The organism is Rhodococcus sp. WB1, from assembly GCF_001700945.1.
GTDB lineage: Bacteria > Actinomycetota > Actinomycetes > Mycobacteriales > Mycobacteriaceae > Rhodococcus > Rhodococcus aetherivorans.
This window is the reverse complement of record NZ_CP015529.1, coordinates 111,568-169,238: the sequence shown is the minus strand read 5'-3', so window position 1 is coordinate 169,238 and position 57,671 is coordinate 111,568. Positions and strand designations below refer to the sequence as shown.

The 57,671-nt window shown below is 68.7% G+C and carries 49 protein-coding genes and 2 pseudogenes (2 of these 51 only partly in view); 25 read left to right on the top strand and 26 right to left on the bottom strand.

Features of this window, described 5'->3' with window-relative positions:
* The 12 genes from A4U64_RS00820 to A4U64_RS00765 form a co-directional block, all read right to left on the bottom strand.
* Positions 1-914 carry the 5' portion of a phosphotransferase family protein gene (locus A4U64_RS00820; RefSeq protein WP_065923375.1) on the bottom strand. 208 nt of this gene lie to the left of the window's left edge, so only the first 914 of its 1,122 coding nucleotides appear in the window; it begins with the start codon at positions 912-914; the stop codon falls past the left edge of the window.
* Positions 914-2,203, bottom strand: coding sequence for an acyl-CoA dehydrogenase family protein (locus A4U64_RS00815; protein ID WP_029546418.1), 1,290 nt, complete (start codon positions 2,201-2,203; stop codon positions 914-916). Before A4U64_RS00815 ends, A4U64_RS00820 begins: the two co-directional genes overlap by 1 nt.
* A 44-nt stretch (positions 2,204-2,247) precedes the next feature.
* On the bottom strand, positions 2,248-3,390 hold the full coding sequence (locus tag A4U64_RS00810; protein ID WP_043798003.1) for a thiolase family protein: 1,143 nt from the start codon (positions 3,388-3,390) through the stop codon (positions 2,248-2,250).
* The gene (locus A4U64_RS00805) at positions 3,387-3,824 is read right to left on the bottom strand and encodes a Zn-ribbon domain-containing OB-fold protein (RefSeq protein ID WP_065921995.1); all 438 of its coding nucleotides are present in this window, start codon (positions 3,822-3,824) and stop codon (positions 3,387-3,389) included. The genes A4U64_RS00810 and A4U64_RS00805 overlap by 4 nt, the downstream gene beginning before the upstream one ends.
* On the bottom strand, positions 3,821-4,309 hold the full coding sequence (locus tag A4U64_RS00800; RefSeq protein ID WP_029546421.1) for a Zn-ribbon domain-containing OB-fold protein: 489 nt from the start codon (positions 4,307-4,309) through the stop codon (positions 3,821-3,823). Before A4U64_RS00800 ends, A4U64_RS00805 begins: the two co-directional genes overlap by 4 nt.
* The gene (locus tag A4U64_RS00795) at positions 4,306-5,493 is read right to left on the bottom strand and encodes a thiolase C-terminal domain-containing protein (protein ID WP_043798010.1); all 1,188 of its coding nucleotides are present in this window, start codon (positions 5,491-5,493) and stop codon (positions 4,306-4,308) included. Before A4U64_RS00795 ends, A4U64_RS00800 begins: the two co-directional genes overlap by 4 nt.
* Positions 5,494-5,593: 100 nt before the next feature.
* Positions 5,594-6,406, bottom strand: a complete 813-nt coding sequence (locus A4U64_RS00790; protein WP_050036000.1) for an SDR family NAD(P)-dependent oxidoreductase — start codon at positions 6,404-6,406, stop codon at positions 5,594-5,596.
* Positions 6,403-7,230 (bottom strand): mycofactocin-coupled SDR family oxidoreductase, encoded by an 828-nt coding sequence (locus A4U64_RS00785; protein WP_006939872.1) that lies wholly within the window; start codon positions 7,228-7,230, stop codon positions 6,403-6,405. The genes A4U64_RS00790 and A4U64_RS00785 overlap by 4 nt, the downstream gene beginning before the upstream one ends.
* A gap of 84 nt (positions 7,231-7,314) precedes the next feature.
* The gene (locus tag A4U64_RS00780) at positions 7,315-8,433 is read right to left on the bottom strand and encodes an extracellular solute-binding protein (protein WP_051446008.1); all 1,119 of its coding nucleotides are present in this window, start codon (positions 8,431-8,433) and stop codon (positions 7,315-7,317) included.
* A gap of 94 nt (positions 8,434-8,527) precedes the next feature.
* Positions 8,528-9,292, bottom strand: coding sequence for an SDR family NAD(P)-dependent oxidoreductase (locus A4U64_RS00775; RefSeq protein ID WP_029546425.1), 765 nt, complete (start codon positions 9,290-9,292; stop codon positions 8,528-8,530).
* A 125-nt stretch (positions 9,293-9,417) separates the two neighbouring features.
* Positions 9,418-10,488 carry an NADP-dependent oxidoreductase gene (locus A4U64_RS00770; RefSeq protein ID WP_065921994.1) on the bottom strand — a complete coding sequence of 357 codons (1,071 nt, stop codon included), beginning with the start codon at positions 10,486-10,488 and terminating at the stop codon, positions 9,418-9,420.
* 60 nt (positions 10,489-10,548) lie between these two features.
* Complete coding sequence (locus A4U64_RS00765; RefSeq protein WP_065921993.1) at positions 10,549-12,036, bottom strand: class I adenylate-forming enzyme family protein; 1,488 nt, start codon at positions 12,034-12,036, stop codon at positions 10,549-10,551.
* A 684-nt stretch (positions 12,037-12,720) separates the two neighbouring features.
* Between A4U64_RS00765 and A4U64_RS00760 the strand changes: the two genes are divergently transcribed.
* The 4 genes from A4U64_RS00760 to A4U64_RS00745 all read left to right on the top strand — a co-directional run bounded on the left by A4U64_RS00760 (position 12,721) and on the right by A4U64_RS00745 (position 17,657).
* Entirely contained in the window at positions 12,721-14,046 is a 1,326-nt protein-coding gene (locus A4U64_RS00760; RefSeq protein WP_065921992.1) for a YhgE/Pip domain-containing protein, read from the top strand.
* A 260-nt stretch (positions 14,047-14,306) separates the two neighbouring features.
* A complete protein-coding gene (locus A4U64_RS00755; protein WP_065921991.1) occupies positions 14,307-14,972 on the top strand; it encodes a TetR/AcrR family transcriptional regulator in 666 nt (221 codons plus the stop codon).
* Entirely contained in the window at positions 14,969-15,835 is an 867-nt protein-coding gene (locus A4U64_RS00750; protein ID WP_065921990.1) for a 3-hydroxyacyl-CoA dehydrogenase, read from the top strand. The genes A4U64_RS00755 and A4U64_RS00750 overlap by 4 nt, the downstream gene beginning before the upstream one ends.
* A 274-nt stretch (positions 15,836-16,109) precedes the next feature.
* Entirely contained in the window at positions 16,110-17,657 is a 1,548-nt protein-coding gene (locus A4U64_RS00745; RefSeq protein ID WP_065921989.1) for a bifunctional 3'-5' exonuclease/DNA polymerase, read from the top strand.
* Here the strand turns inward: A4U64_RS00745 and A4U64_RS00740 are convergent.
* From A4U64_RS00740 to A4U64_RS00725, 4 genes are read right to left on the bottom strand one after another with little or no spacing between them, the layout of a single operon-like run.
* Positions 17,636-18,499 (bottom strand): DNA-3-methyladenine glycosylase family protein, encoded by an 864-nt coding sequence (locus A4U64_RS00740; protein WP_084648576.1) that lies wholly within the window; start codon positions 18,497-18,499, stop codon positions 17,636-17,638. The two genes, A4U64_RS00745 and A4U64_RS00740, sit on opposite strands and share 22 nt — an antisense overlap.
* Positions 18,496-19,083, bottom strand: a complete 588-nt coding sequence (locus tag A4U64_RS00735; protein ID WP_065921988.1) for a methylated-DNA--[protein]-cysteine S-methyltransferase — start codon at positions 19,081-19,083, stop codon at positions 18,496-18,498. The genes A4U64_RS00740 and A4U64_RS00735 overlap by 4 nt, the downstream gene beginning before the upstream one ends.
* Positions 19,080-19,571: an RNA polymerase sigma factor gene (locus A4U64_RS00730; RefSeq protein WP_065921987.1), complete on the bottom strand. Its 492-nt coding sequence runs from the start codon at positions 19,569-19,571 to the stop codon at positions 19,080-19,082. Before A4U64_RS00730 ends, A4U64_RS00735 begins: the two co-directional genes overlap by 4 nt.
* Positions 19,558-20,055: a methylated-DNA--[protein]-cysteine S-methyltransferase gene (locus A4U64_RS00725; protein WP_065921986.1), complete on the bottom strand. Its 498-nt coding sequence runs from the start codon at positions 20,053-20,055 to the stop codon at positions 19,558-19,560. Before A4U64_RS00725 ends, A4U64_RS00730 begins: the two co-directional genes overlap by 14 nt.
* A gap of 390 nt (positions 20,056-20,445) precedes the next feature.
* Here A4U64_RS00725 and A4U64_RS00720 point away from each other — a divergent pair, with 390 nt between their 5' ends.
* The 14 genes from A4U64_RS00720 to A4U64_RS00655 all read left to right on the top strand — a co-directional run bounded on the left by A4U64_RS00720 (position 20,446) and on the right by A4U64_RS00655 (position 36,830).
* Positions 20,446-21,483 (top strand): AraC family transcriptional regulator, encoded by a 1,038-nt coding sequence (locus A4U64_RS00720; RefSeq protein ID WP_065921985.1) that lies wholly within the window; start codon positions 20,446-20,448, stop codon positions 21,481-21,483.
* A gap of 56 nt (positions 21,484-21,539) precedes the next feature.
* On the top strand, positions 21,540-22,583 hold the full coding sequence (locus tag A4U64_RS00715; RefSeq protein WP_065921984.1) for a YeiH family protein: 1,044 nt from the start codon (positions 21,540-21,542) through the stop codon (positions 22,581-22,583).
* 432 nt (positions 22,584-23,015) lie between these two features.
* On the top strand, positions 23,016-23,816 hold the full coding sequence (gene ppk2, locus A4U64_RS00710) for a polyphosphate kinase 2 (protein WP_084648575.1): 801 nt from the start codon (positions 23,016-23,018) through the stop codon (positions 23,814-23,816).
* 28 nt (positions 23,817-23,844) lie between these two features.
* A complete protein-coding gene (locus A4U64_RS00705; protein WP_065921982.1) occupies positions 23,845-26,631 on the top strand; it encodes a cation-translocating P-type ATPase in 2,787 nt (928 codons plus the stop codon).
* 479 nt (positions 26,632-27,110) lie between these two features.
* Positions 27,111-28,085 carry a quinone oxidoreductase family protein gene (locus A4U64_RS00700; RefSeq protein WP_065923373.1) on the top strand — a complete coding sequence of 325 codons (975 nt, stop codon included), beginning with the start codon at positions 27,111-27,113 and terminating at the stop codon, positions 28,083-28,085.
* Positions 28,086-28,149: 64 nt separating this feature from the next.
* Positions 28,150-29,049, top strand: a complete 900-nt coding sequence (locus tag A4U64_RS00695; RefSeq protein WP_065921981.1) for a TauD/TfdA dioxygenase family protein — start codon at positions 28,150-28,152, stop codon at positions 29,047-29,049.
* Positions 29,050-29,091: 42 nt separating this feature from the next.
* Complete coding sequence (locus A4U64_RS00690; RefSeq protein WP_006939913.1) at positions 29,092-30,144, top strand: 3-keto-5-aminohexanoate cleavage protein; 1,053 nt, start codon at positions 29,092-29,094, stop codon at positions 30,142-30,144.
* 175 nt (positions 30,145-30,319) lie between these two features.
* Entirely contained in the window at positions 30,320-31,651 is a 1,332-nt protein-coding gene (locus A4U64_RS00685; protein ID WP_006939914.1) for an MFS transporter, read from the top strand.
* A 51-nt stretch (positions 31,652-31,702) separates the two neighbouring features.
* Positions 31,703-32,296 (top strand): RBBP9/YdeN family alpha/beta hydrolase, encoded by a 594-nt coding sequence (locus A4U64_RS00680; protein WP_029546440.1) that lies wholly within the window; start codon positions 31,703-31,705, stop codon positions 32,294-32,296.
* Positions 32,297-32,393: 97 nt separating this feature from the next.
* Positions 32,394-33,158 carry a CoA transferase subunit A gene (locus A4U64_RS00675; RefSeq protein ID WP_006939916.1) on the top strand — a complete coding sequence of 255 codons (765 nt, stop codon included), beginning with the start codon at positions 32,394-32,396 and terminating at the stop codon, positions 33,156-33,158.
* Entirely contained in the window at positions 33,155-33,802 is a 648-nt protein-coding gene (locus A4U64_RS00670) for a CoA transferase subunit B (protein WP_065921980.1), read from the top strand. The genes A4U64_RS00675 and A4U64_RS00670 overlap by 4 nt, the downstream gene beginning before the upstream one ends.
* 40 nt (positions 33,803-33,842) lie before the next feature.
* A complete protein-coding gene (locus A4U64_RS00665; RefSeq protein ID WP_065921979.1) occupies positions 33,843-35,423 on the top strand; it encodes a long-chain-fatty-acid--CoA ligase in 1,581 nt (526 codons plus the stop codon).
* Positions 35,420-35,827 (top strand): carboxymuconolactone decarboxylase family protein, encoded by a 408-nt coding sequence (locus tag A4U64_RS00660; RefSeq protein ID WP_065921978.1) that lies wholly within the window; start codon positions 35,420-35,422, stop codon positions 35,825-35,827. The genes A4U64_RS00665 and A4U64_RS00660 overlap by 4 nt, the downstream gene beginning before the upstream one ends.
* A 172-nt stretch (positions 35,828-35,999) precedes the next feature.
* Positions 36,000-36,830 (top strand): alpha/beta fold hydrolase, encoded by an 831-nt coding sequence (locus A4U64_RS00655; RefSeq protein WP_065921977.1) that lies wholly within the window; start codon positions 36,000-36,002, stop codon positions 36,828-36,830.
* A gap of 73 nt (positions 36,831-36,903) precedes the next feature.
* Here the strand turns inward: A4U64_RS00655 and A4U64_RS00650 are convergent, their stop codons facing one another.
* Positions 36,904-38,640 (bottom strand): SulP family inorganic anion transporter, encoded by a 1,737-nt coding sequence (locus A4U64_RS00650; protein WP_065921976.1) that lies wholly within the window; start codon positions 38,638-38,640, stop codon positions 36,904-36,906.
* Between the two features lie 199 nt (positions 38,641-38,839).
* Between A4U64_RS00650 and A4U64_RS00645 the strand changes: the two genes are divergently transcribed.
* Both A4U64_RS00645 and A4U64_RS00640 read left to right on the top strand, forming a co-directional pair.
* Positions 38,840-40,363 (top strand): serine hydrolase domain-containing protein, encoded by a 1,524-nt coding sequence (locus tag A4U64_RS00645; RefSeq protein ID WP_065921975.1) that lies wholly within the window; start codon positions 38,840-38,842, stop codon positions 40,361-40,363.
* A 138-nt stretch (positions 40,364-40,501) separates the two neighbouring features.
* Positions 40,502-40,990 (top strand): hypothetical protein, encoded by a 489-nt coding sequence (locus tag A4U64_RS00640; protein ID WP_006939926.1) that lies wholly within the window; start codon positions 40,502-40,504, stop codon positions 40,988-40,990.
* Positions 40,991-41,105: 115 nt separating this feature from the next.
* Here the strand turns inward: A4U64_RS00640 and A4U64_RS00635 are convergent.
* Positions 41,106-44,093, bottom strand: a pseudogene (locus A4U64_RS00635) (type I restriction endonuclease subunit R); the annotation flags it as partial.
* On the opposite strand from A4U64_RS00635, the pseudogene A4U64_RS28095 reads away from it, so the two are divergent.
* Positions 44,088-44,231: pseudogene (locus A4U64_RS28095) on the top strand (DUF4352 domain-containing protein); the annotation flags it as partial. The pseudogenes A4U64_RS00635 and A4U64_RS28095 sit on opposite strands and share 6 nt — an antisense overlap.
* Positions 44,232-44,374: 143 nt before the next feature.
* A complete protein-coding gene (locus tag A4U64_RS00630; RefSeq protein WP_231772376.1) occupies positions 44,375-44,980 on the top strand; it encodes a DUF2510 domain-containing protein in 606 nt (201 codons plus the stop codon).
* A 151-nt stretch (positions 44,981-45,131) separates the two neighbouring features.
* Here A4U64_RS00630 and A4U64_RS00625 read toward each other — a convergent pair whose 3' ends face one another.
* Together A4U64_RS00625 and A4U64_RS00620 are read right to left on the bottom strand one after the other, a co-directional pair.
* Complete coding sequence (locus A4U64_RS00625; protein WP_050036019.1) at positions 45,132-45,488, bottom strand: HepT-like ribonuclease domain-containing protein; 357 nt, start codon at positions 45,486-45,488, stop codon at positions 45,132-45,134.
* 13 nt (positions 45,489-45,501) lie between these two features.
* Positions 45,502-45,960 (bottom strand): XRE family transcriptional regulator, encoded by a 459-nt coding sequence (locus A4U64_RS00620; protein WP_006939934.1) that lies wholly within the window; start codon positions 45,958-45,960, stop codon positions 45,502-45,504.
* A gap of 163 nt (positions 45,961-46,123) precedes the next feature.
* Here A4U64_RS00620 and A4U64_RS00615 point away from each other — a divergent pair, with 163 nt between their 5' ends.
* Positions 46,124-47,353 carry an IS30 family transposase gene (locus A4U64_RS00615; protein ID WP_232334099.1) on the top strand — a complete coding sequence of 410 codons (1,230 nt, stop codon included), beginning with the start codon at positions 46,124-46,126 and terminating at the stop codon, positions 47,351-47,353.
* A gap of 50 nt (positions 47,354-47,403) precedes the next feature.
* Here the strand turns inward: A4U64_RS00615 and A4U64_RS00610 are convergent, their stop codons facing one another.
* From A4U64_RS00610 to A4U64_RS00590, 4 genes are all read right to left on the bottom strand, one after another.
* Positions 47,404-48,210, bottom strand: coding sequence for an acyl-CoA thioesterase domain-containing protein (locus tag A4U64_RS00610; protein ID WP_029546446.1), 807 nt, complete (start codon positions 48,208-48,210; stop codon positions 47,404-47,406).
* A 43-nt stretch (positions 48,211-48,253) separates the two neighbouring features.
* The gene (locus A4U64_RS00605) at positions 48,254-49,501 is read right to left on the bottom strand and encodes a hypothetical protein (protein WP_065921973.1); all 1,248 of its coding nucleotides are present in this window, start codon (positions 49,499-49,501) and stop codon (positions 48,254-48,256) included.
* Between the two features lie 775 nt (positions 49,502-50,276).
* Positions 50,277-51,896, bottom strand: coding sequence for an alpha/beta fold hydrolase (locus tag A4U64_RS00600; protein WP_065921972.1), 1,620 nt, complete (start codon positions 51,894-51,896; stop codon positions 50,277-50,279).
* A 327-nt stretch (positions 51,897-52,223) separates the two neighbouring features.
* Positions 52,224-54,101: a DUF2075 domain-containing protein gene (locus A4U64_RS00590; RefSeq protein ID WP_065921970.1), complete on the bottom strand. Its 1,878-nt coding sequence runs from the start codon at positions 54,099-54,101 to the stop codon at positions 52,224-52,226.
* Positions 54,102-54,259: 158 nt separating this feature from the next.
* Between A4U64_RS00590 and A4U64_RS00585 the strand changes: the two genes are divergently transcribed.
* Complete coding sequence (locus tag A4U64_RS00585) at positions 54,260-54,892, top strand: hypothetical protein (protein WP_006939950.1); 633 nt, start codon at positions 54,260-54,262, stop codon at positions 54,890-54,892.
* A gap of 3 nt (positions 54,893-54,895) precedes the next feature.
* Here the strand turns inward: A4U64_RS00585 and A4U64_RS00580 are convergent, their stop codons facing one another.
* On the bottom strand, positions 54,896-55,951 hold the full coding sequence (locus tag A4U64_RS00580; protein ID WP_065921969.1) for a 2,3-butanediol dehydrogenase: 1,056 nt from the start codon (positions 55,949-55,951) through the stop codon (positions 54,896-54,898).
* 230 nt (positions 55,952-56,181) lie between these two features.
* Here A4U64_RS00580 and A4U64_RS00575 point away from each other — a divergent pair, with 230 nt between their 5' ends.
* A complete protein-coding gene (locus A4U64_RS00575) occupies positions 56,182-57,447 on the top strand; it encodes a GAF domain-containing protein (protein WP_065921968.1) in 1,266 nt (421 codons plus the stop codon).
* A gap of 4 nt (positions 57,448-57,451) precedes the next feature.
* On the opposite strand, the gene A4U64_RS00570 is transcribed toward A4U64_RS00575, so the two are convergent.
* A protein-coding gene (locus tag A4U64_RS00570) for an SDR family NAD(P)-dependent oxidoreductase (RefSeq protein WP_006939955.1) crosses the window boundary here: on the bottom strand, positions 57,452-57,671 show its final stretch. Its footprint extends 533 nt past the window's final position; only the last 220 of its 753 coding nucleotides appear in the window; its start codon lies beyond the right edge, outside the window — the gene reads right to left on this strand; it ends in the stop codon at positions 57,452-57,454.

The window sequence follows — 57,671 nt, the reverse complement described above, 5'->3', positions numbered from 1 at the left end:
TCCGCCCGCGACGGCAGGTCGAGGCCGTGCATACCGGGCACGACGATGAACGCCGCGTCCGAGGCCGGATCCACGGTCCGGTCCGGCCAGTAGTTGAGCAGCGTGCCCAGGTCGACCAGCACGTCCCCGGTCGTGGCCATGTCCCAGTCGAACACCGACTTGACCCGGTCCGGGTCGCCGTGCGGGAACTGGCAGTTGTCGACCTTGTAGTCGTTGTGGACGATCCCGGCCCGCTGGCTCGCCGGGATCGCCGCACGGATCCGCCGGGTCACCTCGGCCACGAGCGCCGCGGTCTCGGCCGGGGCGTACTCGGCGACGGCGTCCCATCGTGCCAACCAGCCCTGCACCTGCCGCTCCAGGTAGCCCTCGGGCCGGCCGAGGCCGGCCAGGTCGCATGCGGCGGGGTCGACCGCATGCAGATCCGCGAGCGCGTCGATCACCGCGAAGCCGATCCGCCGTCCGGCATCGTCGACGCCGGACATCGACTCGGGCACCGAATCCCACACCACGACACCGTCACGGTACTCGGAGACGAAGAACTCGGCGCCGACGACACTCTCGTCCGCACAGTGCAACAGTGCCCGGGGGGCGCGATCGTACTCGCGGTGCAGCCGGGACAGCACCCGATATTCGCGCGTCATGTCGTGAGCGCCCCGAGCGAGCTGACCGAAGGGCGGGCGGCGCACGACGAGGAGACGGTCGCCGAAGCCCACGCGGTAGGTGAGATTCGCCGAGCCGCGCGGGAACTGCAGGACGGAGAACTCCCCGTCGACGTCGTCGAGGTGCATCCGCAGGTATGCCTCGAGCGCGGCCCAGTCGAGGTCCTCCCCCGTCCGGACCGGCGCAACCTCCGTGCGCGGCTCCCCGACGTTCGAGGCCGACGGCTGCTCGCCGGACACGACCGAGCCCGTCATCACTGGGCTCCCACCGCGGGCAGGCCGAACTTGAGTTCGGCGGCCGCGTCGAGCGCCGGCAGGTGCGTCGTCGGGAACAGGCCCGACGCCGGCGTGGCGTTCTTCAGCAGCTGCTTGGCGATCTGCTGCTTGTGCAGCTCGGTGGCGCCGTCGGCCAGGCCCATGTGGTAGCTCTCGAGCAGCCACTTGCCGAACGGCATCTCCTTCGAGATGCCGAGGGAACCGTGCAGCTGGATCGCCCGGGACACGACGTTGTTGAGCACCTTCGGCATCACCATCTTCACGGCGGAGATATCTGCGATGACCTTCTTGTAGTCGTCGAGCTTGTCGATCTTCCAGGCTGTCTGCAGGACGAGCAGGCGGAACTGCTCGAGCTCGGCCCACGACTCGGCGATCATGTCCTGCACCAGCTGCATGTCGGCGAGGCTCCGGCCGCGCGTCTCACGAGACACCGCGCGCTCGAGCATCATGTCGAGCGAGGCGCGGACCAACCCGACGGTGCGCATCGCGTGATGGATGCGCCCGCCGCCCAGGCGGGTCTGCGCGACGGCGAAGCCCTCACCCTCCTCGCCGAGCAGGTGGTCGGTGGGCACCCGCACATCCGTGTAGCGGATGTAGGCGTGCGTGCCCTCCGACTCGTTGTGTCCCCACACCCCGACGTTGCGGATGATCTCGATGCCCGGGGTGTCCATGGGGACGACGAACATCGACGCGCGCTTCGTCCGCGGGGCATCGGGATCGGTCACGGCCATCACGATCAGGAACGACGAGAACCGTGCGTGCGAGGAGAACCACTTCTCACCGTTGATGACGTAGTGGTCGCCGTCCCGGACGGCACGCGTGACGAAGCTGGTCGGATCCGAGCCGCCCCGCGGTTCGGTCATCGAATAGCACGACATGATGTCGCCGTCGATGAGCGGGCCAAGGTACCGCTCCTTGAGTTCGGGTGTGCCGTAGTGCGCGAGGATCTCGGCGTTGCCGGAGTCCGGGGCCTGGCAGCCGAAGACCACGGGGCCACTGTGGGTGGCGCCGAGGATCTCGTTGAGCAGTGCGAGTTTGAGCTGGCCGTAGCCCGGGCCGCCGAGCTTCGGGCCCAGGTGGCACGCCCACAGGCCCTGCCCGCGCACGACGTCCTGCAGGGGCCGGATGAGCTTGTTCCGGGTGGGGTCGGTGACGTCCCATGCGTGCTCGACGACGCGGTCGACCGGGGCGACCTCCGCGTCCACGAACCGCTGCACCCAGTCCAGCTTCTCCTGGAACTGCGGATCGGTCTCGAAATCCCATGCCATATCGGTGGTCTCCTACTCGGAAGGTGAAAGTCGGGATGCGCCGGTCAGCGCGTGAGGACGGTGCAGGCGCTGATGCCCGGCGCGCCGTAGACGTGGGTGAAGCCGACCTTCGGCTCCCCGGGGACCTGCCGGTCCCCTGCCACGCCGCGGAGCTGTACGACGTTCTCGTAGACCTGGCGCAGGCCGGTCGCGCCGATCGGCTCGCCGTTGGCCAAGCAGCCGCCGTCGGTGTTGACCGGGATCGAACCGCCGATTTCGGTGGCACCGGACCGGATGAGGGACTCCTGCTCGCCGTGCTTGCACAACCCCGTCTCGGCGAGGTGCATGATCTCGGCTCCGGCCTCGGTGTCCTGGATCTGTGCGACGTCGACATCGCCGGGTTCGATGCCGGCGGCCTCGAACGCCGCGCGGGAGGCCGTGACGGTCGGGCCGTCGGCCCGTGCGGGCGACGTCCACGGACTGAACACCTCGAACGAGCCGAACTCCCTGGAGCGCAGTTCCGCGGACTCGAGAAACACCGGGGCATCGGCGTATTCGTGAGCCCGGTCCGCGCGGGCGAGGACGAGAGCCACCCCGCCCTCGGCGGGTGAGCAGAACATGTACTGCGTGAGCGGGTCGTTGACCATCGTGGAGCCGGCGATCTGCTCCTCCGTCATCGGCGTGCGGCGCCACGCGTGTGGGGCGAGTGCGCCGTTGCGAAACGCCTTGGCGGCGACTGTCGCGAGCAGCGACCTGGGCAGGTTGTGTTCGACGAGGTAGCGCTGGATCTTCATCGCGAAGAACTGGGTGGTGACCATCATGCCGCTCTCGCCGTACCAGCGGCCGATACCGTTGTCCTCGGGGCGGGCATTGAACGCGCCACGCGGATGTTTGTCGAACCCGACGACCAGGCCCAGATCGGACTCGCCGGAACGGATCCGGCTGACCGCGGAGGTCAGGGCACTGCCACCGGTCGCGCAGCCGTTCTTGACGTTGACGAACGGCAGCCCGGTCAGGCCCAGGGCAGAGACGAGCGTGTCGGCGTTGCCGGCCGAATCGCTGCCACCGTACGCGAACTGGATGTCCTTGAACTCGACTCCGGCGTCGGCGAGTGCCTGCCGTGCCGCATACGCGCCCTGCTCGAGTCCGCTCACGCCCTCCGTGCGGCCGAACTTGTGGATGCCGACACCCACGATCGCGACCTTCATCGCTGCTCCTCACTGCTCGGGGCGAACGCGAATGTGACGATCTCGGTGCCGTCCTCGTCCACGTGGTTGACGATCGTGGTCAGCCGCATCGGCATGTCGATCCGCAACGCACCCGCATCGGCGATGGTCAGCCGCGCCTCGACGATCACGTCACCGAGGTCGACATAGCCCACGCCGAACGGTTCGAACGGCTCGACGCACACGAACGGGTTTTTCGGCGGGAAGGACTGCACGGTGTAGGACCACAGAGTGCCCTCGCGCGGCAGTTCGAGATCCGTCATCGCATTCCGGCCGCACCGCGGGCAACCGCTCTGGTACGGGAAGGTGACCGTGCCGCAGGACGGGCAGCGGGCGCCCCGCAGCGCGGCCCCGGGGTCGCCGCCGACGAACAACTCCGGGTCGATGGGGCGCCACGTTGCGGTGGAGGCGCTCATCGGCCGGCTCCATCCGTAGCGGCCGTGCGTTCGGTGTCGATCTCCCACACCGGCAGCACCACAGGGTTGCCCGCCGCGTCGGTGCCGAGGTCCTCGAACGCACTACGCACGGGGGTACCGGCCGCGACGTCGATGCGGCCGGGCAGGTTGCCGATCAGCCGAACCCCGTCCGCCTCACCGTCGACGTCGACGACGATCACCGTGTACGGCACCGGAAACAGCGGATGGACCTGATGCTCGACGATCGTGTGGGCATAGACGGTGCCTGTGCGGGCGACCGGCTTCCAGCGCACCGACGTGCTCGCGCAGTACACACAACGCGGCCGGGGCAGGTGTATGCGGCGGCCGCAGTCCTCACAGGTGAGGATCGCGAGCTCTCCGTCCGCGGCGGCGTCGAAGAAGCCCTTGCTGCCGCGCTCGGTGACGAGGGGGCGCAGCCGGTCCCGCGTGGTGTCCGCCGGTACGGCGGTGCCGCGGGCGCTCATGCCGACACCAGGATCAGCGCGCTGGCCGCCGGCGGCGGCGCGGAGGTGACGAGGGAGACCCGGGCTCCCTCGACCTGGCTGGTGGAGGTGCCGCGGATCTGCCGCACTCCCTCCACGACGTGGTTCATTCCGTGGATGTATCCCTCGGACATGTGTCCTCCACTCGTATTGATCGGGATCGACCCGCCGAGGTCGATCTGCCCGTCGGCAAGGAAATCGCCGGTGTCCCCGCGCTTGCAGAATCCGTAGTCCTCGAGCTGAATCAGCGCAGTGATCGAATAGCAGTCGTAGATCTGTGCGACGTCGACGTCGGCCGGGCCGAGACCGGCCCGCGAGTACAGCGTCTCCTGGCACACCCTCGACGGCAGGGCGGTGATGTCCTCACGCATGAGCGTCGGGTACATGAGGCCCGGCTGCGGGTGCGGACAGGTGGACATCGCGACCGACCGGATCAGGGCCGGTGTCTGCCTCAGGTCCTCGGCCCGTTCGGTGGTGGTGACGACGACCGCGGCGGCACCGTCGGTCTCGAGGCAGTAGTCGTACAGACGCAGCGGCGACGACAGCATGCGCGAGTCGAAGTAGTCGTCGAGCGTCATGGTGCGCTCGTACATCTGTGCGGCCGGATTGGAGTTGGCGCGGCGGCGGGTTACCAGGGCGATCTGCGCGAGCTGCTCGGAGGTCAAGCCCGTTTCGGACATATAACGCTGCGCGACCAGGGCGAAGTACTGACCCGACGACAGCAGGCCGTAGGGGCCGAAGAACTCCTCGAACGTCTCATTACCGCCGACCTCGGGGGTGGCGACCGGGGACAGACCGAAGCGACGGCCGGAGCGGCCGTTGAGGGAGCGGAACACCACGACGGTAGTGGCCTGCCCGCTCATGATCGCGGCGACGGCCTGCGCGACCATCGCGGCCGGGCCGGAGCCGCCCGGGCCGGCCTCGCCCCAGTAGGTCAGGTTCGGAACGCCCAGTCCGTCGGCCAGGGCCGCGCAGGAGACCAGGTCCATGTCGTTGCGGACGATGCCGTCGACATCGGCCGGGGTCAGTCCGGCATCGGCGAGGGCGTTCGCTGCGGCCTCGACGGCCAGAGCCGTAACCGACACGCCGGAGTCGCGGGAGTACTCCGTCGTGCCGATGCCGGCGATCGCGCAGGCATCCCTGCGCCAGGTGGGGTCGGTGGACATAGGCGGTCACCTCTGCGTAGCGCTCGCCGGGAAGCGGCGGGCGGATGGGTTCTGTCGTTTTCGGAATGCTCGAGGTCGAGGCCGGATTCCACCGGTCTCGTCAGTTCGCGGTCAAGCCGCCGTCCGCGGCAATCGCGGCTCCGGTCATGAACGAGGCGTCGTCGGAGAGCAGGAACGCGACCACCGACGCCATCTCGCCGGGGTCCGCGGACCGCGCCAGCGCCGTGTTCTCGACCACCCGGCTGCGCGTGGCCTCCGGCTCCGGGCCCTGCAGCGCGGCGGAATTCGCGCGCAGTCCGGTGCTCACCAGACCCGGGCACAGGCAGTTGGCCCGGATCCCCCGGGCGGCGTATCCCATGGCAACCGAGCGGGTCAACTGCAGGACGCCCCCCTTCGACGCGTCGTAGCCGGGGGTGTTCAGATTCGTGGACACCAGCGACGCGACCGATCCGACGGTGACGATCGACCCCCCGTCCGCGTCGAGCAGGTGCGGAATCGTCGCGCGCAGCGGCAGAAATGTGCCGGTGAGGTTCACCCGCAGGATGCGCTCCCAGTGGCCCAGGTCCATCTCGTGCAGCATCGCGGTCCCGGAAATGCCCGCGCACGTGACCACCCCGTCCAATCCACCGAACTCGGCGACGGCCGCTTCCACGGCCGCGGCGACGGAAGCCTCGTCGCCGACGTCGCACACCGACCCGATCACGGTGCCGCCGGCCGCGCGCACCGCATCGGCGACCTCCACGGCCGCGTCCTCACGGGCGTCGGTGACCGCGACGGCCGCGCCCTCGGCGGCGAGGCGGTGTGCGACGGCCGCGCCGATTCCGCTGCCGCCACCGGTGAGGAACACCCGCCGCCCGGCGAGCCGCTGCGTCAGGTCCGCGGACGTCGTTCCGCTGGTCTCGGTGATCGTCACAGCCGCACCCCCATGTCGACGGGGAGCGCGACCCCGGTGATGTACTGGGCCTCGTCGGAAGCCAGGAACAGCACCGCGTTGCTCAGGTGGGCCGCCGAAACCCACCCGACGCCCATCGGATTGCGGTTCTTGGAGCGTTCCCACAGGTCGTCCGGCCCCGGGTTCTCCAGATCCGGGCCGAAGATGCGGAAGGTGGCCTCGTTCAGCAGCATCGGGGTTTCGACGGCGCTCGGGTTGACGGTGTTCACCCGGATGCCGTGCGGGCCGAGTTCCGCGGCGAGCGTGCGCATCAGGCCCATGACGCCGCTCTTGGAAGCGTTGTAGTGGGCGATGTTGGCGGAGCCGAGCATGGCCTGGATCGAGCTCGTGATGACGATCGAACCACCCCGGCCGGCCTCGATCATCGCCGGCACGACCGCCTTGACGGTATGGAAGGCGCCGGTGAGGTTGACGTCGAGCATGTCCTGCCACTCGGTGTCGCTGAGCTCCCACGTAGGACGGAAGCCGACGATGCCGGCGTTGGCGGCGACGATATCGATGTGGCCGAACTCCGCGAGGGCCTCGTCGACGACCGCGTCGAGCTGCTCCTGGCTGCGCACATCGGCGGTGCGTGCCAGTACGCGCCGCCCGGTCGCGGCGACCAGCGCCTCGGTCTCCTTCAGTTCCACCTCGGTCGGGAGTGGGTAAGGCACCGAGTCGATCTCGGTGCATGCGTCGAGGACGACGACATCCGCGCCCTCCTGAGCGAGCCGCAGCGCATGCGACCGGCCCTGTCCGCGGGCTGCGCCCGTGACGAGCGCAACCTTGCCTTCAACTCTTCCCATCGATCCGTCTCCTTCTCGGAATACCACTGGTTGTCGAGACCCGCTCGAGAGCGCTCGGTGAACGGAAGTCACTGCCGGCAGGGATCACTGGTTGAACAGCTGGCCGAACCGGACCTTCAGGGCCTCCAGCGCCTCGGGCGTCATCGCGCTCAGGTCCTGCGGCGCCACCGTGTCGATCGTCGTCACGGCCGACGAGACGTTCGGCAGCACGGCCGCGTTGCGGAACGAGAGCGCCTCCTGCCCGGCCGGGGTAACCATGTAGTTGGCCAGGAGCTGAGCAGCGTTGGGGTGCGGAGCTTTCGCCAGAATCGACGTGTACATCGGGGCCCCCCACACGAGCTTGTCGAACCCGCTGTCGACCGGTGCGCCGTTCTTTTTCTCCACCGTCTGGTCCTGGGCGAACACCGTCGCGGCGATCTCACCGGAGGCGAGGGCCTGCGCGACCGGCAGCGCGCCCGGGTAGATCCGCGGCTTCTGCGCGGCGAGCCTTTCGACGAAGCCCTCACCACCGACCTGCTCGAGGTAGCTGCCGTAGAAGTCGACGTGCGCGGTCGACGTCGGCAGCACGATACCGATCTTGCCGTCGGCAAGCGCCGGGTCGAGCAGGTCCTCATAGCTTTCCAGTCCCGCGGGGTACCGGTCGGTGTTCCAGCCGAAGGTCAGCACGGAGGCGCCGGTGACGAAGTCGCCGGACCCGCGCAGCAACGTGTCGGTGTCGTATTCGGAGGACGGGTCGGTGAAGGCCGGACCGATCGGCTCGGCGATCCCACCGGCGGCCGCGAGCTCGACGACCCAGGGTGAAGTGGCCTGGGTGACGATGTCGGCGACCTGGTTGCCGGTGTCCGCCTCCGCGCCGACCTTCTGGTGGATGTTCGCATCGACGTCGCGGACGACGTTCACGCGGATCCCGTAGTCCGCCTCGAAGCGGCGGCCGAGTTCGGCGAGGGCATCGGCCGCGTTCGAGGAGTAGATAGTTACCTCACCTTCCGCCTCGGCGGCCCCGACGATCTTCTGCCACGACTCGTCCCCGGCGGGTCCGGTCGCTCCGACGGCCTCGGAGGTGATGCGATCGTCACCGCCCCCGCCGCACGCGGCGAGCAGCGTGGACACGACGGCGACGGCGATCACGGCGGTGGGTCGGGTGAGAGAGAACCGGCGACGGACGGTGCGGTCAGCGTGCGAGCGCCGGGAGGGAATACGCATGTGGGACGACTCCTGTCGAACGGTCGGCACGGCCGACGTAAAGGGGATCACCGCGTTCCGGCGATCACGGGTTCGCGATCACGGGTTCGCCCGATCAGGCGGTCGACGTCCGACCACCGTCGACCGGGATGATCGCGCCGGTGGTGTAGGTGGACCCAGGGCCGGCCAGGTACAAGGCGGCACCGACGATCTCGTCCGGATTCCCTGCTCGCTGCAGCGGCAGGGCCTCGAAGATCTCGTTGGCGTAGTCCATGTCCCATGCCTTGCTGATGTCGGTGAGAAACGCACCGGCCATGACCGTGTTGACGCGCACCGTTGGCCCGTACGCCTGCGCGAAGCCCTTGGTGAGGGCGTTCAGTCCCGCCTTTGCCGCGGCGTACGGCAGGTCGTTCGGCGTCGGGCGTTCGGCCGCGATCGAGCTGATGTTGATGATCGAACCGCCTGCACCGGCGGCCATCCGCGGCGCGATCAGTGCGGTGAGGCGGAAGGTGCCTTTGAGGTTGACGTCGATGACCTTGTCGAACAAGGCTTCCGACACCTGGTCAAGGCTCGGGTACAGCGGGGCCATACCCGCGTTGTTGACGAGGACGTCGATGCGGCCGAATTCCTCGTAGACACGTTCGACGAGCGGTTGGTGAGCGTCCCAGTCACCGACATGGAAGGCCAGCGGAAGGGCCCGGCGACCGGTGGTCTCGGCGACCTCCGCGGCCAGTTTCTCGCAGCTTTCGACCTTGCGGCTGACAATCACGGTGTCAGCACCGGCACGGGCGAACGCGAGGGTCATCTCCCGGCCGAGGCCGCGGCTCCCGCCCGTGACGAGGGCGACCTTTCCTTCCAACGGCAGCGCCTGGTCGGTCATCGTGTGACTCCTTCGGGTATGGGGCCGCACCGTGTACTTCGGGTGCTGTGCCGGATTTTCGGTAGGTTCGAGGCCGGTACCGCAGCAGCGGTGCCGATCGAGGTGTGCTTTCGGGTTCGGTTCGGTCAGCCGCCGGCGGTGTCCGCGGCAAGCGGGACCACGGCCTTCCCGGTGGCGGTACCGTCGAGCATGCCGAGGAATGCGTCCCACGCGCCCGCGACGCCACCGGTGAACTCGGTGTGCACCGAGCGAATCCGATCCGAGCGGACGAGACCGGCCATTTCCGACTCGAATTCGTCGCGGGCATCGAGGTGGTCGCCGAGCAGGAAACCCTCCATGCGCGCGCGCCGCCAGATCAGCTTGAGGAGATTGCTAGGGCCGGGTTGCGGCGCGGCCGCGTTGTAGATGCTGATCATTCCGCACAGCGCGATGCGGGCGTGATCGTTGATCACCCGGATTGCGGCCTCGAGATGTTCTCCGCCGACGTTGTCGAAGTACACGTCCACGCCCGTGACACCGAGTTCGGTCATTGCACGGCGCAGAAGATCCTTGATCGGGCCGTCGTGGTAGTCGAACGCGGCGTCGGCTCCCAGGCTCCTCGTGAGCGCAACCTTCTCGGGCGACCCGGCACTCGCGATCACCGTGGCACCGCGCAGTTTCGCGAGCTGGACAACCGTCGAGCCGACCGCTCCGGCGGCCGACGACACGAACACGACATCGCCGGCCACGACGCGAGCGATCCGCTCGACGCCGACCCATGCCGTCATGCCGGGAATCCCCAACAGTCCCAAATGCATGGCGGGCGGGAGGTCGTCGTGCCGCAGGACACGGCACTCGGATGCCGGGACCAGCGAATGCTCCCGCCAACCGTGGTCGTGCAGGACGAGAGCACCGACGGGGACGGCGCTCTCGGAGGACTCGGTGACGCGCCCGACGGTCGGGGCGAGCATCGGCTCGCCGATCTCGTAGGGCTCCGCGTAGGTGGCCTCGCCGCCCATGCGCCCCCGCATGTACGGCTCGACCGACATCACCAGGTTCGCGACGCGGACCTCGCCGGCCCCGGGAGCGCCGATCGTCGTCGCCACGAGTTCGACGTCGGTACCGCGTGGCCGGCCGCTCGGCCGGGCGCGCAGCACCCACGCCTGCTGAGTCGGATCTGCTGTGCCGGTGAGGTTCACGTCGGTCTCGTCCTCCATGTCGGATCGGGAACTGCGAAAGAGCTGATGAGCGCCCGGGGCGGTACCCGGAAGTGGCGGTCAGGCGACGGCGCAGATCCGGTCGACGAGGTCGCGCCGCACGAGCTTGCCGGTCGGCGTCCGCGGCAGCTCGTCGACGAACACGACGTCGTCCGGTGTGCGGGAGCCGCGCAGCCGCTCACGGCACCAGGCCCGGAACGACTGTGCATCGTCGTGAACCTCGCTGTTCGGCACGATCACCGCGCAGATCCGCTCGCCCCACTCGTCGTCCGGCACACCGATCACGGCCGCCTCACGGACCTGGCCGTGATGCACAAGGACGTCCTCGATCTCGGCCGGTGCGATGTTCTCACCGCCCCGAATGATGGTGTCGTCGGCGCGGCCGCCGATGTAGAGGAAGCCGTCCTCGATCCGGGCGCGGTCGCGGGTGGGGAACCAGCCGTGCGCGTCGAGCACCGAACCCTTGCCCATGTACTCGCCACTGACCTGTGCGCCGCGAACCCAGAGCAGCCCCGTCTCCCCCTCGGCGAGGACGGTCACGTCGTCCTCGTCCCGGACCTGGGCCTGCATCCCGGGAACGATGCGTCCCGCAGAAGCAAGCCGGCCGCGGAGGGCAGGGTCGGCGAACGCTGCCCGATGGTCCTCGGGACCGAGCACGGCAATCGTCGAACTGGTCTCGGTGAGACCGTAGGCATTCACGAAGCCGGTGTCGGGGAAGGCCGTCAGGGCCTTTTCGAGCACCGGCTGTGGCATGCGGGCTCCGCCGTACGCGAGAGACGCGAGGGACGGTGTGTCGGCGGGTGCGCCGTCGAGATGTTCCACGATGCGCGCGAGCATCGTCGGCACGACCATCGCGCTCGATACCTCCTCCTCTCGGACGAGATCGAGCCACGCCTGGGGCGAGAAGTCGGGCAAATGCACCATCCGACGGCCGGCGTAGATGTTGCTGAGCACCGCCCCCAGACCCGCGATGTGATAGGGCGGGGTGCTGACGAGCGTCGCCTGTTCTTCTCCCGCAGAACCGAATTCGACGGTATTGAGCAGATACGACAGCAGATGTCGGTGACGGAGCAACACCCCTTTGGGTGCCGAGGTCGTTCCCGACGTGAACAGCACGATCGCCGTGTCGTCATCGGCCGAGCGATCCTCCGTCGCCCGCTCCGTCGTGCGTGCGAGCTTGAGGAACTGCGAGGGCGTGACGATCCGGTGCGAGAGCCCGGAGAGCTTGTCGACGTACACGTCGTCGGCGACGACGATCGGCTGGTCGAGCCGCTCGATCAGTTCGCGTAGCTGGTCGGCGCCGAGTCGGTAGTTCAGCGGCGCGAGCGGGATGCCGGCGCGTGCCGAGGCGAACATCAGGACCGGCAGAACGGGGCCGTTCACGCCCACGAAGACGACATGGCGGGCCCCGAGTTCCTCCAGGACCGTAGCTCCCCTCGACGCGATCTCGTCGAGCTGCCCGTAGGTAGCCCCATCGGCCCGGCGTCCCATTGCGAGCCGATCGGGTGTGGCCGACGACGCCATATCCAGGACCATTGCGATGCCCATTTCACCACCTGTCTGAGAACACGCTCACGATGCGACGACCTCATCCGTGCTTCCGGCCGACGCCCTCCTCGAAGGAACAGGGAAGTGCTTCACGTCACTTCTCCCTCCCGATGTGAACCATAGCAACTATGGCAATATTTGTGAAGGTAATAGTAGTTCTGCGTCCCGGTGCGGCATAACCCCAGGAAGACGACCTGTCGAGGCGGCAAGAGGCACTCCTGACGCCGCGCAGCCCTCCGACCATGAGGTCGAAGGGCTGCGTCAAGCCTCGGGCTCAGACGCTTGTGCGGCTGACCAGTTTCGTGGTGTCCACCGGCGCCGCAACCCGCGGCAGCTTCACCAGCGCCAGCATCACTCCTGCCACGAGCAGGCACCCGATCGGGAAATACAGGCCGATGGTGACGTTCGTCGGCGGTGGCGTTCTTACCGATGACGGCGCGCCCTGCGGGATGAACAGCGAATGTATCGCTCACTCGATCAGACCGACAGCACGATACATTCGCTCACTCGGCCCCTAGCGTGCCCATGAGTGAGCCATCTCGCGCGAGAGGCGGGGACGTGTCTCCTGCCACGAGTGGGCCGAGTAGGACGCTTATCTGCTCACGGGCGTGCACAATTGAGTGGCCGGCCCGTTCCGACCGGCCACCCGCACTACCCGACTCCACGCTCCATGGAAGGCCCGGAATGAGTTCGACGGAGATCAGCGCCGACCCCCACGCCGGCACACTGCGCAGCCCCCGCTTCTGGCTGGCGCCGGTCGTCGTGGTGACCGCCGTGATGGCGGCCCTGGCGGCCCTCTACATCGGCAGCATGATCAATCCGGCCGACAATCTGCACAAGTTCCCGGTCGCGATCGTGAACCAGGATGTCGGCGACGTGCTCCCCGGTTCGGATCAGCAGCGCAACCTCGGCGCCGAGATCACCGCCGCCATCGCCGACGGGGTCGATCCGGAAGAGATCGATCTGCAACAGGTCGGGATCTCCGCGGCGACCTCGGGACTCGATTCGGGCCGGCTCTACGGGGCGATCGTGATTCCGAGCGACTTCACCAAACGCACGTCGATTCTTGCGCAGGGCAGCGTGATCCCCGGCGACATCGAGAAGCCGATCATCACCGTCTACACCAACCCGCGCACCGGCACCTTCGGCAAGGGCATCGTCGAGTCGATCGCCGACCGCGCCCTGACCACCGTGAACACGACCGTCGGGGAGCAACTCACCACCACGGTCACCGATACCCTCGCCACCAGCGCCCCGGATCTGCAGTTGTCCGGCGGAAGCCGCTTGGTGCTGGCGGATCCGATCGACGTCCGCTTCGTCGAGCACAAGCCCCTGCCCGACGGCACCGGACTGGGCCTGTCCGCGTTCTACTACACGCTGCTGCTCATCCTCGCGGGCTTCACCGGCGCCACCATCGTCAACTCGCTCGTCGACAGCGCCCTCGGCTTCGTCCCCACCGAGTACGGGCCCTGGTACGTCGACCGGAAGACGGCGCACCTGTCGCGGTTCCGGGTCCTGCTCGTGAAGTGGGCGATCATGGTGATCCTGGCACTGATCGTCTCCGCGCTCTACCTCTGGATCGCCACCCTGCTCGGCATGCCCGTGACCCGCGCCCTGCTGCTGTGGGAGTACGGCGCCCTCGCGATCACCGCCGTGGGTGTCACCTCGATCTCGGTGATGGCCGTATTCGGTTCCGCCGGACTGCTGGTGAACCTGTTGATCTTCATCATCCTGGGCCTGCCGTCGTCGGGAGGCACCGTGCCACTCGAGGCCATGCCGCCGTTGTACTCGTGGCTGTCGACGTTCGAACCGATGCACCAGGTGTACATCGCGACCCGGGCCATCCTGTACTTCGACGGCAGCGGGCCGGCGGGTCTGACCCGGGGCGCCCTGATGACACTCCTCGGACTCGGCATCGGCCTCGTGCTGGGTGGGGTGGTGACCCGGATCTACGACGTGCGCGGATTCCACCGCCGCAGCGACGCGGAGCCTGTGTCCGCCGCAGCGTAACGACGCGAAAGACAGGACCCCGCTGCTCCTCGAGGGCAGAGCAGCGGGGTCCCAGGTCTCGAACGTAGCGTTCCGATTCCGCCCGGCCCAGCCGCGACGGGGTGAAACGGGGGATGAAACGGGTCCTCGACGGCGACGCCGGGCGGGCACATCGGGTGCCTGCAGGACGGTATCGGAGTACGCTCATTAATGAGTCCACTCATTTTGGGAGGCGCGGGATGGTTACCTCATCGGGAACTCCGGGTCGTCGAGACCGGAACATGCGTGACAAGCAGTCCCGCATCTTCGCCGCCGCCGCATCGTTGTTCGCCGAGAAGGGCTTCGCGGGAGTCACGACACAGCAGATCTCCGAACGTGCGGACGTCGCGGCTGGAACGTTGTTCCGCTACGCGACGTCCAAGGGCGAACTGCTGATGATGGTCTACAACCAGCAGTTCCGGTCGGCCCTGAGCGCCGGCGACCGCGAGTCACGATCGCGGCGCGACCCGGTGGACGCGGTGCAGGCCGTCGTCCGACCTATTCTCGAGGCCGCCGACAGCAACGTCGAGAACACGGTGAACTACCAACGTGAGCTGCTGTTCGGCTCCGCAAGCGAGAAATACCGTTCCGAGGGACTCGATCTCGTCGCCCGCTTCGAGGAGACGATCGCGCGTCGGCTCGTCGAGGCCGCGCGGAACCGCGGGCTGGACGAGAGACGAGCGGAGGACCAGGCCCGGCACGCCGGCCGGAGCATCTTCGCGATCCTGCACCTGATACTTGCGCGCGCATTCACCGGTGCGCATCCCGACGACGACCCCGAGGCCGACCTGCACGCCCAGATCGACCAGATCGTCACGGGTTTCTTCGCGGCACTCGACGACGACCGCCCGGCCCGCAGCGGGCCGGAACCGGGCGCGTCCTCCCCACAACGAAAGAAGGAAGCATGACCAGCCGGATCAGCAAGGTGACCGTCCTCGGGACCGGAGTCCTCGGCGCGCAGATCGCGTTCCAGTCCGCCTACAGCGGATTCGCCGTCACCGCCTACGACATCAGCGACGATGCCCTCGCCAACGCGCAGAAGCGCTTCGGCGAGCTCGCCGAGACGTACCAGCGTGAGGTTCCCGGTGCCGGCGACGGGAAGGCGGAGGCGGCCGCGACCGGCATCCGCCTGTCCTCCGACCTCGCAGACGCCGTCCGGGACGCCGACCTCGTCGTCGAGGCCGTGCCCGAGGTCCTCGACATCAAGCGGGACACCTACACGAAGCTGGGCGAGGTCGCACCCGCGGACACGATCTTCGCCACCAACTCCTCCACACTCCTGCCGAGCGACATGAAGGACTTCACCGGCCGTCCCGACAAGTTCCTCGCGCTGCACTTCGCCAACCAGGTGTGGAAGTTCAACACGGCCGAGATCATGGGCACCGACGACACCGACCCCGCGGTGTTCGACCAGGTCGTCGACTTCGCCGCGGCCATCGGCATGGTCCCGGTCCCGATCCACAAGGAGAAGGCCGGCTACGTCCTGAACTCGCTGCTGGTGCCGTTCCTCAACGCCGCCGGTGAGCTCGCCGCGGGCGGCTACGCCGACCCCGAGGACGTCGACAGGGTGTGGCGGATCGCCACCGGCGCACCCATGGGTCCCTTCCAGATCTACGACGTCATCGGACTCACCACGCCTTACAACATCCTGTCCCACGGCGACGAGAAGGACCGGACCATCGCCGCATGGTTGAAGGAGAACTACATCGACGCCGGCAAGCTCGGTGTGGCGACCGGCGAAGGGTTCTACCGCTACCCCAACGACAAGTAGCGGCAGATACCGCGAAGGGGCGACGCCTCACGTCCTACAGCAGCCCCGCAAGCCCACAGAGGTGGACGAGAGGACAGCATGGTTCGTCGGGGCCGGGCTCGCCTCCCTGTCCGAAACTGTTGCGTGAGAATCTGATCGCAAAGCTGGAGACGACGGAGATCGGCGACCTGCTCGAGGAGTCCGGCCTGCTTTCCGAGTAACCGTGCGGGTCCGGAGGCGACGGTGGACGGGACCGTCCGCCGGCGGTGTCGGCACGGCGGTGCAGACTGGACGGGTGCGCACCGTACTGGTTCCCGACACCGCCGGCGGGCAGTCGCCCGGCGGATGGACCGTTCCGGTCGGCGCCGACGGACGCCCGCTCGCCGCGGCCGAATACCACGACGACCTCGCGACGGCCGCGCGGACGCTCGAGGCGGCGGACCCGCCGCGGTGGATCTGGACCGGCACCGCGACCGTGTACCCCGCCCTGCTGCGCGCCGGGGTCCGGGTGCGCCGATGCCACGATCTGGCGTCCACACGCGCGATCCTGAACGTACGCGCCGGGATTCCCGCACCACCGGAGCAACAACCGGTCGACGAGCGCCCCGGGCTGTTCGACGTCGCCCCCACCGTCGACCCCGAGACCGTGCTCGCCGAGTTCGAGCGGCAGCGCACCGAACTCGCCGGCAATGCCCGGCTCGAACTGCTCGTCGCCGCCGAATCGGCGGGCACGCTGGCCGCCGCGGAGATGGGTTTCGACGGGTTGCCGTTCTCCGCCGACGCCCACCGCCGCGTGCTCGAGCGCACCCTCGGTCCGCGTCCCGCCGACGACGGGCTGCCGCCCCGGATCACCGAACTGAACGCACGGATCGGCGAGGTGTTCGGCCGTGCGCTGAATCCGGCCTCGCACACCGAAATTCTCGAGGCGTTCCGACGCGAAGGCATCGACCTGTCGTCCACCCGCAAATGGGTGCTGCGCGAACTCGACCATCCGGCGGTGCCGCTGCTCTTGCAGCACCGGGATCTGTCGAAGCTGCACAGCACCAACGGGTGGCAGTGGCTCGACACCTGGGTGCGCGGCGGGCGGTTCCATCCGGTCTATGTGCCCGGTGCCGTGGTGTCCGGGCGCTGGGCGAGCCGCGGCGGCGGGGCCCTGCAGATCCCGAAGGCGCTGCGGTCGAGCGTGATCGCCGAGCCCGGGCACGTCTTCGTGATCGCCGACGCCGGCCAGCTCGAACCGCGCATCCTGGCCGCGATGTCCGGCGACCCGCGGATGACGGCGGCGGCGGGCGGCGACGACCTGTACGCACCGGTGGCTGCGGCCGCGTTCGGCGGTGACCGGGCGAAGGCGAAGGTGGCCGTGCTCGGCGTGCTCTACGGTGCGACGGCCGGCGAGTCACGTGCGCTGCTCACCCTGCTGCGCAGGAGCTTTCCCGAGGCGGTGGAGTTCGTGGAACGCGCCGCACGTGCCGGCGAGCGCGGTGAGGTGGTGCATTCGTGGCTCGGCCGCGCGTGCCCGCCGCCGGGTGCCGACTTCTTCGCGCACGGCGACGCGCGGGCGCGGGGGCGGTTCACCCGCAACTTCGTCGTTCAGGCGACGGCCGCCGAATGGGCGCTGTGCGTGCTGGCCGATCTGCGCCTGCGCCTGGCCGCCGACGACACCGGCGAACTCGTCTTCTTCCAGCACGACGAGATCGTGGTGCACACCCGCACCCCGGAGGCCGCGACGGCGCACCTGTCCGCCGCGGTGGAGTCGGCGACCCGGCTGTTGTTCGGTGACACGAAAGTGCTTTTCCCCATGCATGTCTCGATACGGGAACGTTACGGCGAGGACGAGCCGTAGGCGGCGTGCGTCCACAGGTGGAACGCGGCGTAGGCCCGCCACGGACTCCACTGCCGGGCCCGGGCCGTCGCCTCGCGGGCAGAACCCACGCCGAGGGCCCTGCGCAGCACCAGATCTCCGGCGGGATACGCGTCACGGTCCCCGAGGACGCGGACGGCGAGGTAGTCCACGGTCCACGGCCCGATGCCGGGCAGTGCCGCCAGATCGGTACGGAACCGCACCGGTTCGGCCGGATCGAGCCCGTCGGCCGCGGCGCGAGCGAGCGCCAGCACGGTCCGCACCCGTGCCCGGGTGAGCCCCACCGCCCCCTGCACCTCGTCGGCATCCGCGGCGGCGAGCCGCTCCGGGGTCGGAAAGCAGCGCATAGCACCGGATCCCGGATCGCCGTAGCGGGCGACGAGCCGGCCGGCGAACGTGGCGGCGGCGGCGACGCTGACCTGCTGGCCCAGCACGGTCTGCACGGCGGTGTCGAACCAGTCCGTCGTCCCGAGCACGCGCAGTCCCGGCCGGGCCGCCACCATCGGGGCCAGCTGCGGATCGGCGCCGAGCGCCGCGTCGATCACGGCAGGCTCGGCGTCGAGGTCCAGCCACCGCCGGACCAACTGCTCGACCTCGGGCAGGTCGCGGCGGTCCGCGTCGATCCGGACGGGCACGTGCTCGGCTTCCGGCCGGGGCCGGATCGCGACCACCGCCGGGCCGTGCCGGACCCGCACCGACCGCACGTGCGTGCCGGTGGCCGCGTCGTGTCGTTCGAGACCGGCGACGGTGTGGCTGCGCAGGGCCGCCAGCATCGGGGCGGTGGCCAGCGGCGGGGTCACCGTCAACCGCAGGGCGACGCTCACGCCGCGGCCTCGAGCCGCAACAGCATGCGTTTGGCGTCCACGCCGCCCACGTACCTGCCGAGGTCTCCGTCGCTGCGCACCACCCGGTGGCACGGCAGGACGACGGGTAACGGATTCCGCGCGCACGCCGTACCCACCGCCCGGACGGCACGCGGGCTGCCGGCCACGGCCGCCACCTCGGCGTAGCTGGCGGTACGGCCGTAGCCGATGCGCGGCAGGTGCGTGATGACCTCGCGGCGGAAGCCCCGGGCCAGGCGCAGGTCGAGCGGCAGGTCGAACGCGGTGCGGGCGCCGCGGAAGTACTCGTCGAGCTGGCGGGCGGCGTCGTCGAGCCGGGCGGGCGCGGCGAGGATGCGCGGGCTGATGTCGGCGGCGAGCCGGGCGAGGACCGCCTCGTGATCCTCGGCGGCGTAGGCGACGCGCACGAGGCCGGCGGGGGTGGCGGCGAGCAGCAGCGGTCCCACGGGGGTGTCGACGATCCGGTAGGCGACGTCGAGCAGGTCGGCGGCCTCGGCGTCGAGGATCAGCCGCGCGTGCAGGCGCGTCAGGTCGGCAGCATCGACAGGCGACGATTCGAGCGTCATGACGGTTCCTCCGTCGGGTAGCGGCGGCGCAGCGCGGCCCGGCCGTCGGCGGCGGCGCGGCGCGCGGCGTCGGTGGAGTTGCCGAGGATCGCGGCGATCTCGGCGTAGGGCAGGCCGACGACGTGGTGGTAGACGACGGCGGCGCGCTGAGTGAACGGCAGCGCGGCCACCGCCGACCACAGGTCGTCGTCGGGCTCGGGCATCCCGGAGGCGAGGGGGTGTTCCGGCAGGGCGGCGACGGGCACCGGGGTCCGCGCCCGGGCACGGTGGACGTCGACGGCCTTGCGGTGCGCGATCGTGACGAGCCACGCCTCGACGTTGCTGCCCGGACGCAGCGCCGGGTAGGCGCGCAGCGCGGCGAGGAACGTCTCGGACCACGCGTCGTCGGCGTCGACCGGACCGAGCAGCGCGCGGCACACTCGCAGGACGGTGGCGCCGTGCTCGGCGACGACCCGCTCGAACGGCGGCAGCGGGTCAGGGGACGGCATGGGTCACCTGCGCCTCCCGGTCGAGCAGGTAGCGCTTGCGGGCGAGACCCCCGGCATATCCGGTGAGGCTGCCGTCGCGGCCGATCACGCGGTGACACGGCACGACGATGCTGACGGGGTTGCGGCCGTTCGCGGCGGCGACCGCCCGCACGGCCGTGGGGTGCCCGACGGCGGCGGCCAGGTCCGTGTAGGTGCACACCGTGCCGTATGCGACGGTCCGCAGCGCCTGCCAGACGCGGAGCTGGAAGGCGGTGCCGTGCAGTGCCAGGGGCACGGTGAACTCGGTGCGGTGCCCGGCGAAGTACTCGGCGAGCTGCTCGGTGACCTCCTCGAAACCGGTCGCCGCGACGTCTCCGAAGGTGCGCGGGCCGGGCCGGTGCCGGTGTTCGGCGAGGTACAGGCCACTGAGTGCTCCGTCCGTCCGCACCAGGGTCAGCGGTCCGATCGGTGAGTCGACGACCGTGTGGGTTCGCGTCGCGTTCACGGGGTTGATCCTTCCATCCGGCGTATACGAGGTAGACGCATCGGCGGAGAGAATTGTGAGAAACCAGCGATCGGAGATGCAGTTCACCCGGGCGGGGATGGAATATCGGGGACGGGGGCGGTGTTGAAGAGTTCGGATCGGCACGCTCCGTGTCCCCCGGGCTCAGTTGTTTTGCCTTTGCAGAGTTCCGTCCGGCTGGAGCTGCATTGCGCCTGTCGCCGTGAGGCGACCGGACGTGCCGGTCCTTTTTCTTTCTTCCCGTCTCGGCGGGCGTGGCCCCGTCCCGGGGCCGGGCGAACCCGCGGTCGCGGCGTCGAGCCTCCCGGTCGACGCCGATATAGTCGTCATCACTCGTCGCGTGGCTTATCGATTCGGGACAGGAAGCGGCAGTTGAAGCCTCTCGCACGCTATGCCTCACTGAACAACTACGTCGAGCTCGCCCACTCGCTGGGCTTGAATCCCGCCTCTCTCGCCAGGAGCGCGGGCCTGGACCCGGCCAGCCTGAGCCTGCAGGACCGCTGGGTGCCGGCGGCGGCGATCGCCGAGTTGCTCGAACGCTCCGCCGCCGAGTCCGGCCGGGACGACTTCGGCCTCGCCCTCGCCGAGCGCCGGCGATTCTCCAACCTCGGCCCGCTGAGCCTGGTCATCCGGGAGGAACCGGACGTCCGCAGCGCCCTGAAGGTCCTCATGCGCCACGAGCACATGTACAACGAAGCCCTGCGCATCCGCCTGAACGAGCACGGCGGTGTCGCAACCCTCCGACTCACCCTCGACCTGGGGCAGCCGGGGATCTTCCGCCAATCTGTCGAACTCGCCGTCGGAGTTCTGCACCGGTTGCTGCAAGGCTTTCTCGGGCCGGCCTGGCAGCCCGTCACCGTGTCGTTCTCCCATCCGGCTCCGCGCAGCATGCGCACTCCCCTCCGACTCTTCGGACCCGTCGTCGAATTCGAGCAGGACTTCGACGGAATCACCCTCTATGCCAAAGATCTCGACGCCCCCAATACGATGTCCGATCCGCTGTTGCGGCCCTACACCCAACAACTCCTGGACTCGATGCACGCCACACGCGAGGCGACGACGCTCAATCGTGTCCGCGAACTGATCGAACTCCTGCTTCCCACCGGTCGTTGCTCGATCGAGCAGGTCGCTCGCAGCCTGGGGGTGGACCGCAGGACGGTGCACCGCAGACTCGCCGAGGAAGGCCACACCTTCTCGTCGCTCCTGGATTCGGTCCGCGCCGAACTGGCCGGGCACATGGTCGGCAACCGGCGCTACTCCCTGACCGAAGTCTCCGACCTGCTCGGATTCTCCTCGCCCAGCAGCTTCTCGCGCTGGTTCCGGAAGCGCTTCGGGTGCACCCCCAGCCGGTGGCGCGCCGGAGAATCGTCGTCGGATCAGCACCGGGTGCGTCATATCGAATCGATATGACGTGATGCGGAAACACGGTCTATCCGCCCGACCCGGGAGCCGTCAGGCTGGGCACCATGGCCGTATCCCCCACCACGCCCGCACCGCCGGTCTCGGTTCGCCTGCGCACGCCCGTCCCCGGACTCGTTCTCTGCGGCGCGGGTGCCGCGGCTGCGCTCGCTGCGTCGGCACTCGTCGACGGCCTCAGCCCCCTGCTGATCGCGATTCTCGCCGGTGCACTGCTGGCCAACACCACGAGGTTGCCGACCGTCACCGAACCGGGCATCACCGTGGCTTCCCGGCGGTTGCTCCGCGTCGGAGTCGCGCTCCTGGGACTTCAGCTCCTGGTCACCGACGTCCTGGACCTCGGCTGGGGCGTGCTCGGCATCGTCGTCGCCGTCGTGTCCTGCGGCATCGCCGGAACCATGGCACTGGGCCGGATCCTCGGTCTCGGCTGGACGCAGCGACTGCTCATCGCGTGCGGATTCTCGATCTGTGGAGCGGCCGCCGTCGCAGCCGCGGACGGGGTCGTCGAGGCCCGGAAGCAGGAGGTGGTCACCGCCGTCGCACTGGTGGTCGTCTTCGGCACTGCGATGATCCCCGGCCTCCCGCTCGCGGCGTCCGCGCTCGGGCTCGACCACACTCGGGCAGGCGTGTGGGCCGGCGCCGCGATCCACGAGGTGGCGCAGGTCGTGGCCGCCGGCGGGGCCATCGACGCCCACGGTGCCGGTGCGGCCGGAGCGACCGCTCTCACGGTGGCGGTGACGGTCAAACTCGCCCGGGTCGCGCTGCTCGCGCCCGTGATCGCCTGGATCGGCGTGGCCTCGCGCCGCGTCACCGCCACGCAGGCCGACACGCGGCGCCCACCGCTGGTGCCGCTGTTCCTGCTCGGCTTCCTCGGCTGCGTGGCCCTGCGCGCCACCGGTCTGCTCCCTGATCAGGTCCTCGGGTCGGCTCGACTCGCGCAGACCGCGCTGCTCACCGCCGCCATGTTCGCGCTCGGGACCGGCGTACGCATCGACGTCCTCCGAGGCGTGGGCTGGCGGCCCTTCGCCCTCGCCGCCGCATCCACGGCATGGGTCTCGGCCCTCGCACTCACGGGAATCCTGCTGTTCGGATGAGCGAACCCGTCCGGTGACCGGCACCGAGCAGGGTCGCAGGAACGAGGGCAGGAGGCACCCCGCCGCTCCGCGAAATCGGCACAGCTCCTCGAAATCGGCACAGCGCCGACCGTCCTGCCGCGAAACGCGGCCAATCGGGCGGGGTGGGGAGGAGAATCCCACCCATGCACGCCATCGACGGAACACGCGAGCGCGACGTCCGGCGATACCCCCTCGATTCATACGCATCGTCCGCACCCCCGGTGCAGGACTCGAGAACTCGACGTCGGACCGGAAAGGCCCCGGGCCGGTCCCGGGTTTGATCGCATCGGATTCCTGGTGGCAGGAGATACAGCTGTGGGATCGAAATCCGCATCTTCGAAATCGAAGAAGAAGGGCACGGCGTACAGGGACGCGAAGCACGGGCCGCAGCCTCGTGCCGATACCGGCGAATTGCACGCGCCGACTGTCGAGTTCACCCCACCGATGAAGAACAAAGAGTACCGGCGTCTGCTCAGACCGCTCCACGCCGAACTCGTCGCGGTGCAGGAATGGGTGAAGGCGTCGGGCGCGAAGATCTGCGTCGTGTTCGAGGGGCGCGACACCGCCGGGAAGGGTGGGGTCATCAAGGCGATCACCGAGCGGGTGAGCCCGCGGGTGTTCCGCGTGGTCGCGTTGCCCGCACCGACCGAGCGGGAGAAGACGCAGATGTATGTGCAGCGGTATCTGCCGCATCTGCCCGCCGGTGGAGAGGTCGTGATCTTCGACCGCAGCTGGTACAACCGCGCCGGCGTCGAACGGGTGATGGGCTTCTGCACCGAGGAGGACTCGCGCCACTTCCTCCAGCTCGTTCCGGCGGTCGAACGCGCAATCGTGGAGTCGGGTGTAATCCTGCTGAAGTACTGGCTCGAGGTGAGCGAGGAGCAACAGGCCGCACGTTTGCAGAGCCGGATCGACGATCCGCGCAAGATCTGGAAGCTGTCGGACCTCGATCTGCAGTCGTACAGCCGGTGGTACGACTACTCACGGGCGCGGGACGAGATGTTCCGGTTCACCGACACCGGCTGGGCACCGTGGTACGTCGCCGACAACGACGACAAGAAGCGCGGACGGCTCAACATCATCAGCCATCTGCTGAGCAAGATCCCCTACGAGCCCCTGGAAGTTCACGACATCACCCTCCCGGCGCGGCAGAAGCCCGACGGTTACCGGGTGACGACACCACCGCTGCACTGGATCCCCACTCCCTACTGACATCCGCGCCGGGAAGGACCTGTCAGCCATGGCCTCGACAGAACGCACGCCGAAACGGTCGGACATCCCCGCTACGGGGCAAACGCACACGACGTGGCACGCCCAGAGGGCCGACGTCGTGGTGTCCGCACTGGCCACCGACACGCAGACCGGACTGACGAGCGACGAGGCGGGCGAGCGTCGACGACGCTACGGGTCCAACAGCATCGTCTCCGAACCCGCACCGTCGGCACGGGCGCTCGCGCTGCTCCAGCTGAAGGACCTGATGAACCTGATGCTGGTCGCGGTGGCGGTCGTCAGCGTCGTCATCGGGGAGATCCCCACGGCGATCGTCGTTGCCGTACTCGTCGGACTCAACGTGGTCCTGGGCACCCGGCAGGAGTTGAAGGCCCGCGCCAGCGTCGACGCACTGGCGAAGATGCAGACCCCGCAGGCGCGGGTGACCCGTGACGGGACACTGGTTCAGCTCGCCGCCACCGACCTGGTGCCGGGCGATGTCGTGCAGCTCGAGGCGGGCGACATCGTCCCCGCGGACGGCCGACTGCTCACCTCGGCCACCCTCGAGACGCAGGAGGCGGCACTGACGGGCGAAAGCGCCCCCGTCCCGAAGGATCCCCAGACCCTCGGCGCCGCCGACGTCCCCCTCGGCGATCGCAGCAACATGGTCTTCCAGAACACCTCGGTCACGCGCGGCACCGCCACCATGGTGGTCACCGAAACCGGCATGCACACCCAGATGGGCCGCATCGCCTCGATGCTCTCGGCCGTCACGCCGAGCAAGTCGCCGCTGCAACGCGAACTGAATTCGCTCACCAAGGTGCTCGGCATCATCGCGTGGACCGCGGTCGCCCTCATCGTCGTCCTCGGAGTGATCCGCGGACAGAGCGTGACCACGGTCTTGCTGCTGGGCATCTCCATGGGCGTCTCCGCGATCCCGACCGGCCTGCCGACGTTCGTCCAGGCCATGCTCGCCTACGGCGCCCGCCAGCTGGCCGAGGCGAAGGCCGTCGTGAAGAACCTCACCGACGTCGAGACCCTCGGCGCCACCAGCGCGATCAACTCCGACAAGACCGGCACGCTGACCATGAACCAGATGACCGTGCGATCACTGTACTTCCATTGCCGCTGGTACAGCGTCGACGGTGAGGGATACAGCAAGTCGGGGCGCGTCACCCACGTCGCGGGCGAGTCGGCCCCCGACTTCACCCTGCTCGCCTACGGGCTGTGCCTCGACAGCGACGCCACCGTCTCCGACTCCGGACAGGTGGTCGGCGATCCCACCGAGGCCGCCCTGGTGGTGCTCGCAGCGAAGGTCGGCGTCGACGCTCCCCAGACCCGGCGGACGTATCCCCGCGTCGCCGCCGTGCCGTTCGACTCCGCGTACAAGTTCATGGCGACGTTCCACCATCTACCGGTCGACGGCACCACCCGATTCGTGGAACTGGTCAAGGGCGGACCGGACGTCGTTCTCGCGCGGTGCACGAACGCCTTCCGTCCCGGCCGGCAGGCGGTACCGATCGGCGACGTCCGGCAGGAACTGATCGCGGCGAACCAGGCCATGTCCGAGAAGGGCCTGCGCGTCCTGGCGTTCGCAGCACGCGTGCTCGACGGGCAGGAGCAGGCTGTGCAAGCCGACCCCATGTCGTTCGTCGAGGACCTCACGTTCGTCGGTATGGTCGGCATCATCGACCCACTCCGGCCGGAGGCAATCGATGCCGTGCGCACCGCCCACGAGGCCGGCATCGAAGTCCGAATGATCACCGGAGACCACGCGATCACCGCATCCGCCATCGCCGCCGAACTCGGCCTCGGACCGGGCGCGATCGGTGGCACCGAACTGCAGGCCATGACCGACGAGGAACTGTCGGCTGCCCTGCCCGACCTGCACGTGTTCGGTCGCGTCACCCCGCAGGACAAACTCCGCCTCGCCGACGTCATGCAGAAGACCGGCGCGGTCGTGGCGATGACCGGCGACGCCGTCAACGACGCCGCCGCGCTGAAGAAGGCCGACATCGGTGTCGCCATGGGATCGGGCAGCGAAGTCACCAAACAGGCCGGCAAGATGGTCCTCACCGACGACAACTTCGGGACCCTGATCAGCGCGATCCGCCTTGGCCGCAACATCTACGACAAGATCGTCTCCTACATCCGCTACCAGATGTCGAAACTGTTCTCACTGGTTCTGCTGTTCCTCGTCGCGAGCATCTTCGACATCAACGACGGCGTCGCACTCACCCCGCTGATGGTGCTGTTCCAGCACTTCTTCATCACTCTGTTCCCGGTCGCCGTCATCATGCTCGACCCGCCGGCGCCCGACCTGATGAACAAAGCGCCCCGCGATCCGAAGCTGCCCATCGCCAACCGGAGGGCGTTCACGCAGTGGCTGGCCTACGGCATCCTGCAGTTCGCCGTTACCCTCGCCGCGATGCTCCTCGCCCCGGGCGAGATGAGCACCACCGAAGCGAACGTCCCCATGACGACAGCATTCGTGGTGCTGTCGTTCGGATCCGTTCTCGCCGGACTCGTCATGCGCCGCGATCCGGAATCCGGCCTGGAGGCCCCGATACTCGGGGCGCTGAAGATCCTGTCGATTCCCGTCGTGGTCACCGTATTCGCCGTCGAAATCGGCTTCCTCCAAGAACTTCTGATGACCACGTCGCTGACCGGAGGCCAGTGGCTCGCCTGCCTCGGCTGGGCACTGATCGTCCCGATCGTCGTCGAAGCGGAGAAGGCGCTGCGCCGCCGTCGATCGGGACCGCCGGCACTGCTTCCGCCCGAGGCCGCGGTCGGCCCGCAACGAGCCGGTACGCACTGACGTCGACTCCGGCGGGCACGAGCCGGTTCGGTAGTCCACACCGGTGGGGCTGTCGGCCTGCTGCGCCGTCCCCTGGAACCGGCCCGGGACGCGCTGATTCCTCACCGGATTCGCGGCCCACGTCGACCTGATCCGATCGATGAGGCCGGATGTGGTGAGCCGCCCGGACCGGGAGCCTTCCCCAGTGCACAGGGCATGTCCCCAAATGAACAGAATTACGTCCCTCAGGGATAAGCATTCGGGCATGCACTCCACTACTGTTAGGTCCATCACACAGAGCCGGTTGGGGAGAGGGAACGTCGGCCACGGCCGCGACATCGCCCACCTCCTCCCGCCGGAACACCGACCGCAGTCGAGCACGGCAACGTGCCCTCGACAGCCCGGATCCCGTACAGCGGGAAGCAATTACATCCCGAGAAACATCAAGACGCCGAGCCTGCCCGGTGGAACGGGCCGGCAGGCGCGACAAGGAGAAGACTGTGGCAAAAGCCGTCCGCTTCTACGAAACCGGTGGCCCCGAGGTCATGCGGTGGGAAGCCGTCGAGGTCGGAGACCCCGGCCCGGGCGAGGTCCGGATCCGGCATGAGGCCGTGGGTCTCAACTTCGCCGACACGTACTTCCGCACCGGCCTGTACCCCGCCCCCCTGCCGGCCGGCATGGGTGTCGAAGCCGCCGGCGTGGTCGAGGCCGTCGGACCGGACGTGGCGCACGTGCGGGAAGGCGATCGGGTGACCTACACCGGCAGCCCGCTCGGCGCCTACAGCACCGAGCGCGTGATGCCCGCCGAACACCTGATCCCCTTGCCCGATGCCATCGGGTTCGACACCGCCGCGGCGATGACCATGCGCGGCTTGACCACCGCCTATCTGCTGCGCCGCATCCACCCGCTGAAGGCCGGGGACACCGTGCTGCTGCACGCGGCGGCGGGAGGCGTGGGCCTGATCTTCACTCAGTGGGCGAAGTTGTTGGGAATCAACGTGATCGGGACGGTCTCGAGCGAGGAGAAGGCCGAGACAGCGCGCGCCCACGGGTGCGATCACGTCGTGATCTACACGCAGGAGGACGTCGCGAAGCGAGTGCGGGAACTGACGGACGGCGCCGGCGTTCCCGTGGTGTACGACAGCATCGGCAAGACGACGTACCCGACCTCCCTCGATTCGCTGGCGCGCCGCGGTCTGCTGGTCTGCTTCGGTACCGCCTCCGGGCCCATTCCCCCGATCGACGCAATGCAGCTCGCGGTCAAGGGATCGTTGTTCGTGACCCGTCCGGCGCTCGCGGACTACATCGCCGACCCGGCCGAGCGCGCCGAACTCGCCGGAGAGCTGTTCTCCCACGTCGCCACCGGGAAGATCGCGATCGAGATCAACCAGCGGTATGCACTCGAAGACGCGGTCCGCGCCCACCACGATCTCGAAGCCGGTCGCAGCATCGGCTCGTCGGTCTTCACCCTCTGACCCCGGCCGGGCGGGATGTTGCTCCGGACGCCACCGCCATCCCACCACCCACGAAGGATCTGTCATGACTACCACCACCCGGCTGTCGGAGACGACCACGGCCACCACGCGGGAGTTCCGCGTCGAACCGCTCACCTGCACCATCGGCGCCGAGCTGTTCGACGTCGACCTCGGGGAGGTTTCGCGTGACCATGCGCTGTTCGAGCAGCTGCACGCGCTCCTGCTCGAACACAAGGTGCTCTTCTTCCGCGACCAGGACATCACTCGCGCCGAGCATGTGGCGCTGGCCGAACGGTTCGGTCCGCTCGAGGATCACCCGATGGTCGGCAGCGACCCCGACAACCCTGGCCTGGTGCGGATCTACAAGGACGTCGACAGCCCGCCCGAGCACTACGAGAACGCCTACCACTGCGACGCCACATGGCGGCAGAACCCGCCCATGGGGTGCGTGCTGCGGTGCGTGGAGACGCCGCCGGTCGGTGGCGATACCGTCTGGGTGAACATGGCCGAGGCGTACCGGCGGCTGCCCGCGCCGGTGAAGGAACAGGTCGCCGGACTGCGGGCCCGGCACAGCATCGAGGCGAGCTTCGGTGCCGCCCTGCCGATGGAACAGCGCCATCAGCTGCATGCGCGGTACCCGGACGCGGAGCACCCGGTGGTGCGCACCCACCCCGAGACCGGCGAGAAGATCCTGTTCGTCAACGCCTTTGCCACGCACCTGGTCAACTACCACACCCCCGACAATGTCCGGTTCGGGATCGACTACGCCCCCGGCGCCGGCAATCTGCTGCAGTACCTGATCAGCCAGGCCGCGATCCCCGAGTACCAGGTGCGCTGGCGGTGGACGAAGAACAGCATCGCCATCTGGGACAACCGTTCCACCCAACACTATGCGGTGCAGGACTATTGGCCCGCCGTACGCAAGATGGAACGCGCCGGGATCATCGGCGACCGCCCCTTCTGACTTCCTCTTCCTTCCTCATCGACTCTGAAACGGAGACCACAGATGCACTTCCTCGACGATTCCCTGTTCCCCGAGAACCAGGAGAAACTGGTCATCACCGCCGCGCCGTACGGCCCGGAATGGGAACTCGACGACTTCCGCGAGGACCTGCCGTTGACCATGGACGAGCACGTCCAGCAGGCGGTGGACTGCTACGACGCCGGCGCGACCGTCCTGCACATCCACGTGCGTGAACTCGACGGCAAGGGCTCCAAGCGGCTGTCGAAGTTCAACGAGCTGCTCGGCCGGTTGCGTGAGGCCGTGCCCGACATGATCCTGCAGGTCGGTGGGTCGATCTCGTTCGCCCCCGAGGGGGAGGGCGCCGACGCCAAGTGGCTCTCGGACGACGCCCGCCACATGCTGGCCGAGCTCGATCCAGCCCCGGATCAGGTCACCATCGCCATCAACACCAGCCAGATGAACATCGTGGAGTTGATGACCCCCGACGACATCCGCGGTACCTCCTTCGAGCGTCCCGAGGTGTGGGAGGCGTACCGTGAGATGGTCGTCCCGGCCGGCCCGGAATGGGTCGAAGAGCACCTGAAGCGCTTGCAGGCCAAGGGTATCCAGCCGCACTTCCAGCTCTCGAGTATCCCGCAGCTCGAAACCGTCGAACGGCTGATCCGCCGTGGCGTCTACACCGGCCCGCTGATGGTGACCTGGGTCGGTATCGGCGGTGGGTTCGACGGCCCCAACCCCTACAACATGATGGAGTTCATCCGCCGCACCCCCGACGGCGCGGTGCTGACCCTCGAGACCCTGATGCGGTCGGTACTGCCGATCAACACCATGGCAATCGCGATGGGCCTGCACTGCCGGGTCGGCAACGAGGACACCCTGTGGACGCCGACCAAGGAGAAGATGACCTCGGTCCAGCAGATCGAACAGCTCGTGCGCATCGCCGGTGAACTCGGCCGGCAGGTGGCCACCGGCAAGGAGGCCCGCGAGATCTACAAGCTCGACGAGCGCTACGCCGACGCCGACGAGACCCTCGCCAAGGTCGGCTTCGCACCCAACCGCAAGCCCGGCCAGCGCGGCTTCACCCAGCACGCCTGAGCCAGGCACACCGGACACCTCCCCGGAGGGGCACGCACACAGCACCGTGCGTGCCCCGGCCGTGGGTGCCACCTCTCCCGTGGCGGTGCCACGGGAGAGGCCCACGACGTCTCGTTCTGTCCTCCTCGCGGTCGTTCCTCCGCATTCACCGCCACCCTCGCCCACAGGAGTTCCCATGGGACTGCCCACCTCCCCCGTGGAGAATCCGACCGGCACACCGGCCGCCGGTCCCCGCCCCCACACGCGCTCACGGACGTACCCGTGGATCGTCTTCGCCCTGACCTTCGGGCTGCTGCTCTCGGACTACATGTCCCGACAGGTCCTCAGCGCCGTCTTCCCGTTCCTGAAAAGCGAATGGGCCCTGTCTGATTCACAGCTCGCTTCCCTCACCAGCATCGTCGCCCTCATGGTCGGCCTGCTCACCCTGCCGTTGTCGCTGCTCGCGGACCGGTGGGGCCGGGTCAAGAGCCTCGTGCTCATGGCCGTGTTGTGGAGCGCGGCCACCCTGCTCTGTGCGGTCGCCTCCAACTTCGAGCAGATGCTCGGTGCCAGATTCCTCGTCGGCGTCGGCGAAGCCGCCTACGGCAGCGTGGGCATCGCGGTGGTGCTGAGTGTATTCGCCCCGCGGGTGCACGCCTCACTCAGCGGCGCCTTCATGGCCGGCGGATCGTTCGGGTCGGTGATCGGCGTCGCCCTCGGCGGAGTGATCGCCGTGCACCTGAGCTGGCGATGGTCGTTCGCGGCCATGGCGGTCTTCGGCCTGATCCTGGTTGCGCTGTTCCGGACGCTCGTCACCGAACGCAGGCTCGCCGAGAACGCCGCCGACGAACACCCGAGGCAGACCGCAACCCCACCCGACGGCTTTCGCGCCCCGGTGTCGAGCCTGTTCACCAATCCGGCAGTGCTGTTCGCCTACATCGGTGGCGGACTGCAGATATTCACCGCCGCAGTGCTGCTGTCGTGGACTCCGAGCTACTTCAACCGGTACTACGGCCTCGCCCCGGACAAGGCCGGAGCCGCCGCCTCGATCGTCGTACTTCTCGTCGGCAGTGGCATGGTCGTCTGCGGCATCATCACCGACCGCCTCGGCCGCCACGACATCACCCGCAAGTGGACCGCTGCCGTCGTCTTCTGCATCATCGCGCTGGTGTGCCTGCTTACCGCCTTCCGGCTCGAGGCCGGCCCCGCCCAGCTTGTGCTCATCGGAATCGGTGCCTTCTTCTCCGCCGGCTCCTCGGGTCCAACCGCAGCGATGGTCGCGAACCTGACCCACACGTCGGTGCGCGCGTCCGCGATGGGCACGCTCACCGTCGCCAACAACCTGCTCGGTCTCGCCCTCGGCCCGTTCGTCGTCGGCATCCTCGCCGATCGGCTCGGCTTGCGAGAGGCGCTGCAGCTGTCGCCCCTGGTCTACCTCGCTGCCATCGCCGCGCTGCTGGCCGGCAAGCGCCTCCATCCTGCGGGACTGCGCAAACTCCTCGCACTGAGCACTCCCGTCGCCCGCTGAGGCAGACACTCCTGCTTCCCCGTCACTTCGAACAAGCTCCTGGAGCCGATCTTGAACAGCCCCACCTCTCCGACCGTGGTGATAGTGCCGGGTCTGCGAGACCACGTCGCGGACCACTGGCAGACCCTGCTCGCCGAACGCCTCGACGACGCGCGCACCGTGCCCCCGCTCGAGCACGACAAGCTCGACCGTGCCGCCCGCGTCGCCGCTCTCGACACCGTCCTGAACGACATCTCCGGCCCGGTCGTGCTCGTCGCCCACAGCGCCGGAGTCATGACCACAGTCCACTGGGCCCAGAACCCCACCCGGCCGATCCAGGGCGCCCTCCTGGCGACCCCGGCGGACCTGGAGTTGCCGCTGCCCGCCGGCTACCCCTCCGGCGAAGACCTCGACCGTGGCGGCTGGAACCCCATCCCTCGCCGGAGGCTGCCGTTCCCGAGTGTCGTCGCAGCAAGCCGCAACGATCCACTCGCCTGCTACCGCCGTGTGACCGGCATGGCCGAGCTGTGGGGCAGCCGGCTGGTCGACCTCGGCAACGTCGGGCACCTGAATCCCGCCGCCGGCTACGGATATTGGCCGCGCGCCGAGGAGCTGCTGCAGGAACTGATCGAGCACACCGCAGCATCCGCCGCAGCGCGGTGCTGATTCCGGGGCGGGCCACGACTCGAGGTCGCCGGCCCGCCCCTCACGCCAGCCACACGCCCCCTGCATCGCGCGTCCTGCGCCAGTACGGAGAAAGAAATTGAGCAAGATCTACACAACTGCGGCCGAGGCCGTCGCCGACATCCCGTCCGGTGCCTCGCTCGCGGTCGGAGGTTTCGGCCTGTCAGGCATCCCGGACGAGCTGATCGCGGCGCTCGCGGAGGGGAAGGGCACCGATTTCGAGGTGTTCTCCAACAACTGCGGCGTCGACGGGCACGGACTGGGAATCCTGCTCGGCGACAAGCGGATCCGCCGCGTCACCGCCTCCTATGTGGGGGAGAACAAGGAGTTCGCCCGTCAGTACCTCTCCGGTGAACTCGAGGTGGAGCTGACCCCGCAGGGCACCCTGGCGGAGAAGATGCGTGCCGGCGGCGCCGGCATCCCGGCGTTCTTCACTCCCGCCGGGGTCGGCACCCCCGTCTCGCAGGGCGGGCTGCCGTGGCGCTACCACGCGGACGGATCCGTCGCACTCGCGTCGCCGCCGAAGGAGATCCGCGAGTTCCGCGGCAGGCGGTACGTGCTCGAAGAATCGATCACCGCGGACTTCGCCCTGGTCCATGCGCTGCGCGGCGACACCGAGGGCAACCTGGTGTTCAACAAGGCCGCGATGAACTTCAACCCGCTGGCCGCGATGGCCGGGAAGATCTGCATCGCCCAGGTCGAACAGCTCGTCGAACCCGGCGAGATCGACCCGGACCAGGTGCACCTTCCGGGAATCTTCGTCGACCGCATCGTGCACACCGGAATGCAGGACAAGCAGATCGAGAAGCGCACCGTGCGCGCCGCCAAGGAGGCCCGAGCATGACCGCAGTGATCGACACCCTCGGCTGGTCACGTACCGAGATGGCGGCCCGCGCCGCGCAGGAACTCACGCCGGGGCAGTACGTCAATCTCGGCATCGGGCTGCCGACGCTGATTCCGAACTTCCTGCCCGAGGGCGTGCGGGTCACGCTGCATTCGGAGAACGGGATCCTGGGGACGGGCCCCTACCCGACCGAGGACGCCGTCGATCCGGACCTGATCAACGCCGGCAAGGAAACGATCACCGTCCACCCCGGTGCGGCGTTCTTCGACTCGGCCATCTCGTTCGGGATGATCCGCGGCGGGCACATCGACACCGCGGTGCTCGGTGGGATGCAGGTCTCCGCCACCGGGGATCTGGCGAACTGGATGGTGCCGGGCAAGATGGTCAAGGGCATGGGCGGGGCGATGGACCTCGTCCACGGCGCCCGCACGGTCATCGTGCTGATGGAGCACACCGACAAGACCGGCGCATCGAAGATTGTCGAGCGGTGCACCCTGCCGCTCACCGGGGAGGCCGTGGTGCAGCGGATCATCACCGACCTCGCCGTCCTCGACGTCACCGACACCGGACTGGTGCTGGTCGAGTGCGCACCCGGCGTCACCGCCGAGCAGGTCCGCGCCGCCACCGACGCACCCCTGGGCTGACTCCACCGTCTCCCTCGTCACAACGACAGGACACACTCTCGTGCTCAATCTCTCCGTACTACTGGAAGACTCCGTCCGTCGCTACCCCGATCGCGTCGCACTGGTCTTCGGCACGGAACGCCTCACCTACGCCCACCTCGACGCCCTGGCCAACCAGGTGGCGAACCTGCTCGCCGCCCGGGGCATCGGCCCCGGCGACAAGGTCGCGCTCTCGTGCCCGAACATCCCGCAGTTCCCCGCCGTCTACTACGGGATCCTCAAGGCCGGCGCGATCGTCGTGCCGTTGAACATCCTGCTCAAGCCGCGCGAGATCACCTACCATCTCGACGATTCCGGTGCCGCCCTCTACTTCTGCTTCGAGGGCACCGACGACCTGCCCATGGGCGAATACGGCCGTGCCGGATTCGACAACGCCGCCGGATGCCGCGAGATGATTCTCCTCACCGCGGACCCGGACACGTCGTCGCCGATCCCCGGCGTCGGCACCCTCGCCCGGGCCGTCGAGACCCGTCCGGACACATTCGACACCGTCGTTCGCGAGCCCGGCGATACCGCGGTGATCCTCTACACCAGCGGCACCACCGGCCGGCCGAAGGGCGCGGAACTGACGCACGCGAACATGCTGCTCAATGCCCTGACCGCCAACCGGTTGTTCGACAGCACCCCGCTGCGCCCGGACACCTACCTGCTCACCCTGCCACTGTTCCATTCCTTCGGCCAGACCGTGACGATGAATGCCGGCCTGTCGGTCGGCGCCACCCTCGTGCTCCTGCCGCGGTTCGACGCGAAGGCGGCGCTCGAGCTCATGGTCGGCGAGGACATCACCGTCTTCGCCGGGGTGCCGACCATGTACTGGGCTCTGCTCGGCGCGGTCGACGACACCGTCGACGTCGACCGCATCTCCCGCTCCCTGCGGCGCGCGATCTCCGGTGGCGCCGCGCTGCCCGTGGAGATCCACGCCCAGTTCGAACGCCGCTTCGGCGTGCGGATTCTCGAGGGCTACGGTCTGTCCGAAACCTCGCCGCTGGCGGTCTTCAGCGACCCCGAACGCGACCCCCGCCCCGGCTCGATCGGTGTTCCGGTCTGGGGCATCGAGGCCAAGCTCGTCGACGAGCATTGGAACCCCGTTCTCGGCGACGACCAGGTCGGGGAGCTCGCACTCCGCGGCCACAACGTGATGAAGGGCTACCTCGGCCGGCCCGACGCCACCGCCGAGGTGATGCGCGACGGCTGGTTCCGCACAGGCGATCTCGCACGGCGCGACGAGGACGGCTTCTACTACATCGTCGACCGGGCCAAGGATCTCATCGTCCGCGGCGGATTCAACGTCTACCCCCGAGAGATCGAGGAAGTACTGATGACGCACGCCGCGGTCTCGCTCGCAGCCGTCGTGGGCGTCCCGGACGAACGGCACGGCGAAGAAGTCAAGGCATTCGTCATCCTCGAACCGGGTGCACGGATCACCGAGACGGAGCTGATCGACTGGTGCAAGGACCAGATGGCCGGCTACAAGTACCCCCGGTCCGTCGAATTCACCACGGCCCTGCCCATGACCGCCACCGGAAAGATCCTCAAGCGCGAGCTGGTCTCGGCCGTCGTCGACCAGGTTCGCGGCCGATGACCGCCCACACGCCCCGTGCGGCTCCTTCCATCGTCGACCGCATGAAGGCGGAGGGCACCTGGAACCCGCTGTGGGACGGGATCGAGGAACTCGATCCCGAATGGACCGAGCATTACCTGACGGCGACGATGCAGCCGTACCAGAGCGGCGTGCTCTCACCGCAGGTCGTCCAGTTGCTGTGCATCGCCGTCGATGCCTCCTGCACCCACATGTACGCTCCCGGGCTGCGGCGACACATACGAGCCGCACTCGATCTGGGCGTCACCGCCCGCGAGATCGTCGAAGTCCTGAAGCTCGCGACCACCATCGGCATCCACTCGCTGAACATCGGCGTGCCCCTCCTCCTCGAGGAACTGTCCTCCCAGGGTCGGGTGCCCGAATCGGACCGTGCCGGGCACGCCTGACACAACGCCGCTCCCGCACTCCCCGGGCAGAACGCCCCACATCTCGAGGAACAATCATGACGCTTCGACTTCAGCACAAGCCGGCAGGTCTCGAGGTGGTCTTCGAGATCAACAGCGAGATCGACGGTGGGACACGACCGGTGTGTATCGCCGAGATGGTTGTGCTCTACACGTGACCGCCGGAAACGTGCTCGATCACCACACCCGGTTCGAGGAGCGGATCGTCCGCGTCGGCTGCCACCGGATCCGGGTCAGCGTGCGCCACGGGAGCGGAGTTCCCGTGGTGTTGTGCAACGGTCTCGGCGCCGGATTGGAAATCCTCGGTCCGATCGTGGAGTCCTGGAACGCGGGGGCGACGATCGTGCGCTTCGACGTTCCCGGCGCCGGTGGGTCGCCGTCGTCGCTGGTGCCGTACGGCTTCCCGTATCTGGCATGGGTCGTGGGCCGGGTCCTCGACGCCCTCGGTTTCCGGGTCGTCGACGTCGTCGGATACTCGTGGGGCGGCGCGCTGGCTCAGCAGTTCGCCCTGCAGAATCCGCGCCGCTGCCGGCGTCTCGTGCTCGTCGCCACCAGCACCGGGGCAGTGTCCGTCCCGGGCAGTCCGCGCACCTTGGCGAAGATGCTCACCCGCCGGCGATTCGACGACGCCGCCTGGGCCGCGGCGAACGTCGCGGAACTGTACGGCGGTACCGCCCGCCCGAACGCCGGCGCGGTCGCCGGCCTGCTCGGCAGGCAGCCCCGCACGACGTCGCGAACCGGGTATCTGCAGCAACTGCTCGCCGGGGCCCTGTGGACGAGCCTGCCGCTGCTGCCGCTGATCCGGCAACCGGTCCTCGTGGTCGCCGGCACCGACGACCCGATCGTTCCCGCCGTCAATGCCCGCATCATGCACCGGCTGCTTCCCCATGCCACCCTGCATATGCACTCCGGGGGGCACATCGACGTGCTCACCGGAGCCGGCGAGGTCGTGCCGGTCATCGATGCGTTTCTCGCGACCGGATGACGGCTTCTGCGCCGCGACGGTCCGACGAGGAGGCACGTGCCGCACTTCGCTCGTCGGACCGATCCGCGGTACGTCACGAGGTTTCCGGGCCGTCGCCCTCGGGCTGGTCGTCGCCGTGGCGCCGACGCCGTTGCTCGAAGGCGCTCACCGCAGCTTCGATCGTCGGATAGAACCGCGACGTATCGAATCGGTCACCCACACCGAAGCGCACGAGCCGATCCTTGACGGGGCCTTTCATCTCTGCGAAGACGAGCCTGACGTGCTGGCTCTCCAGATACCGGTCGAGGTCGACCACTTCGTCGACGGCTGTGGTATCCAATCCGATGATCGGTTCGGCGGCGACGACGACCCATTCGACGGGCGACGCCGAGGCGTTCACCAATGAACGGACGTAGCTGTCGAACATCTCCCCGTTGGCGAAGAACAACGGAGCATCGAATCGAACGAGGACCAGACCCGGGATGCGCCGGCCCTCGGGGTGCCGGGTGATGTCGTGGAACCCGTCCCGGTCCGGAAGGGCGACCAGCTCCGTCCGATAGGGCTGCCATACTCGCACAACCACTGCCACGAAGGACAATCCGATCGCCACCAGGATGCCCTGCAGGACCCCCACCAAGGCGACGCCGACGAACGCTGCAGCGGCCAGACCCGCTTCGACGCGGCTCATCCGCCACATCCGCACCACACCGGGTACGTCGACCAGCGCCCACGCCGCGACGATCACCACCGCCCCCAGAGTGGCCTGGGGGAGATACGCGGTCACTCCGGGTGCGAGCAGAACGAACAACAGCACCGCTATGGCTCCGACGACTCCGGCCAGCTGGGTGCGGGCTCCGCTCTCCTCTGCCACCGGGGTACGGGAACCGCTGGCCGAGATCGGGAACCCACCGAACACCCCGCTGGCCACGTTCGCGACTCCGATCGCCTTCATCTCCGTACTGCCGTCGACGTTCTCGCCCCGCCGGGCTGCGAAGGTGCGCGACAGCACGCCGGAGTCGGCGAAGGCGATCAACGCGATACCCGCCGCCGGCCCCACGAGCGCGGCCACCTCATCCCAGCTCACCCCGCCGAACGACGGGAGGGGCATACCGCGTGGCAGGGCGCCGACCATGTCGATGTCGTCGGTGAGGTCGATCGCGAAGGCGACGACCATGGCTCCCCCGACCGCGACCAGAACACCCGGAACCTTGGAATGCAGCACCTTGAGCCCGATGATCACCGCCAGCGACACACCGCCCACGAGCGCCGTCGTCGGGTCGACGTCCCCGTCCAGCACCGCCCCGACGATCCCGGCGAGCTCGTCGAGAAGGCCCGAGGCGTCGACCGAGAAGCCCAGCAGCTTCGGCAGCTGCCCGACGATCACGATGAGCGCGATCGCGTTGAGATAGCCCAGGCGCAACGGCTTGGACAACAACTCGGTGACGAACCCGAGCCGCAGCAACCCTCCGAGGATCATGATCACGCCGACCAGCACCGCCAGGACGCCCGCCAGGACCAGTGCGCTTTCCGGGTCCGCGGCCACGGTCAGCGGCAACACCGCCGCAGCGATCAGCGGCGCCAGCGACGAGTCCGGTCCCAGAACGAGAATCTTGGACGGTCCCACGACGGCGTACGCGAGCAACGGCACGATGGTCGCGTACAGGCCCGCGTACGCGGGCAGCCCGGCGGCTTCGGCGTAGCCCATGCCGGCAGGAATGAGCAGTGCAGTCAGAACGAGACCGGCCGTCACATCCGAGCGCAACCATTCGCGGCGGTAACGGCGTACCGTCACGACACCGGGCAGCCCAGCCAGGGCTCGGCTGAAGGACATTCAGAGAGTATGGCACCGCAGGCCCAGTCGGAAACGCCGATTGTGGGCAACACACGCAGCGGTTGCTGCATCGGCCAGAACACCCGCGCCCATCGGTGTTCTCTCGCGCGTGTTCATACCCGCGCGGACCGCACTTTCGGGCGCGACGCGAGCAACCCACCTACGATCGATTCGAGCCGGGACGCCCGAGGGGGGAGCCATGTCCGAGATCGAGAGGCCCGAGCTGCGGGCCGCCGTCGACGAGATCCTCAACCGCCGGCCCGCCGTCGGCCTGGCGGTCGGCGTGGTCCGCGACGGAACGCTGGAGTTCTTCCACGGGCACGGCGTCGCGGACATCCCGTCGAACAGACCCGTCACCGAGGACACGATCTTCCGGATCGCATCGATCACCAAGACGTTCACGGCGATCGCGGTCATGCAGCTGTGGGAACGGGGACTCGTCGACCTCGATGCGCCCGCCGCCGACTATCTGCGCGCCTTCCGGCTGGTCCCCGCGCGGTCCGGCTGGCGGCCCGCGACGGTGCGCCACCTGCTGACCCACACCGCGGGACTCGGCGAGGTGGCGCCGGCGTCCGGCGCGCTCCGACCGAATTTCGGGGAGAACATCGAGCCCGGACGGCCACGATCCCTGGCCGAGCACTACCGAGGAAGACTGCGCATCGACGCGGAGCCCGGCACCAGGTTCCGGTACGGGAACCACTCGCACGCGACGCTCGGCCAGATGGTCGAGGACATGACCGGGCAGCCGCTGCACCGCTACCTGCGCGAGCACGTCTTCGAACCCCTCGGCATGACGAGCACCAGCCTCGTCCGGGCCGACCTGGACGCCGCACGGATCGCGACCGGCTACACCCTGCGCTCGAGCGGCCCCAGGGCGGTCCCCGAACGGGAACCGGTGACGGCGGGAGCCGGCGCGGCGTACTCGACACCCACGGACATGGCCCGCTACGTCGCGGCGCTGCTGGGCGGCGGCGCCAATGAGCACGGATCGGTGCTCGAACCCGCGACGCTCGCCACCATGTTCGCGCCCCAGTACCAGGCCGATCCGCGGCTGCCCGGCGTCGGCCTGACCTTCTTCCGCGGCGACGTGGGCGGCCACCACGTGGCCGAGCACCAGGGCATTCTGCCCGGCTTCAACTCGCAGATCACCGTCGCCCCGGGCGACGGCGTCGGGATCCTCGCCTTCACCAACGGAGCGCACCGGGCCGTGATGTGGCTGCCGGTGGAAACCGGGACGCTGCTCGGGTCCGTGCTCGGCGTTCCGGGCGAGAAGATCCGCACCGACGTTCCGCAGCGCCCCGAGGTCTGGTCCGAGATCTGCGGGTGGTACCACCTGCCCGGCCGGGTCACCGACGTCCGGGTCAGGGCCATGATCGGTGCCGGCGTCGAGGTCTTCGTCCGTCGCGGCGAACTCCTGCTCCGGTTCCTGACCCCGCTGCCTCCGCTGTACCGGGGCCTGCCGCTGCACCCCGACGACCCGGCCGATCCGTACGCGTTCCGGTTCGACCTCGGCGACGGGCTGGGCTCCAGCCGGGTCGTGTTCGGGCGCGAGCCCGGAACGGACGACATGTCCGTGCACTTCGAGCTGATGCCGCTGTCCGCCCGGAAGCGGACGCCGGCGACGAACCCGAGGTTGTGGACCGAGGGAGCGGGCGCCGTCGCCGCCGCGACGCTGCTCGTCCGCCGGGTTGCCCGGGGGCGGGGCCACTCCCCCGCACCCTGACCGGCACGGCGTCCGCCCGCACCGACCGGAGTGCCCGGCGGCGGGCAGGGGGGACGAACCGAAGCCCTGGGGTGGGTTACCGTCCGGAAGCCCCGGCGGGATGGTGGTAATGCCCCAGCCCCTTCCTCAGGAGTACACATGACCGTCCGACTTCGGGTGCGCGACATCGATGCTGTCCAACACCTCCGAGTGCCCTACATGATCGATGCCGGCACGAATGGTCTGCTGATGATCCATTCCGGATGGCTCATGTTCGATCTGTCGGCCGAGGACAGCGGCCAGCATGTCGACATCCTCTCGTTCGTCCCCTACGCCGACGACACCATCCAGACGTTCGCCCGCCAGGATGTGGCCGTGCCGATGGTGAGCGCCTCGATGACGAGCCTGCACGTTCGAGATACGGGCGCGATCCTCGCGGTCGACTCCGCCGTCGTCGGCCTGGAACAACGCCAGTTCACGGGCATCCAGGGCAGCCCGTTCGTACTGGTGATGCGCGCGAAAGCCTATGTGCGCGAAGGTGGTGTGGGACGGATGGCCTACCAGGTGACATGGCAGCTGCAACGCGACCGAACCGGGCGTGCCACCGGTCTCGGGCAGCCCATCGATCCGGGGAACACACGACCCTGACGGGTCGACGCGGTGATCCGACGGCCTCGCCCCGAGCGGCCACTTCGCCACTGCGGTATTGGCAGGGACGTGGGGGTTCGTGCCCGCATCTGCCTCACGCGAGACGCGTGCACACTCACGCAGCCATCGTCGGCGCGATCGCCTCCATCTGTTCGAGCACCAGCTTGATCGCGCCTGCCTGCCGGTCCGGCGGGTACTTGTACCGCGTGAGCAACCGCTTGATCTGCGAGCGCAACTTGGCCTTGACGTCCGCCCGCACGCGCCAGTCGGTCCTGACGTCGCGACGCATGACAGCGACGAGTTCCCGGGCGATCTGGGCGAGCACGTCGTCGCCCTGCTCGGTGACGGCGGATTCGTTCTGGGCCACGGCGTCGTAGAAGGCGAGTTCGTGCCAGTCCAGCGGCGGATCGAAGCGGCGGCCGCGGTCGCCCTCGGCCTGCACCTCCTGCGCGACCTCGACCAGCGCGGCGATCACCTCCGCGGAGGTGAGCTGCGAGTTGGTGTACTTGTTCATCAGTTCCTGCAGACGTTGTGAGAACGCTCGCTGACGTACCAGATTGTGCCGTGCAACCTTTCGCGCTTCCTCGTTGATGAGCTTGCGGAGCGCCTCGATCGCGAGGTTCGGGTTCTTCGCATGTTCGGCCCGTGCCAGGAATTCCGCATTGAGTTCGGTGAGCGACGGTCGCGGAATGCCGGCGGCGTCGTAGATGTCGAGTACCTCGCCGGATTCGACCGAGGCGGCCATGAGCTGACGCAAGGCACGCCGCACGTCCTCCGGAACAGCGAGCCCCCGCGCCTGCCGATCCTCGGCGTCGAACTTCGCCATGTAGACGCGGACTTCCTCGAAGAACTTCGCGTCGGCGGCCAGCCCTCCCAGATCGGGATGAGTGCCGCAGATCGCCCAGGCGCGGGACAGTTGGGAGGAGAATTTCCGGAAGCGGGCCGCCAGGGTCTCGTCCCCTTCCGGCACCCGGTTCTCCGGAAGCTTCGGGTCGCGCAGGTAGTTCACGGTGGCGAGCACGGCTTCGATATAGCCACGCGGTCCGGTGGCGGACCGGAGGCGCGACCGCCAGTCGAAACCGTGCAGCATGTTCACGAGCACCGTGAGCAGGTTCTTGACGGCGTCGACGGACTCCTCGATCGGCCGGCCCAGCGGTTTGGTCTCCTGATCCGTCGCCGTGTACTCGGCCAGCGCCTCAGCGAGGTTGTCGGCGACGGGCGCGTAGGCCACGAGCAGCCCGTCGCGTTTGCCGCGGAAGGTGCGGTTGACCCGGGCGAGGGCCTGCATGAGCAGCGCACCCTTCAACGGCCGGTCGAGATAGAGAGTGTGCAGCGGCGGCGCATCGAAGCCGGTGAGGAGCATGTCCTTGACGATGACGATTTCGAGCTCGTCGTCGATGTCCTTGAGCCGCTTCTTGATCGCGGCGTTCGCCGAGTCGCGGCGCACATGCCTGTCGATCGGCGGCTGATCGGCCGCGGTTCCCGAGTAGACGACTTTGATTCGCCCGCTGGAGATCTCGCCCGAGTGCCAATCCGGGCGCAGTGCGACGATCTCGTCGTAGAGATTGGCGCAGATCTCGCGGGTCGCGCACACGATCAGGGCCTTGCCGGGCGCGGTGGGGTTGTCGTCGGACCCGACGAATTTGGCCATCTGCTCGCGGCGACTCTCCCAGTGTTCGACGAGGTCGGCGGCGAGCTTGTGCAGCCGGGCCGGCGCGCCGTAGACGGCGTTGACGACCGCGACGGACTTCTCGATGCGGTCGCGGTCGGTGTCGTCGAGTCCGACGGTGAGTTCGTCGGCGGACGCGTCGATCTGCTCCTCGGTCACGTCGCCGGCGAACGCAACCTTGACCAGCCGGCTTTCGAAGTGGACCGGGACGGTGGCGCCGTCCTCGACCGCACGGGTGAGGTCGTAGACGTCGATGTAGTCGCCGAACACCGCCCGGGTGTCCCGGTCCTCGAACGAGACGGGCGTGCCGGTGAAGGCGATGAGGGTCGCGTGCGGCAGCGCGTCGCGCAGGTGACGCGCGTAGCCGTCGAGGTTGTCGTAGTGGCTGCGGTGCGCCTCGTCGACGATGACGATGATGTTGCGCCGGGCCGAGAGGAGGGGGTGGCTGTGGCCGGATTCGCGTTCGTCACGGCTGCGCCCGAATTTCTGCAGGGTCGTGAAGTAGATCCCGCCGGTTGTCCGGCCGGACAGTTCCTGTCGGAGTTCGTCACGGCGCCGGATCTGCCGCGGCTTCTCGGGCAGCAGCTGGGAGCGCAGAAACGTCTCGTAGAGCTGGCCGTCGAGTTCGTTGCGGTCGGTGATGACGACGACGGTCGGGTTGGCGAGCCGGGGGTGGCGGATCACCTGGTTCGCGTACAGCTCCATTTCCATCGACTTGCCGGAGCCCTGGGTATGCCAGACGACGCCCGCTTTGCCCTCGGAGTCGACGGCGTGCACGGTCGACGCGACGGCTTTGGTGACGGCGAAGTACTGGTGCGGTTTGGCGATGCGCTTGATCAGCCCGCCCTCGCTCTGATCGAACGCCGTGAAGTCGCGTACGAGCTGCAGGAACCGTTCGAGGTTGAACAGCCCGTACAGGGCGACGTCGAGGGCGGTGTGGTCGCCGGTGGGTTCGATCGGGCGGCCGTCGTCGTCGACGTTCCAGGGGGAGAAGTGTTCGTACGGGGTGAAGGGCGTCCCGTACTTGGCGGTGATGCCGTCGGAGACGAGCGCGACGACGGCGAAGCGGAACGGGAGCGGGAACTCCCGTAGGTAGGTGTGCAGCTGGGCGTGGGCACCGTTGAGCCCGGCATGCTCGCTGCCGGCGTTCTTCAGTTCGATCACCGCGACAGGCATCCCGTTGAGGTACAGAACCACGTCGAAGCGGCGCTCGTGGTCGCCGCGGATAACGGTCACCTGACGCGCGGCGAGCCAGTCGTTGTCGTCCGGGTCCACGGAAATCAGGCGGATCGTGGGTGTGACCTCCACGCCGCTGTCGTCGACATAGTTGATCTTGCGCAAGCCTTCGGTGAGGTATGCGTGCACGGCGCGATTCTCGGAGATCGCGTCGGTGGATCCGGCGGTGGTGACCACGTCCACGGCCTGCTCGACGTCGCGTTCTGGGACGAGATCAACCCCGGCAACACCGTCACGATGCCGGTCGTGTTCGACATGCCGGTCGATGCGGTTCCCGCCTCGATCGAACTGCACGACTCCATGTTCTCCGGCGGAGTCACCGTCTCCCTGCGGTGACGTCCCCGGGGCCGGTGCGCCCGCGAGGGGTCGGGCGCACCGGAATTTCCCACCTTCGGAGCGAGCGAATGTATCGCTCACCTCCTCAGATCGACGGAACGACACATTCGCTCGTTCCGGCGCTCCCAACTTCCAAGAAGGGCATGACGATGTCGGACGACAAGACGCCCGCACCCGCCGGCTGGTACCCCGATCCGAACGGGGGCCAGCGTTACTGGGACGGCACCCGGTGGCTGGACTTCCCTGGTTCCGGCGCCGTCGACGGCAAGAAGCGCCGAATCAGGAAGAAGCCGCTCCTGATCGTGCTGGCAGTCCTGCTGCTCGCCGTGGGGGGTGGGGCGCTCACCTGGAAGCTCAATCACGACGCCCAGGTTGCGGCACAGGTCGCGGCGGCAGAGGAAGCTGCACAGCGCGAAGCGGAACGCCTGGCCGCCGAGAAGGCGGCGCAGCAGCAGCGCGACGACGCCGAGCGCGCCTCCCGCGCGCGATCCGTCTCGGAGATCGAGTCGAGTGTGGAGCAGATGGCGAACAAGCACATCGACAACGGAATGTTCGACGGGCCGGTGATCGAGGTGACCTGCTCACCCGTCAACGGCGGGTCCACCGACAACCTCACCGAGACGACGACGGTGTTCGAGTGCTTCGTCGCGACCGAGGACAACGGCGACGGCACGATGAGCGGGTACAAGTACCACGCGACGATGAACTGGACGACGGGCAGTTTCACCTACGGGTTCGGGGCGCCGTAGCGACGACGACAGCCGCACGCTTCGGCGTCCTGTCGCGCCTCAGGGCGTTACGCCCGTCCCTCCACACCTGCTCCGGACATCGACAACGAAAGCGACGGTTGTCGATGTCCGGCGTTGTCCAGCCTGCGAGGTGAGCGGAGGAGAACCGAGCTCAGTGCCCCAGCCCCAGCGTGGCGCTCAGTTCGGGGATCCGGGTCGCCAAGGCGGAGTAGACGAGACGGTCGTTCACCTTGTCGTAGTGGTGCGCGATCAGGTTTCGCATCCGTCCGATCGCCACCCAGTCGACGCCGGGGAACTCGGACTTGAACGTCTCCGGCAGCTTCTCGACGACCGTGGCCACCTGGATCAGGATGTGCCGACCGTTGTTCCGCAGCACGCGCCCGTAGGGACTGTCCTCCAGGTAGGCATCCAGACCGAGTCCCACCGTGTAGGCGGCATCCGCCGCGAAGTCGGCAAGGTCCTGTAAACGACGGCGAACACGCTCGTCCGCATTCTCCTCCGACGTCACAGCTTCTCCGATGTCACAGCGCCACGGCTTCCTCCCGGGCCCGGTCCCCCACGCGCCCCCCGGCTCGCCCGTCGACGATCTCGACCCGCACGGTGAGCAGGTCTTCCAATGCTTGCTGCAACCCGAGGAGGTCGACGATGTCGTGGCGATCGCTGAAATCCACGATGAGGTCGATATCCGAGGCGAAGTCGTCGTCGCCGCGCGCCACAGATCCGAACACCCTCGGGTTCGGCAGTCCCGCCTCGGCGAAGAGTTCGCGCACTTCTTCACGTCGGGCTGCCAGAGCCTCGGAGGGGCGAACGGGCAGGGCTGCCGTCAGCGCCGAACGGGCCGGCTCGGACGGCTGCCGTCGTCCGGTCTCGATTGCGGCGATCAGAGGCTGCTTGATGCCGGAGCGCTCGGCGAGCTCCCGCTGCGAGAGACCCAGAATCCCCCGCCGGATGCGAACGAAGTCACCGAAGCCGACGGCCACGACATCACGATAACAGATATTGTTATCGCTTGAAGCGATGTGGGCCGGACGCGGCCCATGCCCCGCGGGGAGTCACGGGTTCGCTCGGATGTGCAGTTCTCGTGACGACACGCCGGGTAGTTTCAGGAAGCCAACGCAACACCCCTAGTCGAAGGGTGTGTTGGTGACGAGGAAGATTCCCTGGGAGACACGAGCAGCGGCATATCGGGGGTTGGCCCGTGGTCGATCCGCGTTGGAGCTCGGCGATACTCTGGGCGTGTCGAGAACGACGGTGAACCGGTGGGCTGAGCGTGCGGGCATGGAGATCTGCCTGGGGCATGTCGGCGGTGTGAAGCCGGTGCCGATGGACGCCGAGCCACCACGGACACCGGGTAGGTCCTACCGTCGGCTCACACTGGCGGACAGGTCGTTCATCCAGGCCGCGCTGTCGCTGCCCCAACCGCTGTCGATACGCGCGATCGCTGCGGAACTGGGAAGGGCTCCGTCGACGATCGCGCGGGAGCTCGAGGCACACAGCGTCACGGACTGGGGAGAGAGCCACTACGACGCGGAACTCGCCCACTACCGGGCGTTGACGCAGCGCCCCCGTCCACGACCGGCCAAGCTCGCCGGCCCAGCCCTGCGAGGCCGGGTCGTGGCACTGTTGAATCACCGGTTCTCTCCGCAGCAGGTCGCGGCGGAACTGCAGATCCTGTTCCCCGAGCAGCCGGAGATGCACGTGTCCCACGAGACGATCTACCAAGCCCTCTACGTGCAGGGCAAAGGAACGTTGCGGCACGAGTTGACCGTGGTCAAGGCACTGCGATCCGGGCGCACCACCCGGGTGCCCCGGTCGAAGCTGCCGGCCCGCAGCAAACGGCCGTGGCTCGAGGGGGCGCTGTTGAGCGACCGCCCGGCCGAGGTGGCCGACCGGGCGGTGCCGGGGCATTGGGAAGGCGATCTGGTGGTAGGACCGGACAATTCCGGGATCGTCACCCTGGTCGAACGGTCGACCCGGTACACGCTGCTCGGGCGGCTTCCCGGCACTCGCGACAGCACCACGGTCATCGACGTGCTCACTCGTATGATCGAGGGCCTGCCCGCCGAGCTGACCCGCACGATCACCTGGGACCAAGGCAACGAGATGGCCTCGCACGCGCAGTTCACCGTCGCCACGGGCTGTCGGGTGTTCTTCTGCGATCCGCATTCGCCGTGGCAGCGCGGCACCAACGAGAACACCAACGGTCTGATCCGGGACTTCTATCCCAAGGGCACGAATTTCAACGAGGTCAGCGACGCCGATCTCGCCGAAACTCAACGCCTGCTCAACCTCCGGCCCCGGCAAACCCTCGGGTGGCGAAAGCCGTGTGACAGACTGGCCGAACTGATCGCAGGTGTTGCACTGGCTTCCTGAAACTGCCCCGGGCAACGTCCACGAGAACTGCGCGCTCGGCACAGTGCCGCTCAACCGAAGTTCACCTGACGACGAGCGTTCGCCAGGCACGTGACGGCGCCCGTCCCGAACGGACCGAACCGGTCGAACAGCACCGACGTGCCCACCGCGACGCCGGCGGCGCTGAGGTGGTGATCGGCTTCGACGCCGACCTCGGTGCCGACGGGCAGCCGCGAGAGGGTCAGCGTGAGGTCGCCGTTGATGAAGCCGACGCCCTCGTCGCTCCAGTTGGCCATGAAACTGGTGCCCTCGCCGACGACCGCGGTCCGCACGAACGGCGACATCTCCTCCCCCACGATCACCGGAATCTGCCGGGACCACATGCGTTTCCGGCTCGCGTTCTGATGCTCGGACCGCACCTGCGACCAGCCCTCAGGGTGCGCGTCGCTGCCGAACCAGGTGGGTGCGAATCCCGCCTCCGGGCCGTCGAGTGCTTCGGCGGGCGGCGTCGGGTGCTCGTCACGGGTCCAGACGGTGCCCGGCGGCTGCTCGGATGGACGCAGGTAGACGACGGTCCCGCGGGCGGTGACGTCGTCGCCCTGGATCAGGTAGGCGTCGGCGACGCGGATGCGGTTGCCGTCTCGCACGCGGGTCGTCTCGAACCGGACGGGCGCGTTCTGCACCGGCCTGAACAGGTCGACGGTGAGCCGGGCGGGGACGAACCCGTCGGGACCGTGGTCCTTGTCGAGTTCCCGGGCGAGCAGGCCGGTCACGCACGGTCCGGCCAGCATCGTCGACGACCAGGGGCTGACGGCGTACTTCGTGGGAAGGTACGTGCCGTCCGATTCGGTGAAGTATCCGCGCATGGAGTCAGGCATGCTCGGATTCTCGCAGCACTCGTTTCCTCAGCGAACGTCCCGGTCAGGTTCCGATGTCCTCACTCGTCCCGCGATGCCGTAGCCACACCATCGCCGCACCGCAGGCCAGGATGGCGGCGGTCGACGCGCCCACCGACGTCCACGTCCACGCACCCGGACTCCACCCGGCTGCGTCGTCTGTGAGCGGAGTGTAGGCCGTCCACCCGAACTGGGCGACCAGCGGCAGCGCCAGCACCGCCGGCAGAGCCAGCGAGGTGGCGGTCACGGGCGCCGTCGACGGCAGGGACGCGACGATCGTGTATGCGGCGGCGAACGGCACCACGAGGATCGTCGCCGCGAAGTTCACGTTGTCCCACGGCGGACGATCGACGATCCCGGAAGCCGCGACGAGCGCGAGCAGCCCCACGCCCACCAGGGGCATCGGCCTGCGGCGACCCAGCCATACACCAACGGCCACGAGAACCGGCCCGATCAGCAGTGCCGGCCACGCGGCCGGCGACCACAAGACGGTGCCGCCCACGGCGACGACCACCGCCGTCGCCGCCAGGAGCACCGCCCCCGTTCGTCCCCGCAGCCACAGCGCCGCGGCGACGAGCACAGGCACCGCCACCAGACCCCACAGCCACCGACCCTCCCCGAGGTCGTCCAGGGAGAACAGCGCGTGGTGGAACGACCAGTACAGTCCCGCCCCGAGGATCGGCACACCGATCCCGACGGCCACCTCCCGCCCACGCGCCCGGGCGACCGGCGCCGTGTCGTTTCGGGCGGTCAGCGCCACCACCCCTGCCGCAACGGCGGTGACGATCGCCAGCGACAGCCACACGGCATTGACCGGCTGAACGCTCGCTGCAAGGTAGGACGCGTACCGCTGAGGCGCCGAGTCCAGCTCCCGGAACTGCGCAAGCGGCTCGGCCGTCAGCAGCCCGGCGACCACCACTCCGGGCAGGGCGGCGTGCAGCTTCTCGGCGCCCAGCACGACGAGCGCGCCGAGCAGCAGGCCCGCCCCGATCGTCGCGACGTACATGTCGAACCGCCACCCTCCCGGCAGCGCGACGACGGCCACGACCATCGCGCCGACCAGGGCGGTCGCGAGCACGCGCCGGCGAATCGCTGTCGCCACGGCCAGTGCCGCGAGCCCTCCGGCTCCGGCGGCAGCGACATCGGAGGTGAACACCGGGCCGGGCAGCAACCCGTCGGCCAAGGGATAGGTGTCGACGCTCGGGGCAGCCAGCACCAGCCCCGCAGTGAACCCGCCGACGACAAGAAGGACATATCGGAAAATTGACGCCACGCCCTACCATCGCCGGGCGTCCCACCTCGGGCGTGCTCGACGCGCCGGCCTCTCTTCGGATTTCGCCACGCGCGCCCCAGAATCCGAACGCGCGTTCGAGTTGACGGCACGCGTCGGCCGTGCCACCATCCCTCCATTGGCCTGAAAACAGGTCGACCCCGGCAGGTGTTGCAGCACCGCACCGGGGTCTGGGCACACGACAGAAAGAGCTGTCATGCACCGTAGGGTGGAGTCTATCCACACGCCCGGCAGGGGCGTGTATCCGCAACCGCGCGCACGTTCCGTCGCGCCGATCTCACACCGCCGCGCCCGGTCGACGTCCTGACGCACGAGCCCCTCGGCTTCGAGGGGCTCGTCGTGCATCGCTGTTCCCGGTGTGCGCAACGGTAACCGAGACACACCGGTCCACGTCGCTACTCTCCCGTGGTCCGACGTCAGCGCACGGACGCTGCGAGCGCGACTTCGTCGTGCTCGAAACCGACTGGGCACCAGTACCTTTGTCCCCGTAGCTGGTGGCGGGGCACCTGATCGCGCGGGTCGACACGTTCGTTCGGGTCCAGCACAGCCGCACGTCGCCCGCGACGTGGGGCCGAAAGTGCTGGCCGAGAAGGTCTATCGGGGTATGGCGACCGGGCAGCGTTGGGGAAGGGGCCGAAAGGCTCAGGGACCCGTAGGGTCTCCGCTCGGTCGAGGACAGTCGCCCGCAGGGCGTCCGTCTCCTCGAAGCGTCCTGCGCCGCGGCACGTTCACCTACGCCACAACCGAGGCGCGCGATCTATCCGGCGGAAATGTCGGCACCCAGGAAGTCTTCGAGTGCCCGCACGACCTCGGCCGTCTGCTCGTCGTGCGGGTTGTGCCCGGCCCGGTCGATGATCCGAAGGCGCGCACCGGGAATGCCGGCGGCCAGCTCCCGCTGGCACTCCGGCGGGAACACGAAGTCCTCGCGCCCGGCCACGACGAGCGTGGGCGCGGTGATCCCACCGAGACGATCGGTGACCGTCCAGTCCTTCAGCAGATGCCGGCCGGCGAAGATGAGCGGCGCCGGCCGCAGCCTCGAACGCCACGCTCCGCTGCTCAGCTCGCGAGCCAGTATGTCGAGGCCGGAACGGTAGAAGTATGCGTCCCCGATCTGCGCGAAGATCGGGAAGTACTCGCGGGGAGTGAACTCGCCGGTGAACCACCGCCGCGCCAGCTCCGCCTTCTCCCGGCTGTAGCCGCGTTCGAGGAGCACCTTCGGAACGTTCTGGCGCTCCCAGTGACTGTCGGCGCCGGTGTCGAGCAGCACGAGATGCGAGACCCGCTCGGGGTAGCGCAGAGCGTACTCGAGCGCGACCTGCCCGCCGAACGAATGCCCGAGCACCGCCCACCGCTCGAAACCGAGACTCTCGCGCAGGGCGTCGGCATCCGCGGTGAGGTTCTCCCACGTCATCGTTTCGACGGGTGCACCGATCGAGCGCCCGTTGCAGCGGTGGTCGTAGAACACCAACGTGAACCGGTCCGCGCACTGCCGGAAGGCTTGCATCGTCCACATGTCCGCCGACGGTCCGCCGTGCATGACCACCAACGGAGGTCCCTGCCCGACCACGTCGACGTAGAGGGAGGTGTCCCGGATCGGGACCCGGCCGGGCCGGACGCGGTGCAGGCTGCCGCGCCATTTCACCACCGCCGACGAAGGACCACGCGAGTCGCGTCCTCGCGCCTCTCCTGTCGCCGTGTTCGAATCTGTTGCCCGCGAGTTATTTTCGATTCTTCTTTTGAGGACCACCAGCATGCGCGCCTGCATGATCCACACGACCGGGGGGAAGATTCCGGAGTAGACGAGGCGCGTAATCCATCGCGGTCGGCCCGCCTGATATCCGCTGATGACGAGGCGGGTGCGCCCGCGGGGCAGCTCCTTCAGCTGGAAGCCCCACAGTCCTTCCAGATAGCCGGACGGTCGCGGCTGCCCGGGGTCGAGGGTGCGGCCCCGCAGATCGATCAGCCCGTACAGCCCGAGGAAACGGTTCGGCTCGATCCGCGCGACCTTGTACGCGTCCATCGGTCCCGCGCCGGGCGCCCAGTACTTCAGCTGGTCGCCGGGCCGGATGTCCTGCCATTCCGGATGCACTTCCCGGGCGCTCGGGCGACCGGCATTGTCCAGGTGATCCCAGGAGTACCACCCACCGCGGTCCCAGCCCATCTGCACCAGCCACGGCCAGACCTGCTCGGGCGGCGCGTCGATGGTGACGGCCATCGCCCCCGATCGCTCCCCGTCGGGAACCAGGTCGGCGCCGGGGAACGGCCCGCTGATCTCCTCGTCGGTGGCGCCCCACCGCACGAGCCGGGGGCGCACGAGGCTCCCGTAGACCACGGCCGTCGCCGCGCCCGCCACCGCAATCTTCGGTGCGACTGCCATACGTCCAGCGTGCGCCGGGTTCCGGTGCTTCACAAGAGGCCGGCGACCCTCACATCTACCGCGACACGGTCAGTCGTCACCATCGAGCAGCTCGTGCGGCTGCCTCTCGCCTGAATCCCGCCGTTCCATCGCATCGAGCGTACGCCGGGCGTTCGCTGGTGAGCGCATCAGGTAAACGGTCTCGCGGAGCGACTCGAACACCCCGGGAGACGATCGCCACCGGCTCATCGCCCAAGCGGTGATCACGATTTCCTCTCGGTAGGCGGTGATGCGGCGTCCCGTCGCCGAACCACACGCGATCGGATCGCGGCCTCTCCCGGCGTAGTGTCAATTTCCCTCGGGAATCAGCCTTCTCAGCGCCTCGCGAGTCGGCTCGTCGGTGGAATAGATGACGGTGCCGATCATGCCCCGCGTCAGGAGAACCTTGTACACGTTTCGCACCAGACGATCGAATCGAATATCGCTGATCTTCTTCGCATTTCTGAAGTCGGGATCCTTGTTGGCCGTACGGACCGAAACGAATCCTCCGTCCCGCCACACCAGGTCCGGTCCGAGGATGACGCCGTTCCAGTCGTATTCGAAACCCTGCGCGGTGTAGACACAGCCGACCTGCCCGAAACCCCCGTCCTCGGTGGCCCACAGTGCGGCCGGCGGCGCGTCGCCGGTGCGGCGTTCGCTCTTGCTGTTCCACGGCCGTGCCCACGCGCCGATCTGCACATCCGGGACGAGACGGCCGTCCTTGTCGGGGTTGCTCCACGGCCAGCAGTACCCCGCCGTCATGCGTGCCGAGTATCCGCGGTCGCGCTGCTGCTCGAGCAGGAACTCGAGCTCCTCCGGGGAATCGGCCACGCGCACCGCGAACTGCGGATCCCCCGACCACCGCACCGGGCCACCCTCGACGAGACCGAGCAGACGCTTGACCCACAGCACGTACTCCTCGCTGCCTCCGCAGCGGAACTGCTCCCCGAGGTGCACGTGATGGGTTTCGAGTCCGAGCGTCGCGGCGTAGCGCTCGATCTGTTCGAGCGAGCCGAGTTCACCCGGCCGCACCACCTGGTGCTCGTCGAGCAGGAACACCGGGACGCGCGCCGCCGAGATGAGTTCGTCGATCTGCGGTCGATCGGTGCGCAGCTCGGCGCGGGTGTACCGATCGACGGAGGTCTCACGGATTCGGTGCGCCTCGTCGAGGATCAGCACGTCGAGGCCGTTGCGTTCGGCCGACATGAACTGGTTGAAGTACTTGAACATCTTCTGCACCCGCGGGGCGCGCGCCCCGGCGACCTTGCGCAGGGTCTGGGTGAACGAACGCGACCCGGTGGCATGCAGGACGGTGCGGCCACGGCGGGCCAGCTCGCCGAGCAGGGACAGCGCGATCACGCTCTTGCCACTGCCGGGTCCCCCGGTGACGATGACGACGCGCTTGCGGTCCGCGGCGCGGGACATCTCGACCTCGTGCAGCACCAGGTCCACGGCCAACTGCTGATTGCCGAGCAGATGGAACTGCGGCCGGTCGCGCACCTCGGCGGCGGCGACCTTCAGCAGCTGCTGGGACGGTGCGACCGCGGACTTCAAGAGTGTGTCGCCTGCGGTGTGCCCGGACACCGGGGCGAGCCGGGTGCGGAGAAAGTCGATCATGTCGCCGCGGTCGGCGGCGGTGAACAACCGGCCGGTGATCCCGCCCGGATAGGCGCGCAGCTCCGCCACCGCGGACGGATCGGTGGCGTTGTGCAGATACGCGAGTCCCGCGAGGGCATCGGGCTGATCCGCGACAGCGTGCGCGAAATCGCTCAGGTAGTCGCAGTACCCCTTGACCTGCGCGACGGGATGCAGCCTCGGCCCGCCCGGCATTCCCGCCACCTCGACGAGTTCGGGATTGTCTTCGAAGCGCCGCGCGGCCGACCACTGCTTCAGCTCCACCACGACATACGACACGGCCCCGGTGGCCGGATGAGTGCCGGCGAGCACCACGTCGGCACGCTGCGAGGTGAGCGGCAGATGGTACTCGAGCAGCATCTCGACATCGCCGAGGCCGGCATCGACGAGATCCTGCGCAAGCACCGGCAGGCTTCGGCTCCACGACTTCTGTTCGGCCTGACTGGGACGATGACCGGTGCGAAACAGCATCTGCTCCAACAACTGCTCCGCCAGCGAATCGGGCCGATCCAACTCGGCGATCCGGCGGGCAGATGTACGAAGCAGCGTCACGGTCAGGTCCCCTGGGCAGCACGAATTCAGTCGTGCGGGTGGGGACATGTCCGGGACCGCTCATCGCAGCGGAAGTCCGTCGGGCCGCAGTGGAGAGGCTAGCGGAGGGCTGCTCCCCGATGACACCGGCAGGGTCACCCGTCCGGCAGGATGAGCACATGATGTCGCTTCTCGCCGCGCCCCTCGGAGCCGCCCGCATCGCCCTGGACCGGACCGTGGAGGTCGCCGAGTTCGCGGTGTCAGTTCCCGGGCGGGTCACGAGCCTGTTCGAGGCCACCGAGGCGCTCGTCGCCCGCGTCGACGACGTGGTCACCGACGCCCGCGCGATCGTCGCGCGCATCGATGAGGTCGTCACCGACGCCCGCGCCGCCGTCGGCCGGGTCGACGAGGTCATCGACAGCAGCTCGACGGTGGTCGGCGACGCCGCGGCCGTGGCCCACCGGGCGCAGGATGTGGTGTCGTCCGCCGGCCGCACGTCCGACGCGGCCGGCGAACTGCTCGACACCTACGCGCCGATGGCGACGCGGGCCGCGCCGCTCGCGGGCCAGTTCATCGAGGAACTCAGCGCCGAGGAGGTCCACGCGGCCGTCGTCCTGCTCGATCAGCTGCCGGAGCTCGCGGACCGGATGACGGCCCTGATGCCGATCCTGGGCACGCTCGAGAGCGTCGCCCCGGAGATCCACGAGCTGCTGGGCGTCGCGAAGGACGTGCGGCAAGCGATCGTCGGCGTCCCGGGATTCAACTTCCTGCGCCGTCGCGGCGAGGACAAGGAGAACGGCGACGACGACTGACGATCACGGCTGGACGAGGATCTTGACGTTCTCCTCCTTGTTGGTGATCAGTTCCTCGAAGCCGTCCTTGACGATGTCGTCGAGCCCGATCCGGCCGGTGATGAACTGGTAGGGGTCGACCTTGCCGGAGGCGATCATCTCGATCGTGGCGGGATGATCGTTCGCGTAGGCGAGGCTGCCGAGCAGGTTGACCTCGCGGAAGACGAGGTCGTTCATGGCAACGCTCGCCTCGTGGCCCCAGATCGCGACGTTCACGCACGTGCCGCCCGCCCGGGTGGACTGGATAGCGGTCTTCAGGACCGCGTCGATGCCGGCGCATTCGAAGGAGACGTCGGCGCCACGGCCGCCGGTCAGCTCCAGCACCTGCTCGGTGACGTCGCCGTCGCGCGGGTCGATGATGTGGTCCGCCCCGGCCGGCTCGGCCTTCTTCTTCCGCACCTCGGCCGGTTCGACGACGATGATCTGCTCGACGCCCGCCGCGCGCAGCGCCGAGGTGGTGACGAGCCCGATCGGCCCGGCCCCGAACACGAGCGCCGAGTGGCTCGGCCGCGCACCCGAGAGCCGCACGGCGTGGTACGCGACGGCGAGCGGTTCGACGAGGGCGCCGACGTCGGTGCCGAGTTCGCCGAGCGGATGAATCCAGCGCCGCTCGGCGACGACGTACTGCGAGAAGCCGCCGCCGTATCCGGACAGGCCCACGAATCCCAGTGTGCTGCACACGTTGTAGCGGCCGTTGCGGCAGGCGTCGCAGCGGCCGCAGATGATGTACGGCTCGACGACCACCCGGTCGCCCACCCGCACGTCGTCCACGCCGTCGCCCACTTCCGCGACGACACCGGCGAACTCGTGACCGAGGGTGATCGGCACGGTCTCGCCGGTGATGGGGTGCGGTGCGCCGGCGGGCGGGGCGAAGATCGGGCCCTCGAGGTACTCGTGCAGGTCGGTGCCGCAGATACCGCACCACTCGACCTCGACCTTGACGGTTCCGGGCCGGGTCGCCGGTTCGGGGACATCCTCGACCCGGATGTCCCCGGGGCCGTGGAAGCGGGCTGCCTTCATGGGTCGATCTCCTCGCTGTACGGGCGTCGGACCTGTTCGGCCATGTCCGACGCGGGACCATCCGGGTGCGCCGCTACCGAGGCCGGCGCGTGATCCAGAACACAGCGCCGGCGTCGCCGCAACAAGTGTTGCAGTGCGTTGCGCCGCGGCGCCGCCGCGCGACGGGTGTGGTGCCGGCCACACAATTCGGCATATGCTCACCGCAACCCGACCGACGAGAGACGGAGACAGTGGGCAACTTCAGCGCCATCGAACCCGGCACCGACCTGCATCGATACGCGCGTGAGCTGGCGCGCATGCACGATGCGGTCATCGGCGGCGGCCGGTCGCCGCTGCGGCCGCGGTCGGTGGTGGCCCGGTCCTGGTCCCGGGTGCTCGTCGCGGGGCTGGCTCCGGACGGCAGCAACGCCCGCGCCCTGCTGCCGCTCGCCGAGGTCGAACGGCGCCGGCGGAACTCCCCGCTGTCGGGGGTGATCGGCGACCTCGAGCAGGTGGTGTGCTCCGTGGCCGAGGCGTCGCACATGTTGATGGTCGTGACCGACGCGGACGGGATCGTGCTGTGGCGGGCCGGGTCGGCCAAGGTGCGCAGCCGCGCCGACAGCCTCGGATTCAGCGAGGGCGCCCGGTGGACGGAGGCGACCGTGGGGACCAATGCGATCGGGACGGCCCTCGCCGAGGCCGCCCCGGTACAGCTGTTCTCCGCCGAGCACTTCGAGCAGTCCCAGCACCCCTGGTACTGCACCGCGGCACCGATCCACGATCCGCGCACCGGGGAACTGCTCGGCGTGGTCGACGTGAGCGGCCCCGCCCTGACCATCCATCCCACCATCAGCGCGCTCGTCGAGACGGCGGTGCGGCTCGCCGAGGCGCAGCTGTGGCGGTTGCACGAGAACCGGCTCGAACGGCTGCGCACGGCCGCGGCGCCGGTGCTCGCCTCGATGAGCGGGCCGCTGCTGCTCGTCGACGAGCACGGGTGGGTGGCGCACGCGTCGGGCGTTGCGGCCACCAAGCGCGTGGCGGCGCCGACGTCCGAGCGGACCTTGAGCGTGCCCGGCCTGGGCCTGTGCGTGCCGGAGCAGCTCGCGCACGGCTGGCTGATCCGGCCCGCGGGTGGTCCGGCGCGGATCGCGATGGAACTGGACCTGTCCGGCACGCCGACGGTCGTCGTCAGCGGCGCCGACTCGGCGTGGCGCAGCCCGCTGTCCGCCCGGCACGCCGAGATCCTGCTCCTGCTGCACCTGCGGGGGCCGCAGGGAATGACGGTGACCGAGGTGAGCAACGGCATCTACGGCGACCCGGACCACGCCGTCGCGGTGCGGGCGGAGGTGTCCCGGCTGCGCCGCGTCCTCGGCTCCGTCGTCGAGAGCCGGCCCTACCGGCTCGCCGACTCGGTCGACATGACGCTCACCCTCGGAACGGCCGAACGCCTCGCGGACTGCGCGTTCGTCCGGCACGCGACCAGCCCGGCCGTCCGCGCGCTCGCGGACGGCCGGTGAGAGCTCAGGCTCGGTAGGCGTCCGTCCCGGCCCGGCTGAGCACCAGGCGCGGCAGCACCGCACGGGAGGACAGCCGCAGCACCGCGTCGACGAGTTCGACGACGTCGTTCACCTCGAGCATCTCCTCGGCGGGGATGCGGTCCTTGATCCAGTCGGACATGTCGGTGTCGACGTAGGCGGGTGCGATCGCGGACGCGCTGACACCGTTGCCGGACTCCTCGGCG

What these genes read in the sequence shown, in the direction of transcription:
- A4U64_RS00755 (WP_065921991.1), top strand. Translation starts at nt 14,307, where the DNA reads ATGCGTGACAAGCAGTCCCGCATCTTCGCCGCCGCCGCATCGTTGTTC.
- A4U64_RS00580 (WP_065921969.1), bottom strand. Translation starts at nt 55,951, where the DNA reads ATGAAGGCAGCCCGCTTCCACGGCCCCGGGGACATCCGGGTCGAGGAT.
- A4U64_RS00660 (WP_065921978.1), top strand. Translation starts at nt 35,420, where the DNA reads ATGACCGCCCACACGCCCCGTGCGGCTCCTTCCATCGTCGACCGCATG.
- A4U64_RS00735 (WP_065921988.1), bottom strand. Translation starts at nt 19,083, where the DNA reads ATGACGCTCGAATCGTCGCCTGTCGATGCTGCCGACCTGACGCGCCTG.
- A4U64_RS00815 (WP_029546418.1), bottom strand. Translation starts at nt 2,203, where the DNA reads ATGGCATGGGATTTCGAGACCGATCCGCAGTTCCAGGAGAAGCTGGAC.
- A4U64_RS00695 (WP_065921981.1), top strand. Translation starts at nt 28,150, where the DNA reads ATGACTACCACCACCCGGCTGTCGGAGACGACCACGGCCACCACGCGG.
- A4U64_RS00640 (WP_006939926.1), top strand. Translation starts at nt 40,502, where the DNA reads ATGACCGTCCGACTTCGGGTGCGCGACATCGATGCTGTCCAACACCTC.
- A4U64_RS00750 (WP_065921990.1), top strand. Translation starts at nt 14,969, where the DNA reads ATGACCAGCCGGATCAGCAAGGTGACCGTCCTCGGGACCGGAGTCCTC.
- A4U64_RS00685 (WP_006939914.1), top strand. Translation starts at nt 30,320, where the DNA reads ATGGGACTGCCCACCTCCCCCGTGGAGAATCCGACCGGCACACCGGCC.
- A4U64_RS00670 (WP_065921980.1), top strand. Translation starts at nt 33,155, where the DNA reads ATGACCGCAGTGATCGACACCCTCGGCTGGTCACGTACCGAGATGGCG.
- A4U64_RS00805 (WP_065921995.1), bottom strand. Translation starts at nt 3,824, where the DNA reads ATGAGCGCCTCCACCGCAACGTGGCGCCCCATCGACCCGGAGTTGTTC.
- A4U64_RS00760 (WP_065921992.1), top strand. Translation starts at nt 12,721, where the DNA reads ATGAGTTCGACGGAGATCAGCGCCGACCCCCACGCCGGCACACTGCGC.
- A4U64_RS00775 (WP_029546425.1), bottom strand. Translation starts at nt 9,292, where the DNA reads ATGACCGACCAGGCGCTGCCGTTGGAAGGAAAGGTCGCCCTCGTCACG.
- A4U64_RS00705 (WP_065921982.1), top strand. Translation starts at nt 23,845, where the DNA reads ATGGCCTCGACAGAACGCACGCCGAAACGGTCGGACATCCCCGCTACG.
- A4U64_RS00785 (WP_006939872.1), bottom strand. Translation starts at nt 7,230, where the DNA reads ATGGGAAGAGTTGAAGGCAAGGTTGCGCTCGTCACGGGCGCAGCCCGC.
- A4U64_RS00650 (WP_065921976.1), bottom strand. Translation starts at nt 38,640, where the DNA reads ATGTCCTTCAGCCGAGCCCTGGCTGGGCTGCCCGGTGTCGTGACGGTA.
- A4U64_RS00630 (WP_231772376.1), top strand. Translation starts at nt 44,375, where the DNA reads ATGACGATGTCGGACGACAAGACGCCCGCACCCGCCGGCTGGTACCCC.
- A4U64_RS00795 (WP_043798010.1), bottom strand. Translation starts at nt 5,493, where the DNA reads ATGTCCACCGACCCCACCTGGCGCAGGGATGCCTGCGCGATCGCCGGC.
- A4U64_RS00600 (WP_065921972.1), bottom strand. Translation starts at nt 51,896, where the DNA reads ATGGCAGTCGCACCGAAGATTGCGGTGGCGGGCGCGGCGACGGCCGTG.
- A4U64_RS00645 (WP_065921975.1), top strand. Translation starts at nt 38,840, where the DNA reads ATGTCCGAGATCGAGAGGCCCGAGCTGCGGGCCGCCGTCGACGAGATC.
- A4U64_RS00800 (WP_029546421.1), bottom strand. Translation starts at nt 4,309, where the DNA reads ATGAGCGCCCGCGGCACCGCCGTACCGGCGGACACCACGCGGGACCGG.
- A4U64_RS00585 (WP_006939950.1), top strand. Translation starts at nt 54,260, where the DNA reads ATGATGTCGCTTCTCGCCGCGCCCCTCGGAGCCGCCCGCATCGCCCTG.
- A4U64_RS00810 (WP_043798003.1), bottom strand. Translation starts at nt 3,390, where the DNA reads ATGAAGGTCGCGATCGTGGGTGTCGGCATCCACAAGTTCGGCCGCACG.
- A4U64_RS00730 (WP_065921987.1), bottom strand. Translation starts at nt 19,571, where the DNA reads ATGCCGTCCCCTGACCCGCTGCCGCCGTTCGAGCGGGTCGTCGCCGAG.
- A4U64_RS00770 (WP_065921994.1), bottom strand. Translation starts at nt 10,488, where the DNA reads ATGGAGGACGAGACCGACGTGAACCTCACCGGCACAGCAGATCCGACT.
- A4U64_RS00610 (WP_029546446.1), bottom strand. Translation starts at nt 48,210, where the DNA reads ATGCCTGACTCCATGCGCGGATACTTCACCGAATCGGACGGCACGTAC.
- A4U64_RS00715 (WP_065921984.1), top strand. Translation starts at nt 21,540, where the DNA reads ATGGCCGTATCCCCCACCACGCCCGCACCGCCGGTCTCGGTTCGCCTG.
- A4U64_RS00690 (WP_006939913.1), top strand. Translation starts at nt 29,092, where the DNA reads ATGCACTTCCTCGACGATTCCCTGTTCCCCGAGAACCAGGAGAAACTG.
- A4U64_RS00765 (WP_065921993.1), bottom strand. Translation starts at nt 12,036, where the DNA reads ATGGGCATCGCAATGGTCCTGGATATGGCGTCGTCGGCCACACCCGAT.
- A4U64_RS00780 (WP_051446008.1), bottom strand. Translation starts at nt 8,433, where the DNA reads ATGCGTATTCCCTCCCGGCGCTCGCACGCTGACCGCACCGTCCGTCGC.